The sequence below is a fragment of the Streptomyces sp. NPDC051913 genome (assembly GCF_044593635.1).
Lineage (GTDB): Bacteria > Actinomycetota > Actinomycetes > Streptomycetales > Streptomycetaceae > Streptomyces.
In genome coordinates, this window is sequence record NZ_JBIUCI010000007.1 from 451,905 (window position 1) to 505,876 (window position 53,972).

The following is a 53,972-nucleotide window of genomic DNA, read 5'->3' on the forward strand; positions in this document are numbered from 1 at the left end:
AGGTCGGCGTAGCCACCGGTGGTGAAGGCGCGCACCAGGTTGAGCGTGGAGGCGGAGGCGTTGTACATCCGCTTCAGGCGCTCGGGGTCCGGGACGCGGGACTTCTCGTCGAAGTCGAAGCCGTTGACCGAGTCGCCGCGGTAGGTCGGCAGGGTCACGCCGTCGCGGGTCTCGGTGCCCTTGGAACGCGGCTTGGAGTACTGGCCGGCGATGCGGCCGACCTTCACGACCGGCACCGAGGCGGCGTACGTCAGCACGGCGCCCATCTGGAGCAGGGTCTTGAGCTTGTTGCGGATGTGGTCGGCGGACACGGCGTCGAAGGCCTCGGCGCAGTCGCCGCCCTGGAGGAGGAACGCCTCTCCCTTGGCGACGGACGCCATCCGGGCGCGCAGCTGGTCGCACTCGCCCGCGAAGACGAGCGGCGGATACGACTCCAGCTCCGCAACGACTGCGCGCAGAGCCTCGGTGTCGGGGTACTCGGGCTGCTGCGCCGCGGGCAGGTCTCGCCAGGTGTTGCCAGCGCTCGCGCTGGTCTTAGCGTTCACGGTCACCCCGTAAACATTACGGGGTCGTGTCGCGGGTCCATTCATCTGCTCATCAAGTGAGACGCGTTCCGCTCGTACGGGGTCACGCTCCGCGACCCCGTACGAGGTCAGCGGCCGAAGAGCACCCGGAGCCGGGGACGTCCCCGTTCGTCCGTATACGGCTCGACACTCGTGGCGTCCCGGTCGGCGCCCCGCATCGCGGTGGCGATGTCCCCGGCGAAGGTCATGGCGACCGTCGCCGGCAGCAGCGTGATGTTCTCCACGTCCTCCTCGCCGCCGAGGGCGACGGAGGGGACGTAGGCCCAGTGCTGCTCGGGGGCGATGGGGCCGTGCCGGTGGACCGCCTCGACGACGAGGATGTCGTACGGCTCCTTGGCGTTGCGCAGCAGTTCGCCGGCGAGGAACGCCTCGAAGCTCGGGGCGATGACCTCCGGGCGCAGCAGGACGCCTTCCAGGAAGTGGACCTCGGGGGCCAGGCCGCCGCCGGGGAGGCGGCGGTAGGCGTACGAGTCCCCGAAGGCGGTCTCCCCGAAGATCACGAAGTCGTCGATCCGGTCGTCCCAGGCGAACCGCCAGGTGTCGTACGCGTTCCAGGCGGCCAGGTCGAGGGCGTCCCCGCGGCCGACGCCCAGCAGCCTGAACGCGCCGTGGTGGACGGTGAATCCGTTGAACCGGCCGAGCAGTTCGCGGTGGGCCTCGGGGAAGTGCTCGGCGGGTGTTCCCGTCGCCGCCGACGGACCGGGCGGGGGCCCGATGTGGTCGGCGAGCGACGGGAGTTCCTCGGCGTGCGGCATCACAGTGGCGGTCCTCCGTTGACCGTGAATCCTCGGAGCAGTACTCCGACCCGGGAGCCCAGTACACCACCCGCGATGCTGTTGGACTTGCCGGGCATGTCGAGCCAGCCGGCGGGGGGCTGGCCGGTGCCGGAGATCGCCGAGTCGGGCACGTGTCCGGCCTGGCCGCTGTACGGACTTCCCGCGCGGGCGGCCCGGAGACGCTCGGCGCGCCGGGCCGCCGCCGAGTCGGCGCCCAGCTGCGTGCCCTTGGTCGGCTGGATGACCTTGGGGCCGTTCTTGGCCAGCCATTCGTTGGTGCGCTTGGCGTACTCGTGGATGGCGTCGATCTCGGCCTGGGTGGTCGCCTTGGTGAGCGGGATGTCGACGGTCTCGCCCTTGGGCGTGCCCCGCCCCGCCACCGCCTTGATCTTGTCGGCGACCGCCCTGCCGACCTCGGCGACCTTGGCGCCCGCGCGGGAGTTGGCGATGGCTCGTCCCGCGGTGGCGGCCTTGCCGGTGATCGCGGAGGCGGCCTTGGAGCTGCCGGAGGCGACGGCCTTTCCCACGGCGGTCTTGGCGACGGCCCCGACGACCTTCGGCGCGACGGCCGCGACGCCCTTGCCGATGGCCCCGCCGAGCACACCGGCGGCGGCACCGATGCCGACCCGGGTCGCGAACCCGCCGAGGGTGAAGTCGGTCTTTCCCTCGGCGACGTCGACCCCGTACCCGGCCGCGGCACCGGCCGCCCCGGCGACCGCGCCGGCCACGATCAGGCAGCCCACGCCGGTGGAGCACAGCGCGCCCACCGCGATACCGACGCCGATACCGACGGCGACGTCCGCGATCAGGCCCTTGTTCTCCTTGGCCCAGTCCCAGGCGGCGGAGGCGCCTTCCTTGACGGAGTTCCAGGCGCTGGACAGGGACCACAGGCCGGTCGGGTCGATGTAGACGATCGGGTTGTTGCTGCCGTAGGCGTAGGGGTTGAGGGACTGGGTGGAGGAGCTGTCCACGGCCGGGTCGGTGGAGATGAAGCGGCCGAGACCCGAGTCGTAGTAGCGGGCGCCGAGCGCGTTCAGGCCGGTGGTCGGATCCTGGACCTTGCCGAGGAAGCCGTGGTCCGTCGGTGGTGGCGCGGAGCCGTGCCGGATGTCTCCGTACGGGTCGTAGTACGTCCGCGTCGCCAGCGAGGTCCCCTCGACGACCGCCACCTGGGCCGAGCCCTGGATGTCGTTGAGCTGCCAGACCAGGACGCCGGTCGGCTGGCGGACGGCGACGGTGATGCCGTCCTCGGTGTAGAAGCGGGTGCCCTTGGAGATGCCGAGGGCGGTCGTGATCTCCTGGCCCTCGATGTAGAGGGTGGCGACCCCGCCGGGCGTGATCCGCGCCATGCGGGTGCCGTCGGGGGCGTAGACGAAGTCGGTCTTCTCCAGGAGGGCCTTGGTGACCTGGGTCAGCTCCTGGTTGGCGTTCCATTCGTAGGTCGTCGGGACGAGGCCGTCGACCTTCTTCTTCAGGGCGCCGTTCGCGTCGTACTCGTACTTGCTCGCGCCCTGCTTGGTGACGGCGTGCGGGTGGTCGGGGTCGTCGTAGGTGTAGGTGTCGGTGTCCAGGAGGCTGCGGCGCGAGGCGATGTTGCCGTCGGCGGTGTAGGTCCAGGACTGGTTGAAGCCGGCCGGGCCGTCGTGGGTGAGCTCGGAGTCGCTGTCCGAGCAGTCCGTCCTGTACGACGTCCAGGCGTGCGCGAGCCGGGCGAGGCCGTCGTAGGTGTAGCAGGTCGCGACGTCCTTGAGGCCGGCCTTGTCGGTGACCGAGTCGAGGTTGCCGGCCTGGTCCCAGGCGTAGGTGTCGTCCTGCTTGGCCTCCCAGTCGCCGGTCAGGCCGGTCGTCAGGGTCTGGACGCGGGACAGGCGCTGGCTGTCGCTCTCGTACGCGTACACGCGCCGCAGGTCGTGGTGCGGGTTGGCGTAGTCGCGCGAGGCCAGCTTGCCGTCGGCGGCGAAGCCGGTGGCGGAGACGTACGGGACGGTGACGTCCTTGCCGGTCAGCGGGTCCTTCTGGACGCCGGTGAGGGTGTCCGGGTTGCCCTGGGCGTCGTAGTCGGTGGTGATCTTCTCGCGCGGGGCTCCGATGACGGCGTCCTCGTACGTGATGCTCACCGCGTGGTCGGCGTCGTCGTAGCCGTAGTCGACGCTGTACGACGACCGGTGCAGGGCGCCGCCGAGTCCGGCCGGGAAGGTCCAGGTGCGGCCGGTGGCACGGCCGCGCTTGTCGTAGCCGTCGACGGCGATCGTGTAGTCCTTGCCGTCGCGGTGGGTGGTCATCGCCGCGGGCTGGCCGATGCCGTTGGTGATGTCGGCGGAGTCGTAGGTCCAACTCGCCGTCTTCTCGGACCCGTTGTAGCGGGCGGTGGGACGGTCGAGGTCGTCGTACTCGGTCCGCAGCGACGGGGTGTCACCGGCCTCGGCGTCCCATACGGCGGTCGCGTTGCCGTTGGCGTCGTACCGCGTGCGGGACGTGCCGGCGTCCGGGTCGTCGCCGGAGATGCGGCGGCCGAGGAGGTCGTAGGCGCTGGTGGAGGTGTGGCCGGACGGATCGGTGACCGAGGAGACCTGGTCGGCCGGGGTGTAGGCGTAGACGGTCGCCTGCTTCGGGTCGCTGCCCTCCTGCTGGCGGACCTGGCGGCTGCGGGCGTCGGTCCACACGGTGGTGACGGTGCCGCCGGGCGGCGGGGTGGAGCGGACGTGGTCGCCGTAGTAGACGATGCTCGTCGCCCACAGTTCCTTGCCGTCGCCGTAGCGGGCGGAGCGGATGACGCGGCTCATGGAGTCGTAGGCGCGCCGGGTCTCGTCGACCTGGTCGCCGGGGACGGTCAGCAGCGCGCTGCCGGGCTCTCCCGCGGCGACCACGGGCAGCGACTCGGCGGTGATGTTGCCGATGTCGTCGTAGCGGGTGTCGATGACGACGGTCTTCCGGTCGTCGTCGGTCGAGGCGGGCGAGACCTCCTGGCTCTGCCGGTCACGGCCGAGCGAGTCCAGGTACTTCCAGTTGGTCAAGTACATGTCGCCGGACTGGAGTTGACGGGTGGTCACGAGCGGTGGCCGCCGGTGCTCCGGGTCCAGGGAGTACGCGTACGTCTGCGCGGGCGGGTCGTCGGCGGCCTGGTCGGCCTCGTGGACGGAGACGATCCGGCCGAGCTGGTCGTAGGCGTTGCGCTTGGTGTTGCCGTTGACGTCCCGCACCGCGACCGGCAGCTGACGGTCCGGCTCCAGGGTGGTGACCTCGCTCTGGCCGAGGGCGTTGGTCTCGGTGACCGTGGCCGGGCGGCCGGTGGTGGGGGCGTAGGTGGTGCGGTCGGTGTGGTCGCGGCCGTCGGTCTCGGTGAGCGTGCGGCCGTAGGCGTCGAAGGTCGCGGAGGTGGCGACGGTGTCGGAGACGGCGTCCGGGCCGCTCGCGGTCACGGCGGCGACGGAGCGCGTGAGGTCGCCCTTGGTGATCGCTCCGCCCAGCTCGGCCGAACCGTCGTAGTACTGGTCCTTTCCGTTGACCAGCGCCTTCGGGTCCGCGCAGGTGCCGGAGTAGGCGCGGACGCGGTACGGGAAGGCGAGCATCCAGTGGTCGAGGGTGGTGGCCGAGCGGTCGTACGACGTCTTCGTGCAGCGCACGTCGTCACCGGCCGTGTCGAGGACCTCGGTGACCTGGCCGTAGGTGTCGTACGTGGTCTTCAGACTGGTCGTACGACTGCTGCGGCCGCCCGCGTCGGCGGTGACCGTCTCGCGGGTGACCGCCTCGTCCTCGACGACGAGGTGGGCGTCCTTGGCCGGGTCGGTCTCGCCCTCCTTCGCCGGGGTGGTGTGCGCGGAGGTGTAGCCGTGCAGGGTGCCGCCGAGTTCGTGGTCGACGGCACCGGACGCGTCGACCTGGAACTGTTGGCTCTCGCGCTCCTTGCCGCGCAAGTAGGCCAGGTCCTTGAGGGAGTTGCCCTGGGAGTCGGTGACCTCGACGGACTTGTGGGAGCCGTCGGCCTTGGAGTCGCCGTCCATGCCGCGGAAGTGCAGGGTGCGGGTGATCTGGGCGGCGCGGCTGCCGGACTCGCCCCGGTACTCCGGGTCGGTCATCTTGGCCACGTCGACGCTGCCGTAGCCGCGCCAGTCGCTCCAGGAGCGGCGTTCGGCCTTGGTGACCGGGTCGTCGTCGTGGTGCCAGGCGGGGGTGGAGCGGTAGCGGTACTCGGTGGTCTGCGGGGGTGAACCGCCGCCGTTGTCACGGACGACGACCTTGGTGGTGAGGTACTTGTGCCAGACGCCGAAGCCGGAGGAGTCGCCGTTGGTGCGCCAACCCGGGAAGCAGTCCTGGGTGTTGGAGTCGAAGCGGCCCTCGGGAAGGTCGTCGACCGGGCACGGGTCGGGCTGACCGTAGGTCACGTCCACCCGGCGGCCCAACTCGTCGACGAACTCGGAGATACGGAGCTTGCGCATCTCGGGGGCACCCGCCGCGGGGTCGGCGTCGGCCCGGTTGGCGTACTCCTTGCCGGTGAACTCGACTGCGGGCAACTTGAGTTCGCCGTCCCCCGCGAGGCCGGTCTGCTACACCTTGGTCAGCCACAGCATGGCGCTGGTGCCGTCCGAGGGCTCGGGGTAGTCGTAGGTGAAGTCGAGGCGGTCGACGTCGGTCCAGCCGCCGTCGGCGTTCGAGCGCTGGGCGGTGACGCTCTTCAACAGGCTCTCGGTGAAGAACGTCGGCGATTTCTGGTCCTCGCCCGTGCAGTCGCCGCTCGCGCACAACGAGTCCAGCGGCGCGTCCGGGTACGAGGTGGCGTGGTCGGCGTCGAAGGCCGGGCAGTCGCCGCTGCCGTCGGCTGCCTCGACACAGCGCAGGCCGGTCGTGAAGTGCAGCCGCGCCGGGGCCTGTTGGTCCTCGGCACCGGAGCGCTGCGAGTAGACGATGTCCTTGAGGTGACCGCCGCGGACGTACGAGGTCGACTTGTCCGGGTCGCCGTTGCGGGCGTAGCGGTTGGTCTCCTGCGCGTAGAAGTAGGTGTTGGAGTTGCCGTGCGCGTCCACGACGCCGTCGAGGTTCCAGCGCCAGGCCTGGGTGCAGTACGAGTCCTCGACGCCGCCCGCGTGGCAGGGCTCGCCCTCGTCGTCGCCGAAGACGGGGACGGTGTAGACGGAGTCGGTGGCGGTACCGGTGGTGGCCTGTTCGCCGCGGCCGAAGGTGTACCGGGTGCCCTGCGGGGTGGTCACCACCCAGTACTCGCCGTCGTTGTCGCCGTTGTCGGCACCGGTCTTGCGCTGGACGCGCCAGCCAGGGTCCTCCTGGGCGCGCCAGGTGTCGCCGCCCGCCGCCGTGTCCTTGACCAGCGAGGACGAGGTGCCCTGGAGGGAGATGCGGTACTCGTCGCCCGCCCAGCACAGGTCGCCGGTGTCACCGCCGTCGTCGGCGCAGCCGTTGTAGCGGCGCTCGATGTAGGGCAGGGCGAGGTCCCAGCCCTGGCCGACCCAGGACGGCTGGTTGTTCTCGGCGGCGACCATGCCGTCGACGGCCTGCGAGGAGTACCCGAGGCTGATGTCGGGGGCGTCGCCCGCGATCGCGGGGACCTGCGGGAGCGGCAACGACCAGGAGAAGTCACCGGAGTTGAGGCCGACCTGCCACTTGCTGGACGAGGCGAGCGTGGTGGCGGTGGCGGAGCCCGTCTCGCCGTCGGGGGCGGCGGCGACCACGAACACCGTGTCCGGGTCGGCGGCCACCTCGGCGGCGAGGGTGTGGGTGGTGAGGTCGATACGGCTCTTGACCGGGGCGCTCTGCTCGCACTGCGCGGCGCGCGGTGTGGCGAGCGCGCACGCGGGCTTGGCGACGAGCCGGAGGCGGGTCTCGAAGTCGGCGCCGAAGGCCTGGCGGAATCCGGAGGTGTCGACGCGGACGCCTACGCGGTCGCCGGTGTCGGCGGCTTCGAGCGTGAACGCCGTGGCGTGACCGCCGAGTTGGCGGGCCTTCGGGTTGCCGTACGCCTTGACCTCGACCGTTGCGGGAGCGGCGTTGCGGCTGCGGGGCGCGGTCACCGACACGGCGGTGTCGGCGGCGCGGGCGGGCTTGGTGCCGACGGTGACGGTGTCCTGGCCGGCGTCGGGCCAGTCGACCTTCGCGGCCTCGGCGGCGGCGAGGGGTCTGCCCTGGGGGTCGACGGGTCTGGTGTCCGGACGGGCGCCGGCCCGTAACTCGGTGCGGTCGATCGTGGTGACGGAGCCGTCCGCGTCGGCGATCGAGGTGGTCTGCCTCGATGCGGCCTGGGCGATCGCCGGTGACAAGCCCGAAAGGCCCATCGCCAGGACGACCGCCGCGACGCAGGATGTCCGGAAGCGCTTCATGAGTCCCCCTCCACCCGTGAGGCCTCAAGCGTCACGGTGGGGCATGAGCACGTCAATGAGCAAGCTGAGACATTCCTGTGAAGGGACCGTGGTGTGCGGAGCATCGTGTAGGGTCCCTGGCATGTTCGCGCACTCGACCCAGAACTGGTGGTGGACCGCTCATCCGGCGGCCCACTGACTGCGCGTACGCAAGACTTCGCGAAGGCCGCCCGAGGGGCGGCCTTCGGCGTTTTCGGGGTCGTTCCTCACCGACATCGACACAAGACGGCAGAGGAACCATGGACCTGACCCAGCTCCTGCACGACGACCGCCCGTTCGCCCTGCTGCGCCGCCGCACGCCGGGCCATGACGACAACACCGTCGAGGTGTTCCTCGGCCCGGTCTCCTCCTACGACCGCCTCGCCGACCTCCCCGACCAGGGCCTCGCCCTCGTGCCCTTCCGCCAGATCCGCGAGCGCGGCTTCGACGTGCGGGACGACGGGACGCCGCTGGCGGTGCTGGTCCCCGAGGAGACGCACACGCTGACCCTGCCGGAGGCCCTGGCGCAGCTCCCCGCCCATGACGTCCGGGTCGAGAACGGTGGCTTCGACGTCGCCGACGAGGAGTACGGCGAGATCGTCGGCCGGGTGCTGCGGGAGGAGATCGGGCGGGGCGAGGGCGCGAACTTCGTGATCCGGCGGACCTACGAGGGCGAGATCCCCGGGTTCTCACGCGCGGACGCCCTCGCCCTGTTCCGGCGGCTCCTGGAGGGCGAGCGGGGCGCCTACTGGACCTTCGTCGTCCACACCGGCGACCGCACCCTGGTCGGCGCCAGCCCCGAGGTGCACGTGCGGATGTCCGGCGGCACGGTCGTGATGAACCCGATCAGCGGGACGTACCGCTATCCCGCCGACGGCCCGACCCCCGAGCACCTGCTGGACTTCCTCGCCGACGGCAAGGAGATCGAGGAGCTGTCGATGGTCGTCGACGAGGAGCTCAAGATGATGTGCACGGTCGGCGACATGGGCGGCGTGGTGATCGGGCCGCGGCTGAAGGAGATGGCCCACCTCGCGCACACCGAGTACGAGCTGCGCGGGAAGTCCTCGCTGGACGTCCGTGAGGTGCTGCGGAAGACCATGTTCGCGGCGACCGTCACCGGATCGCCGGTGCAGAACGCCTGCCGGGTCATCGAGCGGCACGAGGTCGGAGGGCGCGGCTACTACGCGGGCGCCCTGGCCCTGCTCGGCCGGGACTCGGGCGGGGCGCAGACCCTGGACTCCCCCATCCTGATCCGCACCGCCGACATCGCCCCCGACGGACGCCTGCGCGTCCCGGTCGGCGCGACCCTCGTCCGTGGTTCGGACCCGGCGAGCGAGGTCGCGGAGACCCACGCCAAGGCGGCGGGGGTGCTGGCGGCCCTGGGCGTACGGCCGTCCCGCCCGCGTACGGAGGAGGCACGCCCGCGGCTGTCCAAGGACCCACGCGTGCGTGCCGCGCTCGACGGGCGCCGGGCGTCGCTGGCCCCGTTCTGGCTGCGGATGCAGGACCGGACCGAGGAACTCACCGGGCATGCCCTGGTCGTCGACGGCGAGGACACCTTCACGGCGATGCTGGCGCACGTCCTGCGCTCCAGCGGTCTCGACGTCACCGTCCGGCGCTACGACGAGCCGGGGCTCCGGGAGCGGGTCCTCGCGCACGAGGGCCCTGTGGTGCTCGGCCCCGGACCGGGCGACCCGTCCGACCTCACCGACCCGAAGATGCGCTTCCTGCGCGATCTCGCCGCCCATGTCATCCGGGAGCACCGGCACGGTGTGCTCGGCGTCTGCCTGGGGCACGAGCTGATCGCGGCGGAGCTGGGGCTGGAGATCGTACGGAAGGAGGTGCCGTACCAGGGGGCGCAGACGAGGGTCGATCTGTTCGGGCGGGAGGAGACCGTCGGCTTCTACAACAGCTTCGTGGCGCGCTGCGACGACGAGACGGCGGCCGAGCTGGCCGCGCACGAGGTCGAGGTGAGCCGGAGCGGGTCCTGCGAGGTGCACGCGCTGCGCGGGCTGGGCTTCGCCGGGGTGCAGTTCCACCCGGAGTCGGTGCTGACGCTGAACGGGGCTTCGATCGTACGGGAGTTGATGGCTCAGCTGCGCGGCACGAGCACGTTCTCCGAGCGGCGGCCGGCCCTGTAGTCGAGGACGTTGCGCACCGTGGCGTCGACGATCTGGCCGACGGCGTCCTCGGTGTAGTACGCCTGATGGGACGTGACCAGCACGTTCGGGAAGGTGACCAGGCGGGCCAGGGTGTCGTCCTCGACGGCCTCCAGGGACTTGTCGTGGAAGAACAGGCCCGCCTCCGCCTCGTACACGTCGAGGCCGACGCCCGAGAAGCGGCCCGCGCGCAGCTCGGTGACCAGGGCGGCGGTGTCGATCAGACCGCCGCGGCTGGAGTTGACGAGGATCGCGTCGTCGCGCATCGCGCGGAGGGCGGCGGCGTCGATGAGGTGCCGGGTCTCCGGCATCAGCGGGACGTGCAGGGTGATCAGGTCGGACTCGGCGAGGAGCTGGTCCTTGGGGACGTACTTCATGCCGAGTTCCAGGCAGGCGGGGTTCTCGGCGACGTCCCAGCCGAGCAGCCTCATGCCGAAGCCGTGGGCGATCCGGGTGAAGGCCTCGCCGATCTTGCCGGTGCCGAGGACGCCGACCGTGCGGCCCCGCAGGTCGCGGCCCATCAGTCCGTCGAGGCGGAAGTCGAAGTCGCGGGTGCGGGTGGAGGCGCGGACGATCCGGCGGTTGACCGCCATGGCGAGGGTCCAGGCGAACTCGGCGACCGAGTAAGGCGAGTAGTACGAGACCCGGGCGACCGTCATGCCGAGCCGCTCGGCGACCTTGAGGTCGATGTTGTTGAAGCCGGTGGAGCGCTGGGCGATCATCCGGGTGCCGCCGGCCGCCAGGACCTCCAGGACGCGGGGGCCCAGCTCGGCGTTGACGCTGGTGGAGATGATCTCGTAGCCCGCCGCGATGGGGGCGGTGTCCTCGTTGAGGAAGACATCCAGGCAGCGGACCTCGTGGTGGCGCCGGAAGGCCTGCTCGATCAGGGGCTTCTCGTCGGCCTGGACACCGAAGGCGAGGATCTCCACGCGGCCCTCCGGGGGTGCGCCGGAATTGTCTGGTCCTGGCGAATATCTCACAGACCCCTGCGGAGGCGCTCTGTCAGCGCCCGGCCCTGCTGCGGGGACGGGCGGGGTTCCGCGAGGCGGGTGTGGAGGCGGTCGAGGTGGAGGTCGACGGTCGCCTCGACCAGTTCGGCGTACACCTCGGCGGCGACGGCGGCCCGGCGGCGGGAGACGAGGGCTGTGATCAGGGCGATCAGCAGGGCCGGCCACCACCGCACGGCGAGCACGAGATACAGCACCGCCCAGCCGCCGAGCGTGAACGCCGTGTCGAGGCGGGTGCGGGCCTCGGTGAGGGTGTCGCGGGTCGGGGTGGAGAGCAGGAGCCAGAGGCGGGGCCAGACGGTGGCCAGGTCGATGCCGTACTCCTGGCGCAGACGGACGGCCGGGGCGCGGAGGCGGTCGCCGAGGCGGGTGGGGTGCTCGGGCGGGATCAGGGAGAGGGCGTTGCGGCGGGCGGCTCGCTCCGGGTCGCGGTGCTCGCGGTAGGCGGTGTCCTCGGCGGTCCAGGCGGCGGCGCGGCGGCGGGTGCGGCGGGCGGAGAGGCCCGCGAAGGGGCGGGGCCAGGGACCGCAGAGGGCACGCTCGACCGGGCCCGCCAGCGCCTGCGCCAGCACGCCCAGCGCGGCCGACACCGGTACCGCGGCCAGGACCAGCAGGACCGCCCGCGTCGCGAGGGCGTCCCGGTGGTCGGATTCGCCCCCCTCGGTGAGCGCGGTGAAGCCGTCCCACAGCGCCCGCCCGTCGTGCCAGTCGCCCTGGCCGAGCCCGAACGCCGCGGCGGCGACGAGGAGATAGGCCAGCCCCGGCAGGACCAGCAGCGTGAACCAGCGCTCGGCCAGCTTCCGGCCCAGCTCGGCGAGGAACCCCGTCACCGGCCGGTCCTCAGGCGTCCGGTACGAAGGTCAGGACGCGTTCGTGGACCAGGCACTCGGGCGGGCCTTGGCCGGCGTACCGCTTCTCCGTGCGGTGACAGGCGCCGAGCGGGCAGAGGTAGGTACCGGGGACGGGTGGGCCCGGGGTGTCCGCGGCCCGAGTGGGAAGGCCGCCGCGTAGGGTCTGCCGGTCCAGGAGATCGAACCCGAGGCCGTCGAGGACCTCGGCGATGGCCGCCCCCTCACGCACTTGCCTGACCGCCTGTTCCAGGGCCGCGCGCCGGGGGCCGCTGATGAGCCTCAGGATCGCCAACTCCCGGCAGAATTCAGCATGCAGATCACTCTCAGCCGCTTCCACAGACCCGATCGTAGAGCCGCCCACCCCCCTCACGCCCCCGAATGCACATGCGCCGCCCAGCTCAACGGCCGTTCCGGCCACCGCTCCCGCAACTGCCGTACGGCGTCCCCCAGGGCCCGCGCCGCAGGCGGTGCGCCCGGTCCTGACGCGGCCAGTCGACCGTAGACCTGCGAAGCGATCTGCGCGGACGAGTCGTCGTCCACCCGCCACAACGTGCCGATCACCTGGGAGAAACCGGCGAGTTGCAGGGAGCCCGCGAGGTGCAGCGCCTCGTCGGGGAGGCGGGCGCCGCCGACCGCGGTCTCGCAGGCGGAGAGGTAGGCGAACTCGGCGGCGGGCAGATGGAGTCGGGTGACGTCGAGGACGGACAGGGCGCCGTCGGGCAGCAACAGCCGCCCCTGGGAGGGCCGTTCGGGGTCCTGGACACCGTGGCAGGCGAAGTGGACCCAGGGGTGGGCGTGCAGCGCGTCCCGTACGGCACCCGCGCGCACCTCCTCGCCCCGCAACAGCGCGCCGCCGACGGCCCGATGGGCGAGCTCGGCCTCCCGCAGGGCGCCCGGCAGCGGGTCCTGGCCCGCCAGTTCCGGTACGGCGACGATCAGGGGGTCCCGGTCGCCCTCGGGGGCGGCCCTGCTCCGCGCCCGCAGCAGGGCCGCCAGGCTCGGGGTGTACGAGGAGACGACCCGGTCGGGCACGGCGCCCGCGGCGTGCAGGGGCAGGAAGGTCAGCGGCCCGGAGGGGCACCACCACAGGCGGGGCGGCTCCTCGCCGGGCGGGGGCGGCCCGGTGATGCCGAGGGTGTCGAGGACCGGCTCGGCGATCGTGGTCCACAGCCAGTCGAGAAGGTCGGCGACGGACTGCTCGGCGAAGGCGCGGGCCAGTCCTGAACGGCCGGCCGCGGCGACCGCCTGGAACAGCAACTCGCTCCTCTCCCGGGCCTCTTGACGGGTGAGCCCGGGCAGCGGGCAGACGGTGAGGCCGGTGCCGTCGAGGAGCAGCGCGTGTCCGGCGCCCTGCTGGCCGACGGTGACGACGACGACCGGTCCGTGCGCGCCCGCGGACAGCAGCCGGCCGGCTCGGGGCGGGCGCAGGAAGTCGGCGAAGCCGGGGCGGGCCCGGATGTCCGCCAGGGTCTCCTGCCACTCGCGGGCCAGCCGGTGGCGCTGGTCGGCGCCGGGGGCGGAGAGGTCGTCGGCGGCAGCGGCGTGTTCGAGCTGCCGCCGCATCTCGCCGAATCGGGCGGCGAGTTCGGGATGGGCGGCGGCCAGGTCGTCGGTGTCGGTGCGCAGTTCGAGGGCCTGGGCGGCGAGCAGGCCGCGGCCCGCTTCGAGCAGTTCCAGGGCGTCGTACGGCTTCCCGGCGGCCAGCGCGACCGTCGCGGCGAACGAGCCCAACTCCGTGTCGCTGAGCGACCGTTCGTGGTCGGCCCGGTCGCCGCCGCGCCACACGACCAGCGGCAGGAGGTCGATCGCGTCGCGCAGCGCGTCGAGCGCCCGCTCCTCGTCCCCCACCTCGTGGGCCACCCCTGCCAGCCGTATCGAGGCGGCGACGCTGTAGGCCGGTGGCTGGGCGGGGTCGGCGGCCAGCTCGGCGTTGACGGTGAGCGCCTGTTCGCGGATCGCGTCGTAGCCGCCGTCCGCGCGGGCGATGTCCCGCAGCACCCAGGACACGGCACCCAGACCGCCGCCGTGCAGCGGATGCCCGGCCGGTATCAGGTGGGCGCACTTGCGGGCGGCGGCGAGGGCGATGTCGAGGTCCTCCCGGTCCCCGCCGTGCCGATGGCGCTCGCGCAGGGCGTGCGCCAGGTTGCCGTAAAGGCTCGCGCGGCGCAGGGGGTCGGCGGGCGGGTCGGCGAGGGCCGTCTCGTAGTGGCGTACGGCCGCCTCGGCGTCCTCGATGCCGGCGCCGGGCTGCTGGAAGCGGGCGAGCAGGACGCCACCGAGCGCGGAGACGAGATGGTGGCGGCTGTCGTGGCCGGGCTCGGTGCGGGCGAGGGCGCGCTCCACCAGGCGCTGGGCCCGGTCGAGTTCGGCTCCGCCGGTGCCCTGGTCCCTGTTCTGGCGGGCGTACTCGATCAGCAGGGTGGCGACATTGCCGAGGATGATCGGCGTCTCGGCCTCGAACTGCGGGATGTCGGCGGCCAGTTGTTCGGCCACGGTGACCGCCTCGCGGAGCGCGGCGAGGTGTCTGGTCCGGGTGTGCCGTTCGGACAGGGCCATGATCAGGCTGCCCCTGAGGGTGGTCAGCAGCTCGGTGTCGGGCTCGTCGGGCAGCTCCTCGAAACCCTGGCGGCCGTGGGCGATGGCCTCGTCGAGCACGGCGAGATCGTGGCCGAAGCGGTAGCGGTACACGAGGACGTTGGCGAGCATGCCGAGGGCGAGCGCCCGGTCGGCGGCGGAGCGGGCCAGGGAGAGGGCGCGGCGGGCGGTGGCCTCGGCGGGCCCGAGGTCGGGCGCGGTCTCGTGGTCGACGCGGGCCAGGAGCAGCATGCCGAGGGCGCGGTGGGCCGGGGACGCCTCGGCGTGCGGGCCGCCGGGTTCGGTGAGCGGGGTCACGATGCGCAGGGCGCGTTCGATCACCGCCGCCTCGCCGGTCTCCCGGAACTCGTGCACGGCGGAGGCGCCGTACGAACTCACCGCCTCGTGCGAGGAGTCGGGGACGGTCAGGCCCTCCCCCATGAGGTCCAGCGCGCGGCGCCGGTCCGCGGGGTCGCCGAGCAGCTGGTAGCGGTACTGGAGGTGGCGGCCGAGGTCGGCGGCGTGGCGGCGGGGCTGGGCGGCGTACAGCGTCTCGTAGATCCCCAGGGCCTCCTGGAGGATCTCCGGGTCTCTGCGGCGGGCGAAGCGCTGGGCCAGCAGGCCGGCGCAGGTCGGCTCCATCTGGTCCCGGATGAGACCGTAGTTCGGGTGCTCACGGATCGCGCGCTGCAACTCCAGTGCCGTGTCGAGGAGTTCGACGCTCTTCTTCTCGTGGGCGGTGGCGGTGACGAAGGCGCCGGTGGCCGTCGCGGCGTACGCCAGCCAGTGCGGGCTCGTGGGATCGGTGGCGGCGAGGGCGGCCCGGACGAGGCCGGGGACGTCGCCCATGGGTGAGGCGTCCCGGAGCCGGGAGCAGCGCTGCGCCAGCAGCTGGGCGAGCCGGGTGGCCTCCTCGGCGCCGGAGGAGCCGGGTGTGCGGTGGTCGTAGGAGGCGCGGGCGTGGGTGAGGGCCGTGTCCTCGTCGGCGAGGTCGCCGGTGTCCGCGAAGCGCTGTTCGGCGGCGCCCGAGACGACCTGGTGCAGGACGCCGAGGCGGGGGTCGTCGGGCGCCGAGCCGCTCAGGCACCGGGCGCCGCAGAGCAGGGCGGCGTCGGCGCACCAGCGGCGCAGATGGTGTGGGGTGCGCTCGTCCCGGGCCAGCTCCGCGAACCGGGCGGTCATGCGGCCGGTGGAGTTCACCCCGTCGGCGTCGAGCGGTAACGCCGGGTCGACCAGGAGGCGCAACGGGGGCGGGGTGAGGGCGGGTCGGAGTCGGTGGCACAGGGCGAGGACGAGGATGATCACGGCGGTCTCGGGGATGCTGTCGATCCGCGCGCCCCGGTCCCCGCCCGACCTTCCGGCGACCCGCAGCAGTTCGGCCAGGTCCGGCAGCTGGTCGGGGGTCGGAGACGGCGGCGGCACCGAGTCCCGTAACGCGGGCCATACGGCGGCGAGTTGTGCCTCGTGCCGGGCCAGCAGCGCCCGTAACTCCCGCCCGTTCCACCAGCCGACCATGCGGCCCTCCCCCGTCGCCCGCCGCTCCCGTCCCTCTCGTACCCGCGCCCGCACGCGGCGAACGCCGCCACGCGGGCCGCGGCGGCGTTCTCGGGCCGAGCAGTCGACGGGGCGGGTCAGCCGAAGAAAACCCCGACCTCCGCGTACAGCTCAGGGTCGACCGTCTTCAGCTTGGCCGTGGCGTCCGAGATCGGCACGCGCACGATGTCGGTGCCGCGCAGCGCGACCATCTTCCCGAAGTCGCCGTCCCGCACCGCGTCGATGGCGTGCAGCCCGAAGCGGGTGGCGAGCCAGCGGTCGAAGGCGCTGGGGGTGCCGCCCCGCTGGATGTGCCCGAGGACGGTCGTCCGGGCCTCCTTGCCGGTCCGCTTCTCGATCTCCTTGCCGAGCCATTCGCCGACCCCGGACAGGCGCACGTGCCCGAAGGAGTCCAGCGACTCGTCCTTGAGGACCACGTCGCCGTCCTTCGGCATGGCGCCCTCGGCGACGACGACGATCGGGGCGTAGGAGGCCTTGAAGCGGGAGGTGATCCAGGCGCACACCTGGTCCAGGTCGAAGCGCTGTTCCGGGATGAGGATGACGTTGGCGCCACCGGCGAGGCCCGAGTGCAGGGCGATCCAGCCGGCGTGCCGGCCCATCACCTCGCAGACCAGGACGCGCATATGGGACTCGGCGGTGGTGTGCAGCCGGTCGATGGCCTCGGTGGCGATCCCGACCGCGGTGTCGAAGCCGAAGGTGTAGTCGGTGGCGGACAGGTCGTTGTCGATGGTCTTCGGTACGCCGACGACGGGGACGCCGTACTCGTCGGTGAGCCGTGCGGCCACGCCCAGGGTGTCCTCGCCGCCGATCGCGATCATCGCGTCGACCTCCAGCTTGGCGAGGTTCTCCTTGATCCGGCGGATGCCGTTGTCCTGCTTGAGCGGATTGGTGCGCGAGGAGCCGAGGATGGTGCCGCCGCGGGGCAGGATGCCGCGCACGGCGGGGATGTCGAGGCGGACGCTGTCACCCTCCAGGGGCCCACGCCAGCCGTCCCGGAAGCCGACGAAGTCATAGCCGTACTCCTGCACGCCCTTGCGGACGATGCCCCGGATGACGGCGTTGAGCCCGGGGCAGTCGCCGCCTCCGGTCAGTACTCCGACCCGCATGGAAATGTCCCTTCGCCGCGGTTGCCTGGTGAAGGCCACGCTAATGGTGATCCAGGTCACACAGGGATGGGCGGGAAGGGCAATTCCGGTGAATCAGCGGTTCCTTGGTTTACTCGTCGTCAAGTCCACGCTCTATGGCATACCTGACCAGCTCCACCCTGTTGTGCAGCTGGAGCTTGCCGAGGGTGTTCTGGACGTGGTTCTGAACCGTGCGGTGGGAGATGACCAGCCGCTCGGCGATCTGCTTGTAGCTGAGGCCCTTGGCGACCAGGCGCAGCACCTCGGTCTCGCGGTCGGTGAGTTCGGGCGCCCTGGGCTGGTCGGCGTCGGCGGCGGGTGCGGGCTCGGAGGCGAGGCGGCGGTACTCGCCGAGGACCAGACCGGCGAGGCCGGGCGTGAACACCGGGTCCCCCACCGCCGTCCGGCGCACCGCGTCGAGCAGTTCCTCCGTCGACGCCGACTTCAGCAGATAGCCGGTCGCGCCCGACTTCACGGCCTCCAGCACGTCCGCGTGCTCGCCGCTGGCGGAGAGCACCAGGACCCGCAACGCCGGGTTGTGGCCGACGAGTTCCTTGCAGACCTGGACGCCGGGCTTGAGCGGCAGGTTCAGGTCGAGCACCAGGACATCGGGCCCGGCGGCCTTGGCGCGGCGCACCGCCTGGTCGCCGTCGCCCGCGGTGGCCACCACCTCGAAGCCGGACTCGCCCAGGTCACGGGCGACCGCGTCGCGCCACATCGGGTGGTCGTCGACCACCATCACCTTGATCGGGTCCTGGTCACTCATCGCTGTCCTGCCTTCCCCCGTGAAGCCTTCGGTATCTTCAGTTCGACCTCCGTGCCCTGTCCGGGCACCGAGATCAGTTCGGCGCTGCCGCCGAGGTCGCGCAACCGCCCCCGGATGGACAGGGCCACGCCCATCCGCCCCTCGCCCTCGGCCTGGGCGAGCCGCCCCTCGGGGATGCCGGGCCCGTCGTCCCGTACGGTCACGATCACCTCGTCGGGCTCGTCCTCGACCAGGATCCACGCACGCGCGTCCTCCCCCGCGTGCCGGCGCACGTTGTCCAGGGTGGCCCCCACCGCGGCGGCCAGCTCCCTCGCGGCGCCCGGGGGCAGCTCCACCGGAGCACCGGGCTCGGCGAAGCTGACCTTGGCGGCGGCGAACGGGGCGAGCAGCGCGCGCAGATCGACGGGGCCCTCGGGATCCGGCTCGTCGACGGCCCGTACGACCGCCCCCTGGGACACGTCCTCGGACGCCCAGGAGACCCGCGTCAGCCCGCCGGAGACCAGGGTGCGCAGCGCCACCTCCTGCTCGCCCGCCATCCGGCCCAGCTCCGCCGCCTCGCCGCCGAGGACCGCGCCGCGCCGCTGCACCATGGCCAGCACCTGGAGCACGCTGTCGTGGATGTCCCGGGCCAGGCGCTCCCGTTCGCGGGTCGCCGCCTCGATCTCCAGGGCGCGGGCGAGGGTGCGCTCGGAGGCGCGGGCGACCTCGACGACGTAGCCGATGGCGATGGAGGCGACCCAGACCAGGATCACGTTGTGGATGGTGTCGCGGGCCGGGGCACCGCGCTCGATGAGGTTGGCGACGGCGACCGGTGTCGAGGCGAACGCGGCCCAGCGCCAGCCGCCCTTGATGGCGTACGCGAGGACCGAGCCGGCGGTCCATATCGACGGCAGCGTGGGACCGCCGCTGTCGATGTGCGCGTCGTTGACCACCAGCGGGGTGAGCACGATGCCGGTGAGGGCGACGGTCAGGTCCGCGGCGAGGAAGCGCTTGGTGCAGGCCGCCTCGTTCTGTACCCGGGGCAGGGTGGCGAGCGTCCATCCGCACAGGACGACGAAGTAGCCGATGGCGATGCCCGGGCGGTCGTAGTCGTCGTACTGCGTGGCGAACAGTCCGACCGCGTACAGCATGGTCAGCACCCGGTAGCCGGTGAGCGCACGCCACAGCGGCAGCTCGACCGACATCCTCATGACACGCTCACGCCTGGCCATGTCCCCCCTTTTCCGGTCGTTCGCCTCCGGGCGCTTTCAGCCGGTGCCGAGGCCGCGACCGTGCTCAGCCCTTCGGGCCTCCGCGCGCTCCCGGCCTCGGCACCGGCGCGCCCTCCGGCTCACTCCCCCACCCCCAGCCGAACCCCTGTCTCAGGACTCGGCGCGTTCCTTCTCAGCCTGCGCGAGGGCGGCCTTCGCCGCCTTCTCCGCTTCCTTCTCGGCCTTGGCCGCCTCCGCGATCTGCCGCTTGGCGGCGGTCGCGTAGATGTCGACGTACTCCTGGCCGGAGAGTTTCATGATCTCGTACATGACCTCGTCGGTCACCGCGCGGAGCACGAACCGGTCGTGCTCCATGCCGTGGTACCGGCTGAAGTCCAGTGGCTTGCCGATGCGGATGCCCGGCCGCATGATCTTGGGCATCACCTTGCCCGGCGGCTGGATCTTCTCCGTGTCGATCATGGCGACCGGGATGACCGGCGCGCCGGTGGCGAGCGCCACGCGCGCGAGGCCCCCCGGCTTGCCCCGGTAGAGACGGCCGTCGGGCGAGCGCGTGCCCTCCGGGTAGATCCCGAACAGCTCACCGCGCTCCAGGACCTCGATGCCGGCCTTGATGGCCGCCTCGCCCGCGCCGCGCGCACCGGAGCGGTCCACCGGGAGCTGACCCGCGCCCTTGAAGAACGCCGCCGTCAGCCTGCCCTTCACACCGGGCGTCGTGAAGTACTCGGCCTTCGCGATGAAGGTGACCTTGCGGTCGAGGACCGCGGGCAGGAAGAAGGAGTCGGAGAAGGAGAGGTGGTTGCTCGCCAGGATCGCGGGGCCGTCGTCCGGAATGTTCTCGGCGCCCTCCACCCAGGGCCTGAAGGTGACCTTCAGCGGCCCTCCGATGGCGACCTTCATCGTTCCGTACAACAACCGAGTGCCTCCTGTGTCTGTCGATGAGACCTTAACCCGGAGCAGCGTCAAAGGGCCCGACGACCCTGGTCGGTGTCAGTGCGGTCGCGTACGGTGAAGTACCTGCGCATGACCCCATGAACCCGCAACCGACCCCATGAACAGGAGACCGAAGGTGCCGGTCCTCCCTGGAGCCGAGCCGTTCCGCCAGGAAGGCGGAGAGACGGGTGTCCTCCTCTGCCACGGCTTCACCGGTTCCCCGCAGTCGCTGCGCCCCTGGGCGGAGCACCTCGCCGGGCGCGGTCTGACCGTCTCGCTGCCCCTGCTGCCGGGACACGGCACCCGTTGGGAGGACATGCAGCTGACGGGCTGGCAGGACTGGTACGCGGAGGTGGACCGCGAGCTGCGCGCCCTGCGTGAGCGCTGCGCCGACGTGTTCGTGGCCGGTCTGTCGATGGGCGGCGCGCTCGCGCTGCGGCTGGCGGCGAAGCACGGCGAGGCGGTCCGGGGCGTCATGGTCGTCAACCCGGCGAACCGTATGCACGGCCTCGCGCCGTACGCCCTTCCGGTGGCGCGTCATCTCCTGCGGTCGACGCCGGGCATCGCCGACGACATCGCCAAGGAGGGCCGGCACGAACTGGGCTACGCCCGGGTGCCGCTGCACGCCGCGCACTCCCTGCGGACCTTCTTCCGGCTGGTCGACGGCGAGTTGCCGCAGGTCACCCAGCCGCTGTTGCTGCTGCGCAGCGCCGAGGACCATGTCGTGCCGGCGGCGGACTCCGCGCGCGTGCTGAGCCGGGTGTCCTCGACGGACGTAACAGAGATCGTGCTGGAACAGAGCTACCACGTCGCGACGTTGGACCACGATGCGGAGCGGATCTTCGAGGAGAGCGCCGCGTTCATCGGCCGGCTCGCCGCCGGCACCGGCAGCAAGGAAGGGACGGCCGTACGTGGCTGAGTACGACTCGGACCGCGAGGACCGGGAGGACTGGGAGAACCGCGACGACCGCGAGGGACTCGGCGCGGAGGAGCAGCACGTCCCCTTCGACGAGACCGCCGCCTGGGAGGCGATCGTCGCCGGGTACGGCGAGGAGCCGCCGGACCCGCCGGGCGCCAAGCCGTTCAAGTCGGTGGAGGACCTGGCGCTGCTGGAGCCGGAGACCAACGACACCGACACCGACCCGAAGGACGCCGACGCGGCCGGCGCCGAGCAGCCGAAGGCGGACGAGAAGCCGGCGCCGGCCAAGCCACTGGGCAGCTCCGTCGCCTTCGCGCCCGGCGTCGGCCCGCGTGACTACACGGCACCGGAGCCGACCGAGGACGACTTCGACGAGGACGACGAGGGCCACTTCGTCCCGCCGGAGCCGCCGCCGCTGCCCGCCGCCGACACCACGGCCAGGTTCGCGTGGCTCGGGGTGCTGGGCGGCCCGCTGCTCCTCCTGCTGGCGGTACTGCTGCGCTGGGACATGACCTGGTGGCTCGCCACGATCGGGATCGGCGGCTTCCTGGGCGGGTTCGCGACGCTGGTGGCGCGGATGCGGACGGACGAGGACGAGGACGAGGACCCCGGGCGGGGCGCGGTCGTCTGAGTCCTCTAGCTCACGGGCACTTTGAGGGTGGCCAGGACCGGAAGATGGTCCGTGGCCGCCCTCAGGTCTGTCTCGGGGAGATCCGGCGGCACCCCGCAGCCGAGCACCTCGATGCCCTTCGTGGCGAAGATCGCGTCGATGCGCTGGTGGGGTTCGCTGTGGACCCAGGTGTGCTCGCCGCCGAGCGGGGCGGTCGCCCAGCAGTCCTGGAGGTTCTCGGCGAGGCGGCGGAACGTCCGGCCGCCGGGGCGTTCGTTGAGGTCGCCGCCCGCGACGGCGTGCTCGACGCCCATGCCGGCGAGCCGGTCGAGGAGCATGCCGGCCTGCTCGTAGCGCTCGTCCTTCTGGAGACTGAGGTGACAGCTCAGGACGCCGACGCGGGCGTTGCCGAACCGGACGACGGCGGTCGCGAAGCCTCGGCGGTGGTTGCCCGGGGTGAGCGGGAGGAGGACGTCCTCGGTGCGCTCCACGGTGGCGCGGAGGTCGCAGAGGATCGCGGGGCCGGCGGCTGTGGCGCCGCCGGTGAGGATGACGAGGTCGGCTGCGCGGGCCAGGCGGGCGAGTTTCTTGCGCCAGCGGAAGAAGCGGGGGGCTTCTTGGACGAGGACGAGGTCGGGGGCGCAGGCCCTGATGACTCGGGCCAGGGCCTGGGTGTCGTCGCGGAGTGAGCGGACGTTGTAGCTGAGGACTCGGACGAGGGTGGAATCGTCGGATGCCATGTCGTTGATTTTTGCGCCTAATGACTCGGGGCGCGAGGTGTGTGTGCGACCGGCCCACCGTCGTGGCTGGTCGCGCAGTTCCCCGCGCCCCTGGGTATCTCCACCTACTCGGCGATTACATGATCGGGTCGGGTTCCCTGGCCAGGTCCGCTGCTCCGACCATGCCCGCCTTGTTGCCCAGCTGGGCCGCGATGACGTCCGCCACCGGGCGCCAGTTGCCGCCGACCAACCAGCGCTTGTACGACTTGCGGATCGGGTCGAGGACCAGTTCGCCCTCGTCGGAGAGGCCGCCGCCGACGATGAAGGCGGACGGGTCGAAGAGGGAGGCGAGGTCGGCGAGGCCGGCGCCGGCCCAGCGGGCGAGCTCGCGGTAGGAGTCGACGGCGACCGGGTCGCCCTGCCGGGCGGCGACGGAGATGTGCTTGCCCTCGATGCCCTCGGGCGAACCGTCACCGAGTGCGAGCAGCACCTCGGCGCGCTCCGGGGTGGCGTTGGCGCGCTGCTTGGCGTACCGGACCAGGGCGCGGCCGGAGGCGTACTGCTCCCAGCAGCCCTGCGAACCGCAGCCGCACAGCAGCCCGTCCGGCACCATGCGGATGTGGCCGAACTCGGCGGCGACGCCGAAGTGTCCGCGGCGCAGCTTGTTGCCGATGATGATGCCGCCGCCGAGGCCGGTGCCGAGCGTGATGCAGATGACGTTGCGGTGGCCCTTGCCGGCGCCGAACCTGTACTCGCCCCACGCGGCCGCGTTGGCGTCGTTCTCCACGACGACGGGGAGGCCGACGCGGGCCTCGACCTTCTCCTTCAGCGGCTCGTTGCGCCAGTCGATGTTAGGCGCGAAGTAGACCTCCGAGCGCTGCCGGTTGACGTAACCGGCGGCTCCGATGCCCACGCCGACGATCTCGTGACCTGCGCGTGCGCCCTCGACGGCGGAGGCGATGGCGTCCACGATGCCCTCGGGCGTGCCCGGGGTCGGCACCTTGAAGGTCGAGAGGATGTTGCCTTCCTCATCGACCACGCCGGCCGCGATCTTCGTGCCGCCGATGTCGACGCCGATGGTGAGTCCCATGAATCCCTCAGTTTCGGTCGAGCCCCGCTACGGCCCACCGTACCCGAGCGGCCTCTAGTCCAGGTCGATGCGCTCTCCCCGACCGGGCTCCTCGCCGCCCTCGCCGGGCTTGGGGTCGCGGCTGGTCCAGCGCTGTTCCTGGGCCTGGACCGCGGAGCGGTAGGCGGCCAGCAGTTCGTTGCCGGCGGCCGCCAGGTGGTCGAAGACGTCCGGGTTGCGTTCGATGACGGGCTCGACGGCGGCCTTGGCCTGCTGCACGACCTGCTGCACCACCTGCTGGGCGGCCGGTCCGGCGACCGCCCCGAGCAGCGGCGACTGGATCGAGGACAGCTTGTCGGTGACGGCGTCGACGAGCTTGCGCAGTTCCTCGGCGGCCGAGCCGGGCGGCGGACCGTAGGTGGCGCGGCGGCGGGCCTTCTCCTCGGCGAGGTCCTCGGCGCACGCCGTCGCCCAGGCGTCGGCGTCGGTGGCCCGAACCTCGTCCACGGCCTCGTCGGCGGCGTCTGACGGGGGGAGCTGTTCGCTCATGACGGACTCCTGACTACGGTTCGTCTCTCCGACGTTACCCGAACGGCCGTACCGGATTCACCGTGTCTGCGGCCATAGCTCCGGGTCCGGCGCGAACCGGACACACAGCACCCCGTCCCGCAGCGCGGCCCCGGCGACGGTGCAGCGCCGCAGGGCGGACGGCAGCGGCACGATCCGCCGGAACTGGCCTGCGCTGACGACGAGTTCGTCACCGCGCCGGATGAGGTCCAGCTCGTCGCGTATGGCGCCGGGCAGGGGCACGTGCCACACCAGCACCCCGTCCTCGGCCAGCCGGTCGACGACCGGCCACTCGACCCGGGAGGAGGTCTCCGGCGCGCCGGGCGCACCGAGCCCTTCGAGGTCGTCGAGGCCGCGCGGGTCCCGTCCGGGGTGGGCGATCTCCACGACCTGGTACGACTCCCGCCATCCCTCCAGCGTCTTGCGCTGCTGGGCGGCGGGCCCGGCGAGCCAGCTGTCGGCGGGCGGGTCGGGCAGGACCCGGTTGGCGACCAGACGGTCGGGACGCAGCCCGCGCAGGGCGAGCCCGAGTGTGGCGTCGCGCACGGCGTCGGCCCCGGCCGGACCCGGCTCGGCGACGAGGCGTACGGCGGTCCTCGCGTCGGCGACGACGGCCTCGACGGCGGCGAGTTCCAGGTCCCAGCGCGCGGTGGTCTCGTACAGCCACTCCGACGGCATCGGCACCCCGGCCAGCCGCCCCAGCATCGGCCTGAGCGCCCGCGCCGCCTGCCGCTCGGGCGGCAGCAGCCGGCGCAGATAGCGGCGCAGTTCCTCGGGGAGGGCGAGCAGGGCGAGGGCCTGCGGGGTGGGCGGCAGGTCGACGACGAGGAGGTCGTGGCGCTCCGACAGGGCCGCGTCCCGCAGGGCGCGGAGGAAGGTCAGTTCCTCGGCGCCCGGCAGCGGGGTGACCTCTTCGGGGTCGAGGCGGGAGGCGCCGAGCAGGTCGAGGACGGAGGAGGCGCGCTCCTGGAAGCCGGCGAGGTCGTCCCGGAACCCGGTGGTGGCGTCCGGGCGCCAAGCGGTGAGCCCGTCCCGGACCTCGACCGGCGCCGGCCCGGTGGCCACGCCCAGGACCGCGCCGAGGCTGTCGGTCCGGTCGCCGCTGAGGAGGAGGGTCCGGTCACCCGCGCGGGCGGCGGCGACCGCGGTGGCGGCGGCAAGGGTCGTACGACCGCTGCCGCCGGGACCGGTGATCAGGAGGGTGCGCATGGGAGTGAACGGTAGATCCCCGGGCGGTGAATCCCTACTTCGACCCCGACTCCACCCGCTTCTTCAGCCCGGCCAGCGCGCGGTCGATGATGACCTTCTCGGCCTTGCGCTTGATCATGCCCAGCATCGGGATCTTGACGTCGACGGTCAGGAGGTAGGTGACCTCGGTCGACCCCGTACCGGCCGGCTTGAGGATGTACGACCCGTCCAGCTGGCGCAGCATCTGGGACTTCACCAGCGTCCAGGAGACCTCGTTCTCCCCGGTCCAGGTGTAGCCGAGCACCTGGTCGTCCTTGATGGCGCCGGCGTCCATGACGAGCCGTACCTGCTCGGCGCGGCCCGCGGCGTCCGTCGCGAGGACCTCGGCCTGCTTGACCTCGCCGGTCCAGTCCGGGTAGCGGGCGAAGTCGGCGATCACCGCCATGACGTCGGCCGGTGCCGCCTCGATCGTGATGCTCGAGCTGGTGTGTTCCGCCATCGCCGTGGCTCCTCCAGATACGGGCCGGTAGGTCATGAAGCGTGCGCACGTGTGTGCAGCGTGAAGGCTACCGCGCACGTGGGGGCCCGACTTCACCGACCGGTCACCATTCGAGCGCCCACGGCCTGCCGCTCCCCGCGAAGTGCCCGACGTTGACGCACTCCGTCGTCCCGATCCGCATCCGGCGCACGAGCGGTTGGTGGACGTGACCGAACAGCGCGTACCGGGGCCGGGTGCGCCGGATCGCGTCGAGCAGCGCCCGGCTGCCCCGTTCGAAGCGGCGCGCGACGGTGTCGTAGACCAGCTCCGGCACCTCCGGCGGGATGTGGGTGCACAGCACGTCCACCTCACCGACCGCCTCAATCTTGGCCGCGTACTCCTCGTCGCTGATCTCGTAGGGGGTGCGCATGGGCGTGCGCAGGCCGCCGCCGACGAAGCCGAAGGTCCGGCCACCGATCTCCACCCGCTCGCCGTCGAGGACCGTCGTGCCCGGTCCGGCGTACTCCGGCCACAGGGGCGGCATGTCGACATTGCCGTAGGTGGCGTACGTCGGTGTCGGGAACGCGGCGAACATCTCGGCGTACTGCTTGCGTACGGCCTTCTCGATGGCGCTCGCCCGGTCCGTACCGATCCCGGCCCACAGGCGGGCGCCGAACTCGCGGGCCTCCTCGAAGCGGCGGGCGGTGCGCAGTTCCACGATGCGATCGGCGTTCTCCGTGCCGAACAGGTCGGGGAAGATGCCGCGGGAGTGGTCGGCGTAGTCGAGGAAGAGGACCAGGTCACCCAGGCAGATCAGGGCGTCCGCGCCCTCGCCGGCTCGGGCCAGGTCACGGGCGTTGCCGTGCACGTCGCTGACCACATGTACGCGTGTCCTGCGGTTACCGGGCGGTGAGGGTGCCATGACGATCAAGGGTAGGCGTGTGCGGCATACGTGAACAGTGGCGGCCGGACCTGCGGTTACTGGCCAGTCATCAAACGCCTCGACTACTGTGCGCTGAGAAACACCAATCCGTGTGACGCAGCGAACATCTCGCCGGGACCCCCTGTCGGAGACGCCATACCGGCGGGTAACGTCCGGGCAGTCCAGTCGTGCTCAGGATTTCAACATGTGAATCCGCGAGCACCTGCCCGAGCCTTGGACCCGCACCGTCGCATCGCACAACGTCGTGGCGCCGGCGCCTTATGAGGAGCAGCAGTCTTGCGCGAGTTCAGCCTTCCGGCCTTGTACGAGGTCCCTGCGGACGGAAACCTCACCGACATCGTCCGCAGAAACGCCGCGCAGCATCCCGACGTCGCCGTCATCGCCCGCAAGGTCGACGGCGAGTGGCGGGACGTCACGGCGACGACCTTCCTCGCGGAGGTGCACGCGGCCGCCAAGGGCCTCATCGCCTCGGGCGTGCAGCCCGGCGACCGGGTGGGCCTGATGTCGCGGACCCGCTACGAGTGGACGCTGCTCGACTTCGCGATCTGGAGCGCGGGCGCGGTCACCGTGCCGGTGTACGAGACCAGCTCGCCCGAGCAGATCCAGTGGATCCTCGCCGACTCCGGCGCGACCGCCTGTGTCGTGGAGCTGGACAACCACACGGCCGCCGTGGAGTCGGTGCGCGACCAGCTGCCCGCCCTCAAGCACGTCTGGCAGATCGAGGCCGACGGGGTGGCGGAGCTGGGCCGGCTCGGCCAGGACATCAGCGACGCCGCCGTCGAGGAGCGCAGCTCGCTGGCGAAGGCGGACGACCCGGCGACCATCGTCTACACGTCCGGCACGACCGGCCGCCCCAAGGGCTGTGTGCTGACCCACCGCAGCTTCTTCGCCGAGTGCGGCAACGTCGTCGAGCGGCTGCGTCCGCTGTTCCGCACCGGTGAGTGCTCGGTCCTGCTCTTCCTGCCGCTCGCGCATGTCTTCGGCCGGCTCGTGCAGGTCGCGCCGATGATGGCGCCGATCAAGCTGGGCATGGTCCCGGACATCAAGAACCTCACGGACGAGCTGGCCTCCTTCCGGCCGACGCTGATCCTGGGCGTCCCGCGCGTCTTCGAGAAGGTCTACAACTCGGCGCGCGCCAAGGCGCAGGCCGACGGCAAGGGCAAGATCTTCGACAAGGCCGCCGACACCGCGATCGCGTACAGCAAGGCGCTGGACACCCCCTCGGGCCCGTCCCTCGGTCTGAAGATCAAGCACAAGACCTTCGACAAGCTGGTCTTCAGCAAACTGCGCGCGGTCCTCGGCGGCAAGGGCGAGTACGCCATCTCCGGCGGCGCCCCGCTGGGCGAGCGGCTCGGCCACTTCTTCCGCGGCATCGGCTTCACGGTCCTGGAGGGCTACGGCCTGACCGAGTCCTGCGCGGCCACCGCGTTCAACCCCTGGGACCGGCAGAAGATCGGCACGGTCGGGCAGCCGCTGCCGGGCTCGGTGGTCCGCATCGCCGACGACGGCGAGGTGCTGCTGCACGGCGAGCACCTGTTCAAGGGCTACTGGAACAACGAGGCGGCGACCGCCGAGGCGCTGGCCGACGGCTGGTTCCACACCGGTGACATCGGCACCCTCGACGAGGACGGCTACCTCAGGATCACCGGCCGCAAGAAGGAGATCATCGTCACCGCGGGCGGCAAGAACGTCGCCCCGGCCGTGATCGAGGACCGGATCCGGGCGCACGCGCTGGTCGGGGAGTGCATGGTCGTCGGCGACGGGCGGCCCTTCGTGGGCGCGCTGATCACCATCGACGAGGAGTTCCTGGGCCGTTGGGCCGAGGAGCACGGCAAGCCTGCGGGTTCCACCGCGGCGTCGCTGGCCGGGGACGCGGACCTGAACGCTGCCGTCCAGGCCGCGATCGACGACGGCAACGCCGCGGTGTCGAAGGCGGAATCGGTGCGGAAGTTCCGCATTCTGTCCTCCCAGTTCACGGAGGAGTCGGGCCACCTGACGCCGTCCCTGAAGCTCAAGCGCAACGTGGTGGCGAAGGACTACGCGGACGAGATCGAGGCGATCTACCAGAAGTAGCAGGCCTTCTGAAAGAACGTCATGGCGCGGTGTCCTCCACGAGGACCCGCGCCATCGTCCGTTCCGCGAGCGCGGTGATCGTCACGAACGGGTTGACGCCGATCGATCCGGGCACGAGCGAGCCGTCGGTGACGTAGAGCTTCGAATACCCCTTCACGCGGCCGTAGTTGTCGGTGGCCTTGCCCAGCACGCAGCCGCCCAGCGGGTGGTAGGTGAAGTCGTCGGCGAAGACCTTGTTGGACGAGCCGAACAGGTCGTAGCGGTAGATGGTGGAGTTGGCCGAGTTGATGCGGTCGAAGAGCTTCTTGGCCATGCCCGAGGACACCGCGCTCTGGGCGGCCGTCCAGCCCAGCTTCACGCCGTCCGTGGCGCTGTCGTACGTGAACGCGGCCCGCGACGGGTTCTTGGTGATCGCCAGATAGAGGCTCACCCAGTGCTCCAGACCCGTGGGTAAAGGAGCGATCTCGGCGAAGACCGGGTTGGCGGTGTTGGCCCAGTCGTCGATGCCCATGACCGGCATGGTCGACTGGTTGGCCCCGACCGTGTCCCACAGGTGGTTGGCCCGGCCGAGCATGGTGTTGCCGTTGGGTCCCCAGCCGGCGCCGACGCTCGCGTCCAGGGCGGGCAGGGTGCCGGTGTCCCGGGCGCGGACGAGGAGTTCGGTGGTGCCGAGGCTGCCGCCGCCGAGGAACAGGTAGGTGCAGCGGTACTGCTTGGTCTCGACGACCGTGCCGGCGTCGTTGATGCGGTCGGCGGTCAGGACGTACGAACCGTCGCTCGCCCGGCTGATGGCCCGTACCCGCTCCATGGTGGTGATGGTGACGTTTCCAGTGCCGAGCGCGGCGGCGAGATAGGTCTTGTCCAGGCTCTTCTTGCCGTGGTTGTTGCCGTAGATGACCTCCTGGGCGAGCGCGGACCTGGTCGCCGTACCGGCTGCCTCCTTCTGCATGTAGGCGAAGTCGTAGGTGCTGGGCACGAAGGTGGTCTTCAGGCCGGTGTTCTGGGCGTGCTTGCGGGAGATCCGCGAGAAGCGGTACCACTCCGTCGACTCGAACCAGGTGGGGTCGACGGTGTTGACGCCGAGCATGGAGTTGGCCCGCGGGAAGTACGTGCCGTACATCTCGTCGGCGTCGACGGTCGGGAACTGCTCGGCGAAGTACGACTTCAGCGGGGTCACCGCCATACAGCCGTTGACCAGCGAGCCGCCGCCGACGCCGCGTCCCACGAACACGGACATGTTGGCGAAGCGCACCCGGTCCAGGACACCGGGGTAGAGGCTGATGTCCTTGTTGACGACGTCCAGCCACAGGAAGGTGGCCAGCGGGGCCTCGGTGCGGGTGCGGAACCACATGGAGCGCTGGTCCGGGTTGGCGGTGGAACAGAAGATCTTGCCGTCGGAGCCGGCGGTGTTCCAGAGCCGGCCCATCTCGATCATGAGCGTGCGGATGCCGGCCTGACCGAGGCGGAGGGCGGCCACGGCGGCGCCGTAGCCCGAACCGACCACGATGGCCGGGGCGTTGTCGACGGCGGCCGGTTCCACGGCCGACGCCGACTCGAGACCGATGCGGGTGAGACCAGAGGCGGCGGCGGTCTGGAGGGCCACCATGCCCAGGATTTGACGTCTCGTCAGCTGACGCTGCATCAGTTTTGCTGTCATGCGCGCAGCATGTGCGGATTATTCGGTTCCGCCTAGACGGCTAGAGCAACGTCTTCAACTTTTCTGCCAGCAGGTCCCATCGCCACTTCTCCTCCACCCAGGCCCGCCCCCGCTCCCCCATCCGCCGGCGCAGCTCGGCATCGCCCAGGAGCGCCAGGATCCGCTCGGCGGAGTCCTCCACCGAGCCGCCCCGCACGACCCACCCGGTCTCCCCGTCGAGCACGGCGTCCGGCGCTCCCCCGGAGTCCCCGGCGACGACCGGCAGCCCGGTCGCGGAGGCTTCCAGGTACACGATCCCGAGCCCCTCGACGTCAAGGCCGCCCCGCCGCGTGCGGCACGGCATCGCGAACACGTCCCCGGCCCCGTAGTGCGCGGGCAGCTCGGACCAGGGCACCGCCCCGGTGAAGCGCACGGAGTCGGCGACACCGGTCTCGCGCGCGAGCCCGCGCAGCTCCTTCTCGTACGGCCCGCCACCCACGATCAGCAGCACGGCCTCGGGCTCTTCCAGAAGGATCCGCGGCATGGCCAGGATCAGCGTGTCCTGCCCCTTGCGCGGCACCAGCCGCGAGACGCACACCACCACCGGCCGGTCGGCGAGCCCGAGCCGCGCCCGCACCACGTCACCGCCCGACCCCGGGTGGAAGGTCTTCTCGTCCACGCCCGGCGGCAGCTGCACCATCCGCGAGCCGGCCTGAGGCGTCAGCGCGCCGGCGATCCGCGACCGCGTGTACTCCCCGAGGTAGGTGATCGTGTCCGTGCCTTCCCCGATCCGGCGCAGCAACTGCCGCGCGGCGGGCAGCTGCGCCCACCCCGCCTCGTGCCCGTGGGTCGTGGCCACCAGCCGCTCGGCCCCCGCCCTGCGCAGCGCGGGAGCCATCAGCCCGAGGGGTGCCGCCGCCCCGAACCACACCGACGTACAGCCGTGTTCCCGCAGGAGTCCGACCGCCGTACGCGTGGCCGCGGGGGTCGGCAGGAGCATCGTCGTACGGTCGCGTACGACGGTGAAGGGCTGCTCGGCGTCGAAGGCGGCCGTGGCCGCTACGCCCTCCCGGCCGCGTTTCCAGGTCGAGGCGTACACCACGAGCCGCTCGGGATCGAGGCGCAGCGCCATGTTGTGCAGGAACGCCTGGATACCGCCCGGCCTGGGCGGGAAGTCGTTCGTGACGATCAGGGTCTTGGACATCGTCGTGTGCATCGCCGCCGACCCTACCCAACACCCCCCTCACAGCCGGTCACGGCCACGTTTATGGCAACCTCACAGCAGGCCGGGACATCATGGCCATCTCAAAGACGGCAACGACAGCAACGCGCGAACAGGGGCTCCGGTGGACATTGCGGGTGCGAGGCGGTCTCCGGCGGGACTGCTGGCGACCTGGGGCCTGACGAGGCTGCTGCTGCTCCTGTTCGTCCTGAAGGTGTACGTCTTCCCGGGCCCGGACGTCACCAGCGACGTGTCGGTGATCTACCAGGGCTGGAACGACGTGCTGCGCACCGGCACCTTCCCGCAGGACGACGTCACCTGGCAGTACCCGCCGGCCGCCGCGCTGGCGATCCTCTCCCCCGCGCTGCTGCCGTTCCTCCAGTACGCGACGGCCTTCTTCGTCCTCGCCTTCCTGGCCGACCTGGTCGTCTTCTCCCTGCTGCTGTACGCGGGCCTGCGCCCCGGGCGGAGCCTGCGCGGGGTCTGGGTGTGGGTGGTGGGCGTCCCGCTGCTCGGGCCGACCGTGTACGCGCGTTACGACGTGATGGTGACCGCCGTGGCCGTGGCCGCGCTGCTCGCGGGCGCCCGGCATCCCCGGGTGATGGGCGCCCTGGTCGGTTTCGGGGCGATGCTCAAGGTGTGGCCGGTGCTGCTGCTGGTGGCCGCCCGCAGGCGCGGTGTCTGGATGTCGGCGGCGGTCACCGCGGCCGGCCTCGCGGCGCTGTTCGCGGTGACCATGCCCGGCGCCTTCGCGTTCCTGACCTTCCAGGCCGACCGGGGCACCGAGGTGGAGTCGCTGGGCTCCCTGGTCTTCCATGTGGCCCGGCAGTACGGCTGGGACGGCCAGGTGCTGCTGAACTACGGCTCGGTGGAGTTCCTCGGACCATGGGTGAACGTCGTCAGCACGGCCGCGCTCGCCCTGACCGGCGTCGCCTTCGGCTGGCTGCTGCTGTGGCGGCTGGTGGCGACCCGGTTCGAGGCGCACACCACGGCGGACGCGGCGTTCGTGGCGGTACTGCTGTTCACGACCACGAGCCGGGTGATCAGCCCGCAGTACATGGTGTGGCTGATCGGCCTCGCGGCGGTCTGCCTGTGCTTCCGGGCGAGCCGGATGACGCTCCCCGCGCTGCTGGTCCTGGTGGCCTCCTTCGTGACGGTGCTCGAGTTCCCGCTCTACTTCGCGAACGTCGTCGCCAGTGACGGCCTGGGCGTCACCCTGCTCTTCCTCCGCAACGGCCTGCTCGTCATCGCGACCGTCCTGGCGGCCGTGAAGCTGTGGCGGGCCACGGTCACCGCCCCCGCCGAGGACCCCGAGCCGGCTCAGGTGGCACAGGCCACCGAGGAGCCGTCGGAGACCCCGGTCACCTCCTGACGCCGGGACCGTCCGAGAACCAGGCCCACCACCGCGCACTGCGCCGCCATGGCCAGCGCCATCGCCAGGCACACCCCCGGCAGCCCGAGCCCGGAAAGCCCGTACGCCAACGGCAGTTGGACCGCCGTGCCGAGCAGCGTCACCCTCAGCAGCACGGGCGCGCCCCCGCTTCCCTCGAAGACCCCGCCCAGCGCGATGAAGCAGGCCATCAGCAGCAGGTAGGGCCCGACGCAGCGCAGGAACAGCACACCCTCGCCGGCGACCCCCGCCCCGGCGCCGAAGGCGGCCATGATCCAGGGCGCCGTGGCGGCGAACAGCAGAGCGGCCGTCGCCCCGAAGGCTCCGGACACCAGCACCGCCTCCCGCCCGATCGCCCGCCGCTCGTCCCACCCGGCGCCCAGCAGATGCGCGGTGTGGATGGAGGCGGCCTGCCGTACGGCGTAGAAGCCCATGGTGGCCACGTACAGGACCTTGTACGCGATGGCGTACGCGGCCACCGCCGTCACCCCGATCCGGGCCACGATCGCGACCAGTACGAGCGCCCCGCCCTGCCGCACGGTGAAGTCGGCCGCCATGGGCAGCCCGGTGCGCAGCACCCGCCCGAAGGCGACCCCGGGCCCGGTGGCCACCCGCAGCAGCGCGTTCCGGCGCAGGGCGAGAAGTCCCGCTCCCAGGGCCACGCACCGGCACAGGACCGTCGAGGCGGCGGCGCCCTGGACGCCGTAGAGGTGGATGAGGAGCGGGTCGCAGCCGAGGATCAGCCCGTTGGCGAGCAGTGCGAGCCGCAGGGGTGTCCGGGTGTCCCCCGTGCCCTTCAGGATCCCGTCGACCAGTTGCTGGGCGAAGAACACGGCGACCCCCGGCATCGATATCGCGAAGTACCCGACGGCGAGCGGCAGGGGCGCGCCCTCGCCGATGACCAGCCGCGCGAGCGGCTCCCGCAGCAGATACCCGCCCCCCACGACCACCGGCGTGACCAGCCCGAACACCGCCCAGCCCCCGCGCACGGCGGCCCGCACCGCCCCCGGGTCCCGCGCACCCCTGGCGTGCGCGACCAGCACGGTCGTGCCCGAGCCGAAGACCAGGGCGACGCCCAGCAGCACGTTCTCGGCGTTCGTGGCCACGGCGACGGCCGCCACCGCCGCTCCGCCGAGCCGGGAGACCCAGACGGTGTTGATGATCCCGGCGGCGACGGAGGCGAGCAGCGAGAAGTAGACGGGGTGGGCGAGCGCGATGAGCCGGCGGCGATGACTGTCCACGAGAAGGACCCCCTCGATTCGAGCTACCTCGAATCGAGGTAGCTCGATAAGAGGTACCATGGCTCCACGACCACCACAAGGAGGAATCGGCGTGCTGGAGCTGTCGATCCTGGGCTTCCTGGCCGAAGAACCCCTGCACGGCTATGAGCTGAAGGAGCGCATCAAGGCGCTCAGCGGCCATGTCCGCCCGGTCAGCGACGGCGCCCTCTACCCGGCGATCGCCCGGCTGATCAAGGCGGGCAAGCTCGACGAGCACACCGAGCCGGGCGCGAGCGCGGCCCCGCGGCGCACGCTCTCCCTCACCGACGCGGGCCGCGCGGACCTCCTGGAGCGCCTGCGCCGGCCCAAGCCGGTCGAGATCTCCGACCAGGTCCGCTTCAACACGGTCCTGACCTTCCTGCGCCATCTCCCGGACCGCCAGGAACAGGCCGCGGTGCTCCGCCGCCGCCTGGAGTTCCTCGACGCGCCGACCAGCTTCTTCTACGACGAGGGCAGACCCGTCCGCGCGGAGGAGGCGGCGGACCTGTTCCGGGAGGGCATGCTGCGGGTCGCGCGGGCGACCGGGGAGGCGGAGCGCACCTGGCTGGAGGAGGCCGTCGAGCGGCTCAGTCGAGCTGAGCCCGCAGATAGTCCCGCCACTGGGCCGTGAAGTCGTCCAGGTTCGTGTCGAGCACGCTCTTGAGCGCGTCCTCGACCGCCCCGGCGCGCTGCTTGTGGCCGCCGACGGCCTGGTAGAAGGCGCGGAGCTGGTCGGTCCCCCACCGCTGCGCGACCATCCGGCAGGCCAGCCAGCCGCCCTCGTACGCCTGGGCGAGCTTCGTCGCGTCGCCGCTGAACCCGAAGTCGGCGTCCTTCGGCAGGGCCGTCGGCGTCCGCCCCTCGGTCACGGCCCGCCACAGCTCCGGGGCGGCCTGGACGGGCGAGCGCCCGGAGTCGAGATAGCCGATCCAGTCGGCGTACCCCTCGGACAGCCACAGGGGCGTGGCGGCACTGGTGTGGTCGCGGGTCGCGACATGGGTGGTCTCATGGGTGAGCACGACCTGCTTGCCGACGCTGCCGAGGACGCCGTACGCGTCGGGGTTGACGATGATGCGGTCCGCGGGCGCGCTCGCGGGGGCGCCCGTCTCACCGGTGGTGACGGCGGCGATCCCGCGGTACGAGGAGGCGGGCGAGCCCAGCAGCCCGGCCATGCCGTCCAGGGACTTCGGTACGAGCACGACGACATGCCGCGCCCACCGGGTGCCCCACTGCGCCGACACCGCCGGCACGGCACGGTCCGCCAGATCCACGTAGGTCCGCAGCGCCGCGCTCGACCGCCCGACCCCGAGGACGAGGCTGCTGCCGCCGCGGACGACGGTGACCTCGCCCTGGTCCCACAGCTGCTGGGCGGACTTCTTCGCGGGCTTCTCCTGGTCGACGTACCACTCGCCGCCGGCGTCCAGGCTCAGGGTGAGCGTGCGGCCGACGGTGACCGGGGCGTTGTCGTAGCCCTCTATGCGGTACTTGAGCTCGACATCGGCGGTGGCCTCGGCACCGTCCCGGTGGAGCCCCGTCAAGCGGTACGCCCAGGACGCGAACGGCACGCCCCGCGCGTTCTCGAACCAGTCCAGCGCGCCCGTCTGCATGAACGCGGCCCGGTCCCGGTCGAGGACGGCGACCGACCGCCGGTCGAGCAGCGCCTGCACATCGGCCCTGGCGGTGCCGGTACCGGACGTGCCGCCGCAGGCCACCAGGGAGACCAGCAGCAGACACAGCGCGAGGATCCCGTGTCTCGACGCCCGCCTTCGACCAGCCATTTCACGATCGTACGGCGGGACGGCCGCCAGGGTCAGAGGGCCAGGGTCAGAGGGCCTGGGTCAGACCCTGGTGACGGTGGCGCCCGGCATCATGCCCACCGGGTCGTAGCGGACGGGGGCGCCGGGGTAGGGCGCGTGGATCACCTGGCCGTTGCCGACGTACATGCCGACGTGGCTGGCGTCGGACCGGTAGGTGACCAGGTCGCCGGGTTGCGCCTGGGAGAGCGGGACCTGCTGTCCCGCGTAGCGCTGGCCCTGCGAGGTGCGCGGCAGGGAGACCCCGGCGTGCCGGTACGACCACACCATCAGGCCCGAGCAGTCGAAGCCGGAGGGGCCGGTCGCGCCCCAGACGTACGGCTTGCCGATCGCGGCGCGGGCGGCGGCGACCGCGGCGGCGGCCCGGGCGTTGGGCGGCAGGGCGCCGCTGAGGTCGGGCATGTCCTCGCGGCCGGAGCGGGAGGCCCGGTCGTAGGCGGCGCGCTCCTCGGACGGCAGGGAGTTGAGCAGCCGTCGGGCCTGGGCGAGCTTCTTCTCGACGGTCTGCTTGTGGCTCGCGACCGCCTTGCGGCTCTTCTCCAGCTCGGCCAGCTGACCGGCCGCCTCCGCGCGCTCCTGGGTGAGCTCGCGCATCGCCTCCTGAAGGTCCTTGAGCTCACCGGCCTGGTGGGCGGTGATCCGGTCCAGGGCGGCGGCCTTGTCGAGGTAGTCGTCCGGGTCGTCGGAGAACAGCAGGGCGAGGGACGGGTCGAGGCCGCCGGAGCGGTACTGGGCACCGGCCAGCGAACCGAGCTTCTCCCGCATGGAGTTGATGCGGTCCTGCTGGCGGGCGATCCGGTCCTGCGCGGTGCCGACCTGCTTCTTCAGCGCGTCGGCGCGTTCGTCGGCCTTGTTGAAGGCCTCGGTCGCCTTCTCGGCCTCCTCGTAGAGGCGGTCCACCTCGGCACGGGTGTCGTCGTGCGGGGCGGCCGTGGCCGGTACGGCGCCGAGGGCCGCGGCGGTGGCCGTCAGGACGCAGAGCGCGGCACTGGCGCCCCGGTCGAACCCGGACGAAGTCGATGCAAGGCGGCGATGGGACCCCACGAGAAGCCGCACCCCTTCCGCTGGCGGACAGGAAACGCGGCAGACAGTAGCCCCGCGACAAGGGCGCTTCCAAAGACCTCCACGGCCACACAACGTGACGCCCCGCCACCGACGCAGGTCAGTGGCGGGGCGTGGGGTCAGTTCACGTCGCCAGGATTCGCCCGAACGGGCGGCACGGTGTCGTGATCTTGAGCGTGTTCCGGGGTGCTCAGATCCGGACGCCGAACTGGAACGGCATGTTGCCGATCGACTCGTAGCGCACGACCGTGCCGGTGCGGGGGGCGTGGATCACCTGGCCGTTGCCGGCGTAGATGCCCACGTGGTGCAGGTCGCCGTAGAAGATGACGAGGTCGCCGACCTTGAGCTGGCTCTGCGAGTAGATGCGCGTACCGGCGTTCGCCTGGGCCTGCGAGGTGCGGGGGATGGAGACGCCGGCCTGGGCGTAGGCCCAGGAGGTCAGGCCCGAGCAGTCGTAGGAGGCGGTGCCCGTGGCGCCGTAGACGTACGGCTTGCCGAGCTGGCTCTGGGCGGCCGAGAAGGCGGCGGCGGCGAAGTTGGAGGCGGCGGGGGCGTCGCCGAGGTCCACGCGCTCGCTGGCGGAGCGGCTGGCGCGCTCGTCCTCGGCGGCGAGGGCGGCCTTCTCGGCGGCCGTCAGCGTGTTGAGCAGCTTCTGCGCCTCGGCGAGCTTGGCCTGGACTTCCTTCTTCTTCTTGGCCAGTTCGGTCCGGGTGGAGGAGAGGTCCTTGAGCTTCTCGGAGGCCTCGGAGCGCTCCTGCGCGAGCTCGCGCTGCTTCTCCTGGATCTTCTTCAGCGCCTCGACCTGCTGGGCGCTCAGCTGGTCGGCCGTGGAGGCCTTGTCCAGGTAGTCGTCCGGGTTGGACGACAGGAAGAGCTGCAGGGAGGCGTCTATGGAGCCCGTGCGGTACTGGGCGGCGGCCGCGAGACCCATGGAGTCACGGAGGCCGTTGAGGTCCTCCTGGCCGCGGGCCACGGTGTCCTGGATGGCGGAGATCTCCTTCTGGAGCTTCTCCTGCTTCTCCTTGGCGCCGTTGAGCTTCTCGGTGGCCTGCTCGGCCTCCTCGTAGAGCTTGTCGACCTTGGACTTGACCTCGTCCTTGCTGGGCTTCTCGCTCGGTGCCGCGTTGGCGGCGTTGGCGCTCAGCGCGACGGCGGCGGCAGCAGCGGTGGTCAGCACGGTCACGCGTGTGCGGCTCGGCTGCTTGGGTCGACGGTGGGACGCCACGGAGGTGAGCTCCTTCTTGTGAGTGATCACCCGTTCGGAGGTTCGAGCCCAGACCCTAGTGACCTTCTTGTGATCAGTTCAAATCCTCGCGCGAAAAAATCGGTCACGGACTGCATTCTTTACACACAACTCACGTGCGGTAATGCTCGATTGACACTACGTTGTGTGACGATCCAGCCAATTCGGGCATTAAACCTGGAACTTAGAACTTCAGGACAGGCGCTTCAAAAGCATCGCCGAAGCGACAGGCCGGGCCCCCGCCTTGGCCACCCCGTCGGCCACCTCACGGTCGGTGGAGGCGACGATGACCGGCCGGCCCGGCGGCTCGGCACGCACCAGCTGGCGGATCAGTTCGTCGGCCGTGACGCCCGCCTTGGAGAACAGCACCCGCACACCGCGCGGCGGCGCGAGCAGCACCGGCGCGGCCAGTTCGGCGCCGTCGAAGACACACGTCACCTCCGCGCCCGTCTGGGCCGCGAGCTGCGAGAGCTGACCGAGCAGCCGCAGACGCTGCTTCTCCAGGGGCATCTGGGGATAGCCGGTCTTGGTGACGTTGTAGCCGTCGACCACCAAGTGGGCCTGGGGCAGGGCGAGCAGCTGGTCCAGAATGGCCGGATCGTTCTCGGACAGCGCCCGCGCGGCGATGTCCTTCGGGGTCATTCGCCCCGGTTCGACCGCGTCGACGGTCTCCGCCGGCCGTACGGAGACGGGCGGCAACGCCAGCTCCCTGCGCAGCCCTTGGGCCGCGTCCAGCACGGTGTCAAGGAGCAGCCGGACGCGCATGTCCTCGACACTGCGCCCCTCCCTGGCCGCCTTGCGTGTGGCCTCCAGCGCGGCCTCGGCCTCCCCCAGCCGGGCCTTGAGCCGCCGCGCCTCGACCTCGGCGGTGGACACCTGCGTCTGCCCCTCGGCGCGCACGGCGTCCATCTCGGTCTGGAGCTTGCGCAGCGCCGCCTCACCGCGCTTGACGTCGCTGAGGGCGGCCCGCAGCTTGCGGTGAAGCGATTCGGCTTCCTTCTTGGCCGCGTCCAGCTCGATGCGCAGCCGCTCGGTCTCGGCGCGCGTGTGGTCCCGGGCGGCCGCCAGCTCCTCGCGCAGCCGCTCCAGCTCGACCCGGCTCTCCTCGTCGGCACGCTCGGCGTCGGCCCGCTGGGCCTCCTCGCCGGCCGCGGTCACGAGCTTCACCCAGCCCGTGGGACGCAGAACATAGGCCGCGGCCGCCACGTCGAGCGGATCCGCGGCCGGGGGCGGCGAGCCGGAGTCGAGGGCGCCGGCGAGCTCCGGCTGGGCCTCTCTGAACTTCTCGCCGATGCGCTGCCGGAACAGCGGATCGGTCTCCAGTGCCGCGGCCATCGCGTTGCCGGCGAACTTGGCCCGCCGGTTCGGCGCGAACCGGGCGTACTGTCTGAGCTGCGCGGGCAGTTCACCGACGGTCAGGCCACCGAAGCCGTCGGAGACGATCTGTACGACGCGACGGCGCACGCCGTCGGGCAGCGGACGGTCGAGCACCTCAGCGGCGCCGTCGCCCGGCTCCCCGCCTTGTGTCTCCACCATCCGTCAACACCCCAACCTGTGTGCGGGGGCCACTCCCTCAGGAGTCGGCGCCCGGCCTGTCCACGAGTTCCACCTGATCCACGGCGTTGCACCAGCGGCAGCGCACCGACTCGATGGTCTCACTGACCACCTCGCGCTCCTCCACCTTCGGCTCACCGGCCAGGTCGAGGTGGACGTACTCGACGACCTTCGACGAGCGGGTCACGTCGAACCGGGTGAGGTTGCCGCAGAGGGTGCAGCGCCACCGCGTCGAGGCGGTCGGCAGGGGAACCGTCATCGTGCCTGAGCTCTTTCCTTCTAGGTCTTCCATTGTCCGCGACACACCGGGCCCGGTGTGTGGCTCGTAACCCTACGGCCTGGCGGGTACTCGTCGCTCGGCCGTCTCAGTGCCCGCCCGGACGGCGAGGCACTCTGTTCGGTTGCGTCCCGTTACGTCATGCTCTGTGTTCATGATCAGCAACTGGAGGGTGACAGTCGATGGCGCGAGCAGGTCGTTGTGGGGTACGGCACCGGTCACCTACGGCCTGATCGCCCTGTGCTGTCTGCTCTTCGTCATCGGCCCCGCGGGGGGCCTCAATCCGGCCTACGGCACCGGGGACGAACTGCTCGTCGCCCAGCGGGCCTACTTCCACCACTGGGGCGTGGTCCCCGCAGAACTGTTCGAAGGCTCGGCCCGGGCGGCGCTCACCCCGGCGACGGCCCTCTTCGTGCACGGCAGCTGGGTCCACCTCCTCGGCAACATGCTCTTCCTCTATGTCTTCGGAGTGATGACCGAGGAACGGATGGGCCGCGTCCAGTTCACGCTCTTCTACCTCGGCTGCGGCTACCTGGCGCTGCTGGGCTACGCCGCCGCCAACTCCGACTCCGACCAGTCGCTGGTCGGGGCCTCCGGGGCGATCTCAGCCGTGCTCGGAGCGTTTCTCTACCTGTTCCCCGGCGCCCGGGTGACAAGCCTGCTCCCGTTCCTCTTCTTCCTGCCCCTGCGGTTCCCGGCGTGGGTGGTGCTGCCCTTCTGGGCGGCCCTCCAGTGGCTGGCGGCGGGCCGCGCGCCGAACGGGCCCGGGGTGGCGTATCTGGCCCACCTGGTGGGCTTCGGCCTGGGCTTCGCCTTCGCGTGGGTGCGATTCCCCCCTGCGACTAGAGTGAAGCCCGCCCCAGCTCCGGCCCCCGAGGGAGAGAACCAGCCGTGATCACCGCGATCGTCCTCATCAAGACCAGCGTGGACCGGATCCCCGAGATCGCCGAGTCGATCGCGGCCCTGGACTCGGTGAGCGAGGTCTTCTCCGTCACCGGCACCTACGACCTGATCGCCATGGTCCGCGTCCGGCAGCACGAGGACCTCGCCGAGGTCATCCCCGGCAGCATCAGCAAGATCCCGGGCGTGGAGGCCACGGACACCCACGTCGCCTTCCGCACGTACTCCCAGCACGACCTGGAAGCGGCGTTCGCGATCGGGCTCGACAACTAGCCGCTGACGTCCAGGGCGGCGACGCCCTTGTTCGTGCCGGCGTAGACACGGCGGCCGTGGACGAGGGGGGTCAGCAGGACGCCCGGGTCGGCGCCCACCTCGGTCTTCCAGAGCAGTTGGCCCTTCAGGTCGAGGGCGTGGACCTCGGTGTCGGTGCGCACATAGACCGTGGAGTCCACCAGCACCGGGTCCGAGAGGGCTCCGCCCCCGCCGTGCGTCCAGACCACGTCGCCGCGCGCTGTGACCGCCTTGAGCGCCGCGCTCGCGTTCGTCACCCCCAGGAAGGCGAAGGAGTCCGCGTTCGCCGGGACGTAGGAACCGGCGAGGTCCGGCTCCCTCCACTTCAGGCGGCCCGCCAGATCCAGCCCGAACAGCTCGTTGGCCTGGTTCCCGGTGCTCACGACCACGGTGTCGCCGCTGACGGCGGGCCGGCCGACATCACCGTCCAACGCGGCGTCGAACGGCGTGGTGGCGCCGCCGTCGGTGATCCCGTAGAGGTGGTTGTCGTAGCAGGGCACATAGAGGACGCCGTCGGTCACGACGAGTTCTTCGCTCGGCGCACCGCCCACCGGGGCGTACCAGAGCACCTTGCCCCGGCTGTCGTACGCCTGCACGACACCCGGACCGTCGAACGTGCTTTTCGCGGAACCCACGACGACAGCGCCCCCGAGCACGGCGGGCTGGCGGAAGAACGGACTGGGCAGATACCGCTTCCACATCTCCTCGCCGTCGGCGCTCACCGCGATGAGCCGGCCCGGGTCGGCCGTGGTTTCGTCGACCGCGGCGACGAAGATCCCGTCGGCCGTGACGACGGGCCTGGTGATGAAGGTCGCTCCCTTGAGGACGGACACCTTCCAGCTTTCCTTGCCGTCGCTGCCCAGGGCCCGCAGAGTCCCGTCGGCCCCGGCGAAGTACAGCGTCCGGCCGTCGGCGGAGAGCGCCCCGCAGGGACCGCCGGCCACACTCGGCGCGCCGCCCACGGTGTACGACCAGCGCACGGCCGCCTTCCGCGCGACGAACCCCGGCGTATCGGCGCTCCCGCTCTTCCCCCCGGCATCGCTACCGGTCTCCGACCGCCCGAGCCACCACCAGCCGCCCACTCCCCCGGCACCGGCGACCACGGCCCCGCCCACGGCAAGACGCAGCAGCCCGCGCCGCGACGGCCGTACGTCCGCCGTCCCGGCCTCGGGCGGCACCGCCTGAGGCGTCTGTGTCACCGGCGTCATGTACTCGACCCGGCTCTCCCGCTCCCCCGACTCCCGCTCGGGAAGCCAGAGTTCGCCTCCTTGAGAAGCCTCGGGCTCCGGGCCCGCACCCGTGTACCAGCCCGGACGCAGGCCGCCGCGCGGAAACCCGCCCATGGCCTCGACCACGTCCGAAGGCATCGGCCGCCGCCCCGGCTCGTCCCTGAGGCACGCCTCCACCAGCGGCAGCAGTTCCTTCGGTACGCCCGTCAGGTCGAAGTCCCGGGTCAGGATGCGCAGCAGGATCACCGAGTCCTGGCCCTCGCCGAAGGGTTCACGCCCGCTCGCCGCGTAGGCGAGGACCGCGCCGAGGGAGAAGACGTCGCTCGACGGGCCGACCTTGCCGCCGTTGCGGATCTGCTCGGGCGAGACATAGCCGACCGAGCCCACGATCGCGCCCGTACGGGTCATCGCCGTGGCTTCCAGGGCCCGTACGATCCCGAAGTCGATGACCCGCGGGCCGTCCGGTGCCAGCAGGATGTTGGAGGGCTTGAGGTCCCGGTGGACCATGCCCCGTGCGTGGATCGCGCCCAGCGCCTCACCCAGCGCGGCCCCCAGCACCCGCACCGCCCGCTCGGGCAGTGCCCCGCCGTCCATGACCGCGTCCCGCAGATTCGGCCCGTCCACGAACTCCGTGGCCATCCACGGATGTTCGCCCTCGGGGTCGGCGTCGACCACACGCGCGGTGTAGGTGCCCGCCCCGCCGACAGTCTGCGCCGCCCGTACCTCCTGCCGGAACCGGGCACGGAAGGTGCGGTCCTGGGCGTACTCCGGCCGTACGACCTTCACCGCCAGCCGCAGCCCGGTCCGTGACTCGGCGAGGAACACCTCACCCATGCCGCCCGAGCCGAGCCGGCCCCGTACCTCGTACGGGCCGACCCTGCGTGGATCCGTCGCGCGCAGCGCCTGCACTTTCCGCTCCCCCGTGGACGTCGTGAACATGCCCGAGAGGGAGCGTATCGGCAACTGCCGGTCAGCCGGTCAGACGGCCGGGACGCACCGGCCGTCCTCGGTCCGGTAGCGCCACTTCGCACCGTCGCTCACCAGCTCGCGCACGGCGTTCACGAACCGCTCCACGTGCTCGTCCGGCGTGCCCGCGCCGAAGCTGACGCGGATGGCGTTGAGGGACTTCTCGCCCGGCGCGGCCTCGGGGGCGCCGCACTCGCCCTGGGTCTGCGGGTCGCTGCCCAGCAGGGTGCGGACGAGAGGGTGGGCGCAGAAGAGGCCGTCGCGGACGCCGATGCCGTACTCGGCGGAGAGGGCGGCGGCGAAGTGGGAGCTGTTCCAGCCCTCGACGACGAAGGAGATCACGCCGACGCGGGGGGCGTCGTCGCCGAAGAGGGAGAGGATCCGGACCTCGGGAACGTCGGCGAGGCCGCTCTTGACCTTCTCGATCAGGTACTGCTCGCGGGCGACCAGGGTGTCGAAGCCGGCCTCGGTCAGCGCCTTGCAGGCCGAGGCGATGGAGTAGGCGCCGATGACGTTCGGGGAGCCGGCCTCGTGGCGGGCCGCGTTCTCGTGCCACTCCACGTCCACGCCGCCGTCCTCACGCCGGGTGACCTTGCGGCTGGCGCCGCCGCCCGCGAGATAGGGCTCGGCGGCGGTGAGCCAGTCGGCGCGGCCGGCCAGGACGCCGGAGCCGAAGGGGGCGTACAGCTTGTGGCCGGAGAAGGCGACCCAGTCGACGTCGAGATCGGCGACGGACACCGCGTGGTGCGGGGCGAGCTGGGCGGCGTCGAGGACGATCCGGGCGCCGTGCGCATGGGCGACGGCGGCCAGCTCGCGCACCGGCCACAGCTCGCCGGTGACGTTGGAGGCGCCGGTCACGCAGACCAGGGCGGGGCCGTGGCCCTCTTCATTAGATGCAGTGCGGTCGGCGAGGGCCCGCTCCAGGGTCTGGACGGCCTGCTGGTGGGTGCGGGGCGCGTTCAGGTAGGTGACCCGGGCGTCGCGCCAGGGCAGCAGCGAGGCGTGGTGCTCGGTCTCGAAGACGAAGACCTGGCAGTCGGCGGGGAGGGCGGCGGCGAGCAGGTTGAGGGAGTCGGTGGTGGACCGGGTGAAGACGACCTGGTCGCCCTCACGGCAGCCCAGGAAGTCGGCGACGGTCTTCCGGGCGTTCTCGAACAGGTCGGTCGACAGCTGCGACAGGTACCCGGCCCCGCGGTGGACGCTGCCGTAGTAGGGCGCGTACGCCGCCACGTCGTCCCAGACCCGCTGGAGGGCCGGCGCGCTGGCCGCGTAGTCGAGGGCGGCGTAGGTGACCTCGCCACCGGTGACGAGCGGGACGGTGACATTACGACCCAGAACGGGCAGAGGGGCACAAATGGTCTGGTCGGCGGCAACGGTGGTGACAGACATGGGGAACTCCCGTGAGAGGGCATGCCGAAGCAGGGCATGCGGGGAAGAGGAAAAGGGTGCGCGGAGGCGGGGCTCGGCAGCCCTATCGCATTCGCTTGCTCACGGAAGACTCCCTCGAACGACCAGGACCCCTGGATTCGAGAGGGGCCCGCGCTTGCCGTAGACCTCGCTGCCTACGGCCTGGTCTTCACCCGGGGCACCCCGCCACGGACGGAGGGTTGCCGGACAGTCGGCCGGGGCCTCATGACTGTCACTCATGACCTGGTACAGGAACCTACGCGATGTGATCGTCGCCCCGCAACCCGTGTCCGGATCGCGGGACGACCATCGCCACGAGCTAGCGGTTGCTGGCCGCCACCCAGCGCTCCAGCGTCCGCTTGGCCGCGCCGGAGTCGATGGACTCCGCGGCCTTCGCCATCCCGGCCCGCAGCTGGTCCGCCAGGGACGCCCCGGTCGGCTCCAGCGCGACGAGCGCCGCCGCCGAGTTCAGCAGCACCGCGTCCCGGACCGGACCCGGCTCACCGTCGAGGAGTCTGCGCGCCACGTCCGCGTTGAACGCCGGGTCACCGCCCCGCAGCGCCTCCACCGGCACCAGCTCGATGCCGACGTCACGCGGGTCGAAGGCCTCCTCGGTGACCTTGCCGTCGCGCACCACCCACACCCGGGAGGTGGACGTCGTCGTCAGCTCGTCGAGGCCGTCGTCACCGCGGAAGACCAGCGAGGAGTTGCCGCGCTCGGCGAAGACCCCGGCGACGATCGGCGCCATCAGCGGATCTGCGACGCCCACCGCCTGCGCCTTGACCTTGGCCGGGTTGGTCAGCGGGCCCAGCGCGTTGAACACCGTACGGATGCCCAACTGACCGCGGGCGGCGCCCGCGTGACGCAGCGCCGGGTGGAACTTGATGGCGAAGCAGAAGGTGATGCCGGCCTCCTCGGCCACCTCGGCCACCCGCTGCGGGGTGAGGTCGAGGTTGACGCCCAGCTTCTCCAGGACGTCCGAGGAACCCGACGCCGACGAGGCCGCCCGGTTGCCGTGCTTGACGACCTTCGCGCCGGTGCCGGCCACGACGAGGGAGGACATCGTGGAGATGTTCACCGTCTTCGCGCCGTCGCCGCCGGTGCCGACGATGTCGACGGTCCGCCCGGACACCTCGATCACGTTGGCGTGCTCGTACATCGCCTGGACGAGCCCGGTGATCTCCTCGACCGTCTCGCCCTTGGCCCGCAGGGCCACCACGAACCCGGCGATCTGCGCGTCCGTCGCCTCGCCGCGCATGATCTGGTCCATCGCCCAGGCGGTGGCGTCGGCGCTCTGGTCGCGCCCGTACAGCAGGGCGTTCAACACCTCGGGCCAGGAACGGCCCGCCGCGGTGTCGCCTCCAGCGGGGGTCACAGCGCTCATACGGCCGCTCCTGGGTGTCGTACAACGAGGTTCAACAGATGTTTGACCCCACCCTATCCAGCCCCGGGCACGGAGAAGGGCCCCCGTCCGAAGACCGGACGGGGGCCCTTGCAACGCGCGTGGCGAGCGCAGCGATCAGTGGTGGCCGTGGCCGCTCGTGATCTCCTTGTACTCCTCGACGGTGGGCTTGGCGATCTGCGACTCGTCGCCGAAGTACGCCTCGCTGAGCTTGACGCGCAGCTTCTCGGAGCCCTTCACCTTGCGCTCGACGCCGTTGTCGTCGACCGTCGGGCCGATCTCCGCCGGCTTGTACTGCTCGTGCGCGGTGAGCGTGTGCAGCGCGTCCTGGCTGAGCGGCTCGTGCACCTCGATGAACTCACCGTGCGGCAGGCGCTTGATGATGCCGGACTCGCGGCCGTGCAGCACCTTGTCCTTGTCGCGGCGCTGGAGGCCGAGGCAGATCCGCTTGGTGATGACGAACGCGACCACCGGAGCGACGAAGAACGCCACCCGGACGAACCAGGTGATCGAGTTGATCGACAGGTGGAAGTGGGTGGCCCAGAGGTCGTTTCCACCACCGACGAGCAGCACCATGTACCAGGTGATCCACGCGACGCCGAAGGCCGTGCGGGTCGGGGCGTTGCGCGGGCGGTCCAGGATGTGGTGCTCGCGCCGGTCGCCGGTGACCCAGGCCTCGATGAACGGGTAGACCGCGATCGCGACCAGGACCAGCGGGAAGATCACCAGCGGGATGAACACACCCAGGACGAGCGTGTGACCCCAGAAGTTGATCTCCCAGCCCGGCATGACACGGATCAGACCCTCGGAGAAACCCATGTACCAGTCGGGCTGGGCACCGGTGGACACCTGGTCCGGACGGTACGGACCCAAGGACCAGATCGGGTTGATCGAGGCGATCGCCGCGATGGCCGCGATGACACCGAAGACCAGGAAGAAGAAGCCTCCGGCCTTGGCGGTGTACACCGGGAACAGCGGCATGCCGACGACGTTCTTGTTGGTCTTGCCGGGGCCCGCGTACTGCGTGTGCTTGTGGACGAACACCAGGATCAGGTGGCCGACCATGAGGCCGAGCATGATGCCCGGCAGCAGCAGCACGTGGACCGAGTAGAAGCGGGCCACGAAGTCGCCGCCCGGGAACTCGCCGCCGAAGAGGAAGAACGACAGGTACGTGCCGACGATCGGCACGGACAGGATCGCGCCCTCCATGAAGCGGACACCGGTGCCGGAGAGCAGGTCGTCCGGGAGCGAGTAACCGGTGAAGCCGGTGAACATGCCCAGGACGAACAGCAGGAAGCCGAACAGCCAGTTGACCTCACGCGGCTTGCGGAACGCACCCGTGAAGAAGACGCGCATCATGTGCACGAACATGCCGGCGAGGAAGATCAGCGCCGCCCAGTGGTGGATCTGCCGGATCAGCAGACCACCGCGCACATCGAAGGAGATGTGCATGGTCGAGTTGAACGCCTCGGACATCAGCTGTCCCTGCAGCGGGACGTAGCTGCCGTGGTACTCCACCTCGTTCATCGACGGGTGGAAGAACAGCGTCAGATACACACCCGTGAGGATGATGATGATGAAGGCGTACAGGCAGATCTCACCCAGCATGAACGACCAGTGGTCGGGGAAGATCTTGCGCATGTTGGCCTTGGCCAGGGAGTAGATCCCCAGTCGGCCGTCGGCCCAGTCGGCGAGCTTCTCGCCGGCCGGGGCCTGCCCGCGGGCGCGGGCCGACTCGTTGTTCTCGTTGGTGCTCATCCGCGCTCCCAGAAGGCAGGACCGACAGGCTCCTCGAAGTCGCCCTGCGCCTCGAGGTAGCCCTCGTCGTTCACGGCGATGCGCAGCTGCGGCAGGGCGTGACCGGCGGGGCCGAAGATCACTCGGGCACCGTCGGAGAGGTCGAAGGTGGACTGGTGGCAGGGGCAGAGCACGTGGTGCGTCTGCTGCTCGTACAGCGAGATCGGGCAACCGACGTGGGTGCAGATCTTCGAGTACGCCACGATGCCGTCGTGCGACCACTCGAGCTCGCGCTTGTCCTTGATGTTGTCCGGCTGGATCCGGACGATCATCAGGGCGGCCTTGGCGATCTCGGTCTGGAACTCCTCGTCGTGCTCCTCCAGGCCCTCGGGCTTGGCGAAGGTGAGGGAGCCCACGGCGACGTCGGAGGGACGCAGCGGCTCGTTGGTGTTCATGTTGACGAGCAGCAGGCCCTTGCGCCACATGGTGTGCCGCAGCTTGGTCCCGGGCAGCGGGCCGAGGTCGCGCAGCAGCACGACACCGGCGAGCGGCACCAGGGTGAGCGCGCCGAGCATGGTGTTGCGGATCAGCTTGCGACGGCCGAGCGCGGACTCCTTGGCGCCCTGCTTCCAGTCCTCGAAGACCTTCTCGCGGACCTCGGGCGGCGCCTCGATCGGGTGCCGCTCGTCGACCATCTCCACGTCGGACATCAGGGTGCGGGCCCAGTGGACCGCGCCCGCGCCGATCGCGAAGAGCGCGACGCCGAGCGTCAGACCCAGCGAGAAGTTCAGCGCGTTGATGTGCCCGATCGGGAAGACGTAGATCGCCTTGTCGTGCGGGACACCCACGTATGCGGCGATGAAGCCGATCGTGGCCAGCATCGACACCGTGAACAGCAGCGCCACCGTGCGCTCGGACCGCTTGGCGGCCCGCTCGTCGATGTCCTGGACCCGGTGCTCGTGGGGCGGCAGACCGGGGTCCGCGAAGGGGTCCCTGTCGTCCGCGACGCTCACCGCGCCGTGGTCGTCCTGCTCTGCGGGCAGGTTCTCTTCTGGAATGTCTTGGCTACTCATGACTTCTTGGCCTTTGCGGTCCGAGCGGCGAGCCAGACGGCGATCGCGATCAGGCCACCGAGTCCGAACACCCACGCGAACAGACCCTCGCTGACCGGACCGAGGCCGCCCAGCTCGAGGCCACCGGGGCTCTCGGTGTCGTCACCGTTGACCGCGTCGAGGTACGCGATGATGTCCTTCTTGTTCTGCTCCGACAGCGTGGTGTCGGGGAACGACGGCATGTTCTGCGGGCCGGTCTGCATGGCCTCGTAGATGTGCTTCGGGTCGACGCCCTCAAGGCTCGGCGCGAACTTGCCGTGCGTCAGCGCACCGCCCTTGCCGGTGAAGTTGTGGCACTGCGCGCAGTTGGTGCGGAACAGCTCGCCACCCTTGGCGATGTCCGCCCCGTCCGGGCTGTACTCGTTCTTCGTCGGGACGGCCGGACCGGCGCCCAGGGAGGAGATGTACGCGGCGAGCTGGTCGATCTCGGCCTGCGTGTAGATGACCTTCTTGCGCGGGACCTGTGCGCCCGGCTGCTGGGCCGGCATACGGCCGGTGCCGACCTGGAAGTCCACGGCCGCGGCGCCCACACCCACGAGGCTCGGCCCGTCGGTGGTGCCCTGAGCACCGGTGCCGTGGCAACTGGCACAGCCCACGGCGTAGAGCTTCTTGCCCTCCTCGATGGTGAGGGACTGGGCGGTTTCGTCGGCCTGCGCCTTGTCCGCGGGCGCGAACGCGGCGTACAGCCCCCCAGTGGCCGCCAGCGCGAGGAGTAGGACGACGAGCGCCGCCAGCGGATGGCGTCGTCGTGCGGAGAGCTTTTTCACGGATTACCCCGGTGTCAGGATCTTCTGCGTCGATGCTTCTGGAAATGCGCTTCTCGGGAAGCGCTCGGGAACGGGCCCGACTACTTGATCATGTAGATCGTGGCGAAGAGGCCGATCCAGACGACATCGACGAAGTGCCAGTAGTAGGACACGACGATGGCGGCCGTCGCCTGCTCATGAGTGAACCTCTTCGCCGCGTAGGTGCGGCCGAGGACCAGCAGGAAGGCGATGAGACCTCCCGTCACGTGCAGGCCGTGGAAGCCGGTGGTCAGGTAGAACACCGAACCGTACGGGTCGGAGGAGAGCGAGAGCCCGTCCTTCTTGACCAGCTCGGTGTACTCGAAGACCTGACCGCCGATGAAGATCGCACCCATGATGAAGGTGACGATGAACCAGCCCCGGAGCTTCTTCACGTCACCGCGCTCGGCGGCGAAGACGCCGAGCTGGCAGGTGAGGGAGGAGAGCACCAGGATCGTGGTGTTGGTGGCCGAGAACGGGAAGTTCAGGCTCTCGGCCATTTCCTTCCAGTGATCAGGACCCGTCACCGATCGCAGGGTGAAGTACATCGCGAAGAGGGCCGCGAAGAACATCAGCTCGGAACTCAGCCAGATGATGGTTCCGACGCTGGTGAGGTTCGGCCGATTGACCGACGGGTGCGCGTGCCCGGTTTCTACTGTCGTTGCTGTCGCCACGACCGACATTATGTCGGTCCCTTATCCCGCCCTCACTCCGGGGGGTGCCGTTCGGAGTGTTCGCAGCGTGTGTACTGCCCGGATGGCCCATCGCAGGGGTGTTCCAGCGGGTGTTGACGGGCTGTTCAAGGGAGTAGCATCCGCGGCAACTGTTCTGTCCGTACGACGCTGATGTCACGGAGGAAGCATGCAGGCGACGGCCACGGTGCTGGTCTACAGCGACGACGCCAACACCCGCGAGCAGGTACGGCTCGCGACCGGCCGACGGCCGGCTCCGGACGTTCCTCAGGTCGAGTTCGTGGAATGTGCCACGCCTGCAGCCGTCCTCAAGGAACTGGACCGCGGCGGGATCGACGTCTGTGTCCTGGACGGCGAGGCCGTGCCGATGGGCGGCATGGGGCTGTGCCGACAGATCAAGGACGAGGTCTTCAACTCCCCGCCCGTGCTGCTGCTGATCGGCCGCCCGCAGGACGCCTGGCTGGCCACCTGGAGCCGTGCCGAGGCCGCGGTGACCCACCCGGTGGACCCGGTGGAGTTCGCGTCGGCGCTGGCCGCCCTGCTGCGGCAGAAGAGCGCGCTGAGCGCCTGAGGGCCCCAGGGAACCTCTAGACGCTCTCCGGCCGCAGTCGAGCCCGCTGCTCGGCGCTGGGGGCCTCCGGGGTGCCGGCGGTCAGGGCGCTGCCCGTGCGCCACTTCTTCCACTTGAGGTTCCAGTCACCGAAGCCGTTGCCGAAGGTCTCCATGGTGTCGCCGTAGGAGTTCACGACCTTGACGACGTCACCCTCGTGGACGGTGTCGAAGAACCACTCGGCGTCACCGGTGCTCATGCCGGTGCAGCCGTGGCTGACGTTCTCGTAGCCCTGGGAGCCGACCGACCAGGGGGCGGCGTGCACGTACTCGCCGCTCCAGGTGACCCGGGTCGCGTAGTAGACCGGCAGGTCGTACGACTCCGAGGAGCCCTCGGCGATGCCGATGCTGGTGCCGCGCATCCGTACGAAGTACTCCTTGCCGAGTACCACCTTGACGCCGTTGCGGGTCTCGAAGCCGGGCTTGCCGGTGGTGACGGGGAGCTCGTTGATGACCTCGCCGTTCTTGTAGACCTTCATGGAGTGGGCCGAGGCGTCCGTGACCGCGATGATGCGGTCGCCGGTGGTCAGCGTGAGGGGCTTCGTCCGACCGCCCCACAGGCGATCGCTGATCTTGACTCCGTCCAGGTTGCTGTGCACCTGGATCGTGGCGTGGGCGGGCCAGTACTCCTTGGGGCGGTAGTGGAGTTCCTTGTCGTCCACCCAGTACCAGGCGCCCTCCGTGGCGGGCATCGAGTCGACCTTGAGGGCGCGCTCGACGACGGCCCGCTGGGCCTTGTCCTTGACGGGCTTGTTCAGTTCGGCCGTGATGGGCTGGCCGACGCCGTACTTGCCCGCCTTGGGGCCGAAGGTGACCTTCAGGCGCTTCTTGGTGGTGGGCTTGCCGGTGTCGAAGGCGAGGACCCGGCGGCCGGGCGCCCCGTCCTCGTCCTCGGTGCTCACCCGGACCGTGTAGTGGGCGCTGGCGGCCAGTGGGGAGGTGCTGTGCCACCGGGTGCCGTCGGCGGAGAGTTCGCCCGCCACATGGCGTCCCGTGGCGTCCAGTGCGGTGACGTCCGTGATCCGGCCGTCGTCGTCCTCGGCGGTGACTTCCAGGGGCTTGTCCGGGTCGGCCTTCTTGCCGTCGCCGGAAGGGCCGTTGAAGGAGATCTGGTCCGCCGCGTCGTACGGCGCCGCCGACAGCGGGTTGCCGTCGCTGCTGCAGGCGGTGGCGCCCGCGGTGAGGGCGAGCACCAGCAGGGTGCAGGAGAGAACGGTGCGCGTGCGCGGAGTGTGGCTCATGCACCTCACGCTAGGAACGTTCGTCAACTGTGGCGCGCCGAGTAACTCGGACGAGGGACGCGTACTACTGCATCCGGCGACCGGGACTGCTGCAAAAGCGGGAGCCCGGACTCTCCTGACGGAGTGTCCGGGCTCTCGTTGCGCTCAGCTCGTGCTACTGGGTGCGGTTCTCACCGCGGTAGTACTCGAAGACCCAGCCCCACAGGCCGACCAGGATCAGCGGCGCGGAGAAGTACATCAGCCACCAGCCGATCGCGATCGACAGGAAGGCGAGCGCGCCACCGACCGCGAGGGACAGCGGCTGCCAGCTGTGCGGGCTGAAGAACCCGACCTCGCCGGCGTCGTCCGCGACATCCGCCTCCTTGTTGTCCTGCGCACCCGCGTCGACCCGCCGGGCGGTGAAGCCCAGGTAGAAGCCGATCATGATGCACAGGCCGAAGGCCAGGAAGAGGGCCGTGGTACCGGCCGGCTCCTTCGACCAAACGCCATAAACAACCGCCATGGCGAGGACGAAGACGCTCAGCCACATGAACATCTTGCCCTGGATCTTCACTTGCCGGCCTCCTTGCCGCCCGCGAGAGCCTTCTCACCGTGAGGTGCGTTCTCGAGCTGGTCGAGAGCGGCGATCTCCGGGTGGTGCAGGTCGAACGCCGGGGATTCGCTGCGGATCCGCGGCAGGGTGAGGAAGTTGTGCCGCGGCGGCGGGCAGGACGTCGCCCACTCGAGCGAGCGACCGTAGCCCCACGGGTCGTCGACGCCGACGGGCTTGCCGTACTTGGCCGTCTTCCACACGTTGTAGAGGAACGGCAGGATCGACGCGCCGAGGACGAACGAGCTGATCGTCGAGATCGTGTTCAGGGCGGTGAAGCCGTCGGCCGCCAGGTAGTCGGCGTAACGACGCGGCATGCCCTCCGCACCCAGCCAGTGCTGGACGAGGAACGTGCCGTGGAAGCCGATGAACAGCGTCCAGAACGTGATCTTGCCGAGGCGCTCGTCCAGCATCTTGCCGGTCATCTTCGGCCACCAGAAGTGGAAGCCGGAGAACATCGCGAAGACGACGGTGCCGAAGACGACGTAGTGGAAGTGCGCCACCACGAAGTACGAGTCGGACACATGGAAGTCCATCGGCGGCGAGGCCAGGATGACACCGGTCAGACCACCGAAGGTGAAGGTGATCAGGAAGCCGGTGGCCCAGAGCATCGGGGTCTCGAAACTCAAGGACCCCTTCCACATCGTTCCGATCCAGTTGAAGAACTTCACGCCCGTTGGCACGGCGATGAGGAACGTCATGAAGGAGAAGAACGGGAGCAGAACGCCGCCGGTGACGTACATGTGGTGGGCCCACACGGTCACGGACAGGCCGGCGATGGCGATGGTGGCGCCGATCAGGCCCATGTAGCCGAACATCGGCTTGCGGGAGAAGACCGGGATGACCTCGGAGATGATGCCGAAGAACGGTAGCGCGATGATGTACACCTCTGGATGGCCGAAGAACCAGAAGAGGTGTTGCCACAGCAGCGCCCCGCCGTTGGCGGAGTCGAAGACATGGGCACCGAACTTGCGGTCCGCCTCCAGGGCGAACAGCGCGGCCGCCAGGACCGGGAAGGCGAGCAGGACCAGGACGGCGGTCAGCAGCACGTTCCACACGAAGATCGGCATGCGGAACATGGTCATGCCCGGCGCGCGCATGCAGATGAT

The 53,972-nt window shown here is 70.9% G+C and carries 46 protein-coding genes and 1 riboswitch (1 of these 47 only partly in view); of the genes, 10 read left to right on the plus strand and 36 right to left on the minus strand.

All coding sequences use genetic code 11. From position 1 onward, the window contains the following. From ACIHIX_RS23950 to ACIHIX_RS23965, 4 genes are all read right to left on the minus strand, one after another. Positions 1–551 carry the 5' portion of a class II 3-deoxy-7-phosphoheptulonate synthase gene (locus ACIHIX_RS23950; protein WP_399959342.1) on the minus strand. The gene continues 802 nt to the left of window position 1, outside the view, so 551 of the gene's 1,353 nt are visible here — the first part of the coding sequence; its start codon is at positions 549–551; its stop codon lies off the left edge, out of view. A gap of 101 nt (positions 552–652) precedes the next feature. Continuing rightward, positions 653–1,339, minus strand: coding sequence for a hypothetical protein (locus tag ACIHIX_RS23955; RefSeq protein ID WP_399959344.1), 687 nt, complete (start codon positions 1,337–1,339; stop codon positions 653–655). Next, positions 1,339–5,871 carry an RHS repeat-associated core domain-containing protein gene (locus ACIHIX_RS23960; RefSeq protein ID WP_399959346.1) on the minus strand — a complete coding sequence of 1,511 codons (4,533 nt, stop codon included), beginning with the start codon at positions 5,869–5,871 and terminating at the stop codon, positions 1,339–1,341. Before ACIHIX_RS23960 ends, ACIHIX_RS23955 begins: the two co-directional genes overlap by 1 nt. 33 nt (positions 5,872–5,904) lie before the next feature. Continuing rightward, a complete protein-coding gene (locus ACIHIX_RS23965) occupies positions 5,905–7,686 on the minus strand; it encodes a SpvB/TcaC N-terminal domain-containing protein (protein WP_399959348.1) in 1,782 nt (593 codons plus the stop codon). A 121-nt stretch (positions 7,687–7,807) separates the two neighbouring features. Between ACIHIX_RS23965 and ACIHIX_RS23970 the strand changes: the two genes are divergently transcribed. Beyond that, the gene (locus ACIHIX_RS23970) at positions 7,808–7,864 is read left to right on the plus strand and encodes a trp operon leader peptide (protein WP_071528813.1); all 57 of its coding nucleotides are present in this window, start codon (positions 7,808–7,810) and stop codon (positions 7,862–7,864) included. A gap of 100 nt (positions 7,865–7,964) precedes the next feature. Next, entirely contained in the window at positions 7,965–9,845 is a 1,881-nt protein-coding gene (locus ACIHIX_RS23975) for an anthranilate synthase family protein (RefSeq protein ID WP_399959350.1), read from the plus strand. Here the strand turns inward: ACIHIX_RS23975 and ACIHIX_RS23980 are convergent. The 8 genes from ACIHIX_RS23980 to ACIHIX_RS24015 all read right to left on the minus strand — a co-directional run bounded on the left by ACIHIX_RS23980 (position 9,797) and on the right by ACIHIX_RS24015 (position 19,847). Continuing rightward, positions 9,797–10,792: a 2-hydroxyacid dehydrogenase gene (locus tag ACIHIX_RS23980; protein WP_399959352.1), complete on the minus strand. Its 996-nt coding sequence runs from the start codon at positions 10,790–10,792 to the stop codon at positions 9,797–9,799. The two genes, ACIHIX_RS23975 and ACIHIX_RS23980, sit on opposite strands and share 49 nt — an antisense overlap. A gap of 47 nt (positions 10,793–10,839) precedes the next feature. Continuing rightward, on the minus strand, positions 10,840–11,700 hold the full coding sequence (locus ACIHIX_RS23985) for a hypothetical protein (RefSeq protein ID WP_399959354.1): 861 nt from the start codon (positions 11,698–11,700) through the stop codon (positions 10,840–10,842). Positions 11,701–11,710: 10 nt separating this feature from the next. Beyond that, a complete protein-coding gene (locus ACIHIX_RS23990; protein WP_399959356.1) occupies positions 11,711–12,058 on the minus strand; it encodes a hypothetical protein in 348 nt (115 codons plus the stop codon). A gap of 29 nt (positions 12,059–12,087) precedes the next feature. Further along, complete coding sequence (locus ACIHIX_RS23995) at positions 12,088–15,810, minus strand: CHAT domain-containing protein (protein ID WP_399959358.1); 3,723 nt, start codon at positions 15,808–15,810, stop codon at positions 12,088–12,090. A 116-nt stretch (positions 15,811–15,926) separates the two neighbouring features. Then, a complete protein-coding gene (locus tag ACIHIX_RS24000) occupies positions 15,927–16,955 on the minus strand; it encodes a 6-phosphofructokinase (RefSeq protein ID WP_399959360.1) in 1,029 nt (342 codons plus the stop codon). Positions 16,956–17,064: 109 nt separating this feature from the next. Continuing rightward, positions 17,065–17,739, minus strand: a complete 675-nt coding sequence (locus ACIHIX_RS24005; RefSeq protein ID WP_399959362.1) for a response regulator — start codon at positions 17,737–17,739, stop codon at positions 17,065–17,067. Then, entirely contained in the window at positions 17,736–18,950 is a 1,215-nt protein-coding gene (gene macS, locus ACIHIX_RS24010) for a MacS family sensor histidine kinase (RefSeq protein WP_399959364.1), read from the minus strand. Before macS ends, ACIHIX_RS24005 begins: the two co-directional genes overlap by 4 nt. Positions 18,951–19,100: 150 nt before the next feature. After that, complete coding sequence (locus ACIHIX_RS24015) at positions 19,101–19,847, minus strand: lysophospholipid acyltransferase family protein (RefSeq protein ID WP_399959436.1); 747 nt, start codon at positions 19,845–19,847, stop codon at positions 19,101–19,103. Between the two features lie 169 nt (positions 19,848–20,016). Here ACIHIX_RS24015 and ACIHIX_RS24020 point away from each other — a divergent pair, with 169 nt between their 5' ends. Together ACIHIX_RS24020 and ACIHIX_RS24025 are read left to right on the plus strand one after the other, a co-directional pair. Continuing rightward, complete coding sequence (locus ACIHIX_RS24020) at positions 20,017–20,799, plus strand: alpha/beta hydrolase (protein ID WP_399959366.1); 783 nt, start codon at positions 20,017–20,019, stop codon at positions 20,797–20,799. After that, positions 20,792–21,430, plus strand: a complete 639-nt coding sequence (locus tag ACIHIX_RS24025) for a hypothetical protein (RefSeq protein ID WP_399959368.1) — start codon at positions 20,792–20,794, stop codon at positions 21,428–21,430. The genes ACIHIX_RS24020 and ACIHIX_RS24025 overlap by 8 nt, the downstream gene beginning before the upstream one ends. A gap of 5 nt (positions 21,431–21,435) precedes the next feature. Here ACIHIX_RS24025 and ACIHIX_RS24030 read toward each other — a convergent pair whose 3' ends face one another. The 6 genes from ACIHIX_RS24030 to ACIHIX_RS24055 form a co-directional block, all read right to left on the minus strand. After that, the gene (locus ACIHIX_RS24030) at positions 21,436–22,149 is read right to left on the minus strand and encodes an endonuclease/exonuclease/phosphatase family protein (protein ID WP_399959369.1); all 714 of its coding nucleotides are present in this window, start codon (positions 22,147–22,149) and stop codon (positions 21,436–21,438) included. Positions 22,150–22,264: 115 nt separating this feature from the next. Continuing rightward, positions 22,265–23,218, minus strand: a complete 954-nt coding sequence (locus tag ACIHIX_RS24035) for an ROK family glucokinase (RefSeq protein WP_399959371.1) — start codon at positions 23,216–23,218, stop codon at positions 22,265–22,267. Between the two features lie 54 nt (positions 23,219–23,272). After that, a complete protein-coding gene (locus ACIHIX_RS24040; protein ID WP_399959373.1) occupies positions 23,273–23,746 on the minus strand; it encodes a DUF5304 domain-containing protein in 474 nt (157 codons plus the stop codon). Positions 23,747–23,803: 57 nt separating this feature from the next. Further along, a complete protein-coding gene (locus ACIHIX_RS24045; protein WP_399959375.1) occupies positions 23,804–24,973 on the minus strand; it encodes an ArsA family ATPase in 1,170 nt (389 codons plus the stop codon). A 34-nt stretch (positions 24,974–25,007) separates the two neighbouring features. Beyond that, on the minus strand, positions 25,008–25,451 hold the full coding sequence (locus ACIHIX_RS24050; RefSeq protein WP_399959377.1) for an SRPBCC family protein: 444 nt from the start codon (positions 25,449–25,451) through the stop codon (positions 25,008–25,010). Between the two features lie 103 nt (positions 25,452–25,554). Continuing rightward, on the minus strand, positions 25,555–26,352 hold the full coding sequence (locus tag ACIHIX_RS24055) for a metallophosphoesterase (RefSeq protein ID WP_399959379.1): 798 nt from the start codon (positions 26,350–26,352) through the stop codon (positions 25,555–25,557). Positions 26,353–26,649: 297 nt separating this feature from the next. Between ACIHIX_RS24055 and ACIHIX_RS24060 the strand changes: the two genes are divergently transcribed. Continuing rightward, positions 26,650–28,446, plus strand: coding sequence for an AMP-dependent synthetase/ligase (locus ACIHIX_RS24060; RefSeq protein ID WP_399959381.1), 1,797 nt, complete (start codon positions 26,650–26,652; stop codon positions 28,444–28,446). Between the two features lie 19 nt (positions 28,447–28,465). Here the strand turns inward: ACIHIX_RS24060 and ACIHIX_RS24065 are convergent, their stop codons facing one another. Together ACIHIX_RS24065 and ACIHIX_RS24070 are read right to left on the minus strand one after the other, a co-directional pair. Next, a complete protein-coding gene (locus ACIHIX_RS24065; protein ID WP_399959438.1) occupies positions 28,466–30,052 on the minus strand; it encodes a GMC oxidoreductase in 1,587 nt (528 codons plus the stop codon). A 91-nt stretch (positions 30,053–30,143) separates the two neighbouring features. After that, positions 30,144–31,286 (minus strand): glycosyltransferase family 4 protein, encoded by a 1,143-nt coding sequence (locus ACIHIX_RS24070; RefSeq protein WP_399959440.1) that lies wholly within the window; start codon positions 31,284–31,286, stop codon positions 30,144–30,146. A gap of 142 nt (positions 31,287–31,428) precedes the next feature. Here ACIHIX_RS24070 and ACIHIX_RS24075 point away from each other — a divergent pair, with 142 nt between their 5' ends. Continuing rightward, a complete protein-coding gene (locus tag ACIHIX_RS24075; protein WP_399959383.1) occupies positions 31,429–32,676 on the plus strand; it encodes a glycosyltransferase 87 family protein in 1,248 nt (415 codons plus the stop codon). Here the strand turns inward: ACIHIX_RS24075 and ACIHIX_RS24080 are convergent. Further along, positions 32,625–33,935, minus strand: coding sequence for an MATE family efflux transporter (locus tag ACIHIX_RS24080; RefSeq protein ID WP_399959385.1), 1,311 nt, complete (start codon positions 33,933–33,935; stop codon positions 32,625–32,627). The two genes, ACIHIX_RS24075 and ACIHIX_RS24080, sit on opposite strands and share 52 nt — an antisense overlap. A 91-nt stretch (positions 33,936–34,026) precedes the next feature. Here ACIHIX_RS24080 and ACIHIX_RS24085 point away from each other — a divergent pair, with 91 nt between their 5' ends. Beyond that, positions 34,027–34,584, plus strand: a complete 558-nt coding sequence (locus tag ACIHIX_RS24085; RefSeq protein WP_399959386.1) for a PadR family transcriptional regulator — start codon at positions 34,027–34,029, stop codon at positions 34,582–34,584. On the opposite strand, the gene ACIHIX_RS24090 is transcribed toward ACIHIX_RS24085, so the two are convergent. The 5 genes from ACIHIX_RS24090 to ACIHIX_RS24110 all read right to left on the minus strand — a co-directional run bounded on the left by ACIHIX_RS24090 (position 34,541) and on the right by ACIHIX_RS24110 (position 39,885). Next, positions 34,541–35,731 carry a hypothetical protein gene (locus ACIHIX_RS24090; RefSeq protein WP_399959388.1) on the minus strand — a complete coding sequence of 397 codons (1,191 nt, stop codon included), beginning with the start codon at positions 35,729–35,731 and terminating at the stop codon, positions 34,541–34,543. The two genes, ACIHIX_RS24085 and ACIHIX_RS24090, sit on opposite strands and share 44 nt — an antisense overlap. Before the next feature lie 60 nt (positions 35,732–35,791). Continuing rightward, positions 35,792–36,811: an NlpC/P60 family protein gene (locus tag ACIHIX_RS24095; RefSeq protein ID WP_399959390.1), complete on the minus strand. Its 1,020-nt coding sequence runs from the start codon at positions 36,809–36,811 to the stop codon at positions 35,792–35,794. Positions 36,812–37,019: 208 nt separating this feature from the next. Continuing rightward, positions 37,020–38,054 carry an NlpC/P60 family protein gene (locus tag ACIHIX_RS24100; protein ID WP_399959392.1) on the minus strand — a complete coding sequence of 345 codons (1,035 nt, stop codon included), beginning with the start codon at positions 38,052–38,054 and terminating at the stop codon, positions 37,020–37,022. Positions 38,055–38,264: 210 nt separating this feature from the next. Then, complete coding sequence (locus ACIHIX_RS24105) at positions 38,265–39,608, minus strand: NYN domain-containing protein (RefSeq protein WP_399959394.1); 1,344 nt, start codon at positions 39,606–39,608, stop codon at positions 38,265–38,267. A 37-nt stretch (positions 39,609–39,645) separates the two neighbouring features. Next, positions 39,646–39,885, minus strand: a complete 240-nt coding sequence (locus ACIHIX_RS24110) for a hypothetical protein (protein ID WP_020137397.1) — start codon at positions 39,883–39,885, stop codon at positions 39,646–39,648. A 172-nt stretch (positions 39,886–40,057) separates the two neighbouring features. Between ACIHIX_RS24110 and ACIHIX_RS24115 the strand changes: the two genes are divergently transcribed. Together ACIHIX_RS24115 and ACIHIX_RS24120 are read left to right on the plus strand one after the other, a co-directional pair. Then, positions 40,058–40,798, plus strand: a complete 741-nt coding sequence (locus tag ACIHIX_RS24115; protein ID WP_399959396.1) for a rhomboid family intramembrane serine protease — start codon at positions 40,058–40,060, stop codon at positions 40,796–40,798. Beyond that, positions 40,795–41,076 carry an Lrp/AsnC family transcriptional regulator gene (locus ACIHIX_RS24120; protein ID WP_059197589.1) on the plus strand — a complete coding sequence of 94 codons (282 nt, stop codon included), beginning with the start codon at positions 40,795–40,797 and terminating at the stop codon, positions 41,074–41,076. The genes ACIHIX_RS24115 and ACIHIX_RS24120 overlap by 4 nt, the downstream gene beginning before the upstream one ends. Here ACIHIX_RS24120 and ACIHIX_RS24125 read toward each other — a convergent pair. From ACIHIX_RS24125 to ACIHIX_RS24155, 7 genes are all read right to left on the minus strand, one after another. Next, positions 41,073–43,262 (minus strand): PQQ-binding-like beta-propeller repeat protein, encoded by a 2,190-nt coding sequence (locus tag ACIHIX_RS24125; protein ID WP_399959398.1) that lies wholly within the window; start codon positions 43,260–43,262, stop codon positions 41,073–41,075. The two genes, ACIHIX_RS24120 and ACIHIX_RS24125, sit on opposite strands and share 4 nt — an antisense overlap. 39 nt (positions 43,263–43,301) lie before the next feature. Further along, the gene (locus tag ACIHIX_RS24130; protein ID WP_399959400.1) at positions 43,302–44,678 is read right to left on the minus strand and encodes an aminotransferase class V-fold PLP-dependent enzyme; all 1,377 of its coding nucleotides are present in this window, start codon (positions 44,676–44,678) and stop codon (positions 43,302–43,304) included. Positions 44,679–44,823: 145 nt separating this feature from the next. Next, a riboswitch (SAM riboswitch) is annotated at positions 44,824–44,940 on the minus strand. Between the two features lie 75 nt (positions 44,941–45,015). Next, complete coding sequence (gene trpD, locus ACIHIX_RS24135) at positions 45,016–46,080, minus strand: anthranilate phosphoribosyltransferase (RefSeq protein ID WP_399959402.1); 1,065 nt, start codon at positions 46,078–46,080, stop codon at positions 45,016–45,018. Positions 46,081–46,215: 135 nt separating this feature from the next. After that, positions 46,216–47,856 carry a cytochrome bc complex cytochrome b subunit gene (locus ACIHIX_RS24140; RefSeq protein WP_399959403.1) on the minus strand — a complete coding sequence of 547 codons (1,641 nt, stop codon included), beginning with the start codon at positions 47,854–47,856 and terminating at the stop codon, positions 46,216–46,218. After that, a complete protein-coding gene (locus ACIHIX_RS24145; protein WP_399959405.1) occupies positions 47,853–48,908 on the minus strand; it encodes a Rieske 2Fe-2S domain-containing protein in 1,056 nt (351 codons plus the stop codon). Before ACIHIX_RS24145 ends, ACIHIX_RS24140 begins: the two co-directional genes overlap by 4 nt. Beyond that, positions 48,905–49,714: a c-type cytochrome gene (locus ACIHIX_RS24150; protein WP_399959407.1), complete on the minus strand. Its 810-nt coding sequence runs from the start codon at positions 49,712–49,714 to the stop codon at positions 48,905–48,907. Before ACIHIX_RS24150 ends, ACIHIX_RS24145 begins: the two co-directional genes overlap by 4 nt. A gap of 80 nt (positions 49,715–49,794) precedes the next feature. After that, complete coding sequence (locus ACIHIX_RS24155) at positions 49,795–50,415, minus strand: heme-copper oxidase subunit III (protein ID WP_079308715.1); 621 nt, start codon at positions 50,413–50,415, stop codon at positions 49,795–49,797. A 178-nt stretch (positions 50,416–50,593) separates the two neighbouring features. On the opposite strand from ACIHIX_RS24155, the gene ACIHIX_RS24160 reads away from it, so the two are divergent. Further along, positions 50,594–50,995, plus strand: a complete 402-nt coding sequence (locus ACIHIX_RS24160) for a hypothetical protein (RefSeq protein WP_329340052.1) — start codon at positions 50,594–50,596, stop codon at positions 50,993–50,995. Positions 50,996–51,011: 16 nt separating this feature from the next. Here the strand turns inward: ACIHIX_RS24160 and ACIHIX_RS24165 are convergent, their stop codons facing one another. From ACIHIX_RS24165 to ACIHIX_RS24175, 3 genes are all read right to left on the minus strand, one after another. Then, the gene (locus ACIHIX_RS24165) at positions 51,012–52,274 is read right to left on the minus strand and encodes an Ig-like domain-containing protein (protein ID WP_399959409.1); all 1,263 of its coding nucleotides are present in this window, start codon (positions 52,272–52,274) and stop codon (positions 51,012–51,014) included. A 154-nt stretch (positions 52,275–52,428) separates the two neighbouring features. Further along, complete coding sequence (locus ACIHIX_RS24170) at positions 52,429–52,827, minus strand: cytochrome c oxidase subunit 4 (protein ID WP_399959411.1); 399 nt, start codon at positions 52,825–52,827, stop codon at positions 52,429–52,431. Further along, the coding region (locus ACIHIX_RS24175; protein ID WP_399959413.1) for a cbb3-type cytochrome c oxidase subunit I at positions 52,824–53,972 on the minus strand (1,149 nt) is incomplete at its 5' end. The genes ACIHIX_RS24175 and ACIHIX_RS24170, both read right to left, overlap by 4 nt.

Coding starts and splice junctions, on each gene's coding strand:
- ACIHIX_RS23955 (WP_399959344.1), bottom strand. CDS start 1,339: ATGCCGCACGCCGAGGAACTCCCGTCGCTCGCCGACCACATCGGGCCC.
- ACIHIX_RS23965 (WP_399959348.1), bottom strand. CDS start 7,686: ATGAAGCGCTTCCGGACATCCTGCGTCGCGGCGGTCGTCCTGGCGATG.
- ACIHIX_RS23975 (WP_399959350.1), top strand. CDS start 7,965: ATGGACCTGACCCAGCTCCTGCACGACGACCGCCCGTTCGCCCTGCTG.
- ACIHIX_RS23995 (WP_399959358.1), bottom strand. CDS start 15,810: ATGGTCGGCTGGTGGAACGGGCGGGAGTTACGGGCGCTGCTGGCCCGG.
- ACIHIX_RS24000 (WP_399959360.1), bottom strand. CDS start 16,955: ATGCGGGTCGGAGTACTGACCGGAGGCGGCGACTGCCCCGGGCTCAAC.
- ACIHIX_RS24005 (WP_399959362.1), bottom strand. CDS start 17,739: ATGAGTGACCAGGACCCGATCAAGGTGATGGTGGTCGACGACCACCCG.
- macS (WP_399959364.1), bottom strand. CDS start 18,950: ATGGCCAGGCGTGAGCGTGTCATGAGGATGTCGGTCGAGCTGCCGCTG.
- ACIHIX_RS24015 (WP_399959436.1), bottom strand. CDS start 19,847: ATGAAGGTCGCCATCGGAGGGCCGCTGAAGGTCACCTTCAGGCCCTGG.
- ACIHIX_RS24030 (WP_399959369.1), bottom strand. CDS start 22,149: ATGGCATCCGACGATTCCACCCTCGTCCGAGTCCTCAGCTACAACGTC.
- ACIHIX_RS24035 (WP_399959371.1), bottom strand. CDS start 23,218: ATGGGACTCACCATCGGCGTCGACATCGGCGGCACGAAGATCGCGGCC.
- ACIHIX_RS24040 (WP_399959373.1), bottom strand. CDS start 23,746: ATGAGCGAACAGCTCCCCCCGTCAGACGCCGCCGACGAGGCCGTGGAC.
- ACIHIX_RS24045 (WP_399959375.1), bottom strand. CDS start 24,973: ATGCGCACCCTCCTGATCACCGGTCCCGGCGGCAGCGGTCGTACGACC.
- ACIHIX_RS24050 (WP_399959377.1), bottom strand. CDS start 25,451: ATGGCGGAACACACCAGCTCGAGCATCACGATCGAGGCGGCACCGGCC.
- ACIHIX_RS24055 (WP_399959379.1), bottom strand. CDS start 26,352: ATGGCACCCTCACCGCCCGGTAACCGCAGGACACGCGTACATGTGGTC.
- ACIHIX_RS24065 (WP_399959438.1), bottom strand. CDS start 30,052: ATGGTGGCCCTCCAGACCGCCGCCGCCTCTGGTCTCACCCGCATCGGT.
- ACIHIX_RS24070 (WP_399959440.1), bottom strand. CDS start 31,286: ATGTCCAAGACCCTGATCGTCACGAACGACTTCCCGCCCAGGCCGGGC.
- ACIHIX_RS24090 (WP_399959388.1), bottom strand. CDS start 35,731: ATGGCTGGTCGAAGGCGGGCGTCGAGACACGGGATCCTCGCGCTGTGT.
- ACIHIX_RS24105 (WP_399959394.1), bottom strand. CDS start 39,608: ATGGTGGAGACACAAGGCGGGGAGCCGGGCGACGGCGCCGCTGAGGTG.
- ACIHIX_RS24110 (WP_020137397.1), bottom strand. CDS start 39,885: ATGACGGTTCCCCTGCCGACCGCCTCGACGCGGTGGCGCTGCACCCTC.
- ACIHIX_RS24115 (WP_399959396.1), top strand. CDS start 40,058: ATGATCAGCAACTGGAGGGTGACAGTCGATGGCGCGAGCAGGTCGTTG.
- ACIHIX_RS24125 (WP_399959398.1), bottom strand. CDS start 43,262: ATGTTCACGACGTCCACGGGGGAGCGGAAAGTGCAGGCGCTGCGCGCG.
- ACIHIX_RS24130 (WP_399959400.1), bottom strand. CDS start 44,678: ATGTCTGTCACCACCGTTGCCGCCGACCAGACCATTTGTGCCCCTCTG.
- trpD (WP_399959402.1), bottom strand. CDS start 46,080: ATGAGCGCTGTGACCCCCGCTGGAGGCGACACCGCGGCGGGCCGTTCC.
- ACIHIX_RS24140 (WP_399959403.1), bottom strand. CDS start 47,856: ATGAGCACCAACGAGAACAACGAGTCGGCCCGCGCCCGCGGGCAGGCC.
- ACIHIX_RS24145 (WP_399959405.1), bottom strand. CDS start 48,908: ATGAGTAGCCAAGACATTCCAGAAGAGAACCTGCCCGCAGAGCAGGAC.
- ACIHIX_RS24155 (WP_079308715.1), bottom strand. CDS start 50,415: ATGTCGGTCGTGGCGACAGCAACGACAGTAGAAACCGGGCACGCGCAC.
- ACIHIX_RS24160 (WP_329340052.1), top strand. CDS start 50,594: ATGCAGGCGACGGCCACGGTGCTGGTCTACAGCGACGACGCCAACACC.
- ACIHIX_RS24165 (WP_399959409.1), bottom strand. CDS start 52,274: ATGAGCCACACTCCGCGCACGCGCACCGTTCTCTCCTGCACCCTGCTG.